50 protein-coding genes and 1 riboswitch (2 of these 51 only partly in view) are annotated in these 57,671 nt (G+C 61.9%); of the genes, 26 read left to right on the top strand and 24 right to left on the bottom strand.

All coding sequences use genetic code 11. The features are described from left to right. From GH659_RS04460 to GH659_RS04420, 9 genes are all read left to right on the top strand, one after another. Positions 1-2,308, top strand: partial view of an EAL domain-containing protein gene (locus GH659_RS04460; protein ID WP_153109560.1) — the 3' portion only. It extends 1,217 nt beyond the left edge of the window; only the last 2,308 of its 3,525 coding nucleotides appear in the window; the start codon falls outside the window, past its left edge; the stop codon is at positions 2,306-2,308. Positions 2,309-2,320: 12 nt separating this feature from the next. Beyond that, a complete protein-coding gene (locus GH659_RS04455) occupies positions 2,321-4,048 on the top strand; it encodes a GGDEF domain-containing protein (protein ID WP_153109559.1) in 1,728 nt (575 codons plus the stop codon). Beyond that, positions 4,045-6,414 (top strand): penicillin-binding protein 1A, encoded by a 2,370-nt coding sequence (locus GH659_RS04450; protein ID WP_153109558.1) that lies wholly within the window; start codon positions 4,045-4,047, stop codon positions 6,412-6,414. The genes GH659_RS04455 and GH659_RS04450 overlap by 4 nt, the downstream gene beginning before the upstream one ends. A 64-nt stretch (positions 6,415-6,478) precedes the next feature. After that, positions 6,479-7,360 (top strand): zinc transporter ZupT, encoded by an 882-nt coding sequence (gene zupT / locus GH659_RS04445; protein WP_153109557.1) that lies wholly within the window; start codon positions 6,479-6,481, stop codon positions 7,358-7,360. Between the two features lie 230 nt (positions 7,361-7,590). Then, positions 7,591-7,860 (top strand): hypothetical protein, encoded by a 270-nt coding sequence (locus GH659_RS04440; protein WP_153109556.1) that lies wholly within the window; start codon positions 7,591-7,593, stop codon positions 7,858-7,860. Positions 7,861-8,038: 178 nt separating this feature from the next. Then, positions 8,039-9,661, top strand: coding sequence for an NADP-dependent glyceraldehyde-3-phosphate dehydrogenase (locus GH659_RS04435; RefSeq protein ID WP_153109555.1), 1,623 nt, complete (start codon positions 8,039-8,041; stop codon positions 9,659-9,661). Between the two features lie 246 nt (positions 9,662-9,907). Next, positions 9,908-10,537, top strand: coding sequence for a hypothetical protein (locus GH659_RS04430; protein ID WP_153109554.1), 630 nt, complete (start codon positions 9,908-9,910; stop codon positions 10,535-10,537). After that, positions 10,534-12,024 (top strand): sensor domain-containing diguanylate cyclase, encoded by a 1,491-nt coding sequence (locus tag GH659_RS04425; protein WP_153109553.1) that lies wholly within the window; start codon positions 10,534-10,536, stop codon positions 12,022-12,024. Before GH659_RS04430 ends, GH659_RS04425 begins: the two co-directional genes overlap by 4 nt. 66 nt (positions 12,025-12,090) lie before the next feature. Beyond that, on the top strand, positions 12,091-12,483 hold the full coding sequence (locus GH659_RS04420; protein ID WP_153109552.1) for a response regulator: 393 nt from the start codon (positions 12,091-12,093) through the stop codon (positions 12,481-12,483). Between the two features lie 134 nt (positions 12,484-12,617). Here GH659_RS04420 and GH659_RS04415 read toward each other — a convergent pair whose 3' ends face one another. Then, the gene (locus GH659_RS04415; RefSeq protein ID WP_153109551.1) at positions 12,618-13,343 is read right to left on the bottom strand and encodes a YebC/PmpR family DNA-binding transcriptional regulator; all 726 of its coding nucleotides are present in this window, start codon (positions 13,341-13,343) and stop codon (positions 12,618-12,620) included. Between the two features lie 144 nt (positions 13,344-13,487). On the opposite strand from GH659_RS04415, the gene GH659_RS04410 reads away from it, so the two are divergent. Further along, positions 13,488-15,038: a helicase HerA-like domain-containing protein gene (locus tag GH659_RS04410; RefSeq protein WP_153109550.1), complete on the top strand. Its 1,551-nt coding sequence runs from the start codon at positions 13,488-13,490 to the stop codon at positions 15,036-15,038. A gap of 106 nt (positions 15,039-15,144) precedes the next feature. Here GH659_RS04410 and GH659_RS04405 read toward each other — a convergent pair whose 3' ends face one another. Then, on the bottom strand, positions 15,145-16,047 hold the full coding sequence (locus GH659_RS04405; RefSeq protein ID WP_153109549.1) for a LysR family transcriptional regulator: 903 nt from the start codon (positions 16,045-16,047) through the stop codon (positions 15,145-15,147). Positions 16,048-16,151: 104 nt separating this feature from the next. Here GH659_RS04405 and GH659_RS04400 point away from each other — a divergent pair, with 104 nt between their 5' ends. The 3 genes from GH659_RS04400 to GH659_RS04390 all read left to right on the top strand — a co-directional run bounded on the left by GH659_RS04400 (position 16,152) and on the right by GH659_RS04390 (position 18,230). Continuing rightward, entirely contained in the window at positions 16,152-17,060 is a 909-nt protein-coding gene (locus GH659_RS04400; RefSeq protein WP_153109548.1) for a DMT family transporter, read from the top strand. A 113-nt stretch (positions 17,061-17,173) separates the two neighbouring features. Beyond that, positions 17,174-17,824 (top strand): hypothetical protein, encoded by a 651-nt coding sequence (locus GH659_RS04395; protein WP_153109547.1) that lies wholly within the window; start codon positions 17,174-17,176, stop codon positions 17,822-17,824. A gap of 175 nt (positions 17,825-17,999) precedes the next feature. Beyond that, complete coding sequence (locus GH659_RS04390; RefSeq protein WP_153109546.1) at positions 18,000-18,230, top strand: DUF2789 domain-containing protein; 231 nt, start codon at positions 18,000-18,002, stop codon at positions 18,228-18,230. Positions 18,231-18,403: 173 nt separating this feature from the next. Here GH659_RS04390 and metF read toward each other — a convergent pair whose 3' ends face one another. The 3 genes from metF to GH659_RS04375 form a co-directional block, all read right to left on the bottom strand. Beyond that, positions 18,404-19,240, bottom strand: coding sequence for a methylenetetrahydrofolate reductase [NAD(P)H] (metF, locus tag GH659_RS04385; RefSeq protein ID WP_153109545.1), 837 nt, complete (start codon positions 19,238-19,240; stop codon positions 18,404-18,406). Positions 19,241-19,335: 95 nt separating this feature from the next. Then, positions 19,336-20,736 carry an adenosylhomocysteinase gene (ahcY, locus tag GH659_RS04380; protein WP_153109544.1) on the bottom strand — a complete coding sequence of 467 codons (1,401 nt, stop codon included), beginning with the start codon at positions 20,734-20,736 and terminating at the stop codon, positions 19,336-19,338. Positions 20,737-20,832: 96 nt separating this feature from the next. Continuing rightward, a riboswitch (S-adenosyl-L-homocysteine riboswitch) is annotated at positions 20,833-20,913 on the bottom strand. A 139-nt stretch (positions 20,914-21,052) separates the two neighbouring features. Next, a complete protein-coding gene (locus GH659_RS04375; protein ID WP_153109543.1) occupies positions 21,053-21,547 on the bottom strand; it encodes a Dps family protein in 495 nt (164 codons plus the stop codon). A 279-nt stretch (positions 21,548-21,826) separates the two neighbouring features. On the opposite strand from GH659_RS04375, the gene ubiD reads away from it, so the two are divergent. After that, positions 21,827-23,290, top strand: a complete 1,464-nt coding sequence (gene ubiD / locus GH659_RS04370) for a 4-hydroxy-3-polyprenylbenzoate decarboxylase (RefSeq protein WP_153109542.1) — start codon at positions 21,827-21,829, stop codon at positions 23,288-23,290. A gap of 35 nt (positions 23,291-23,325) precedes the next feature. Beyond that, a complete protein-coding gene (locus tag GH659_RS04365; protein WP_153109541.1) occupies positions 23,326-27,636 on the top strand; it encodes a bifunctional diguanylate cyclase/phosphodiesterase in 4,311 nt (1,436 codons plus the stop codon). A gap of 189 nt (positions 27,637-27,825) precedes the next feature. Here the strand turns inward: GH659_RS04365 and GH659_RS04360 are convergent, their stop codons facing one another. From GH659_RS04360 to dacB, 3 genes are all read right to left on the bottom strand, one after another. Next, positions 27,826-28,713 carry a DMT family transporter gene (locus GH659_RS04360; RefSeq protein ID WP_153109540.1) on the bottom strand — a complete coding sequence of 296 codons (888 nt, stop codon included), beginning with the start codon at positions 28,711-28,713 and terminating at the stop codon, positions 27,826-27,828. 26 nt (positions 28,714-28,739) lie between these two features. Continuing rightward, positions 28,740-29,777, bottom strand: a complete 1,038-nt coding sequence (locus GH659_RS04355; protein ID WP_153109539.1) for a DctP family TRAP transporter solute-binding subunit — start codon at positions 29,775-29,777, stop codon at positions 28,740-28,742. A 91-nt stretch (positions 29,778-29,868) separates the two neighbouring features. Beyond that, a complete protein-coding gene (gene dacB, locus GH659_RS04350) occupies positions 29,869-31,311 on the bottom strand; it encodes a D-alanyl-D-alanine carboxypeptidase/D-alanyl-D-alanine endopeptidase (RefSeq protein ID WP_170285823.1) in 1,443 nt (480 codons plus the stop codon). A 189-nt stretch (positions 31,312-31,500) separates the two neighbouring features. Between dacB and GH659_RS04345 the strand changes: the two genes are divergently transcribed. From GH659_RS04345 to GH659_RS04330, 4 genes are all read left to right on the top strand, one after another. Next, the gene (locus GH659_RS04345; RefSeq protein ID WP_153109538.1) at positions 31,501-32,826 is read left to right on the top strand and encodes an HD-GYP domain-containing protein; all 1,326 of its coding nucleotides are present in this window, start codon (positions 31,501-31,503) and stop codon (positions 32,824-32,826) included. A gap of 97 nt (positions 32,827-32,923) precedes the next feature. Further along, positions 32,924-33,286: a DUF134 domain-containing protein gene (locus tag GH659_RS04340; protein ID WP_153109537.1), complete on the top strand. Its 363-nt coding sequence runs from the start codon at positions 32,924-32,926 to the stop codon at positions 33,284-33,286. Between the two features lie 19 nt (positions 33,287-33,305). Next, positions 33,306-34,229: a NifB/NifX family molybdenum-iron cluster-binding protein gene (locus GH659_RS15010; protein WP_153109536.1), complete on the top strand. Its 924-nt coding sequence runs from the start codon at positions 33,306-33,308 to the stop codon at positions 34,227-34,229. A gap of 132 nt (positions 34,230-34,361) precedes the next feature. Further along, positions 34,362-35,138 (top strand): SDR family NAD(P)-dependent oxidoreductase, encoded by a 777-nt coding sequence (locus GH659_RS04330; protein WP_153109535.1) that lies wholly within the window; start codon positions 34,362-34,364, stop codon positions 35,136-35,138. A gap of 83 nt (positions 35,139-35,221) precedes the next feature. Here GH659_RS04330 and GH659_RS04325 read toward each other — a convergent pair whose 3' ends face one another. Beyond that, entirely contained in the window at positions 35,222-35,542 is a 321-nt protein-coding gene (locus tag GH659_RS04325) for a hypothetical protein (RefSeq protein ID WP_153109534.1), read from the bottom strand. A gap of 197 nt (positions 35,543-35,739) precedes the next feature. Here GH659_RS04325 and ppsA point away from each other — a divergent pair, with 197 nt between their 5' ends. The 6 genes from ppsA to groL all read left to right on the top strand — a co-directional run bounded on the left by ppsA (position 35,740) and on the right by groL (position 43,614). Beyond that, a complete protein-coding gene (gene ppsA, locus GH659_RS04320) occupies positions 35,740-38,160 on the top strand; it encodes a phosphoenolpyruvate synthase (RefSeq protein WP_153109533.1) in 2,421 nt (806 codons plus the stop codon). A gap of 58 nt (positions 38,161-38,218) precedes the next feature. After that, the gene (locus GH659_RS04315) at positions 38,219-40,822 is read left to right on the top strand and encodes an intermembrane phospholipid transport protein YdbH family protein (protein WP_153109532.1); all 2,604 of its coding nucleotides are present in this window, start codon (positions 38,219-38,221) and stop codon (positions 40,820-40,822) included. 41 nt (positions 40,823-40,863) lie between these two features. Beyond that, on the top strand, positions 40,864-41,058 hold the full coding sequence (locus tag GH659_RS04310; protein ID WP_153109531.1) for a YnbE family lipoprotein: 195 nt from the start codon (positions 40,864-40,866) through the stop codon (positions 41,056-41,058). A 35-nt stretch (positions 41,059-41,093) separates the two neighbouring features. Beyond that, a complete protein-coding gene (locus GH659_RS04305; RefSeq protein WP_211364100.1) occupies positions 41,094-41,423 on the top strand; it encodes a YdbL family probable chaperone protein in 330 nt (109 codons plus the stop codon). Positions 41,424-41,615: 192 nt separating this feature from the next. Further along, positions 41,616-41,906, top strand: a complete 291-nt coding sequence (locus tag GH659_RS04300) for a co-chaperone GroES (RefSeq protein WP_153109530.1) — start codon at positions 41,616-41,618, stop codon at positions 41,904-41,906. Positions 41,907-41,964: 58 nt separating this feature from the next. Further along, positions 41,965-43,614, top strand: coding sequence for a chaperonin GroEL (gene groL, locus GH659_RS04295; RefSeq protein WP_153109529.1), 1,650 nt, complete (start codon positions 41,965-41,967; stop codon positions 43,612-43,614). A 142-nt stretch (positions 43,615-43,756) separates the two neighbouring features. Here groL and queC read toward each other — a convergent pair whose 3' ends face one another. From queC to ruvC, 14 genes are all read right to left on the bottom strand, one after another. Further along, the gene (gene queC / locus GH659_RS04290) at positions 43,757-44,458 is read right to left on the bottom strand and encodes a 7-cyano-7-deazaguanine synthase QueC (protein WP_153109528.1); all 702 of its coding nucleotides are present in this window, start codon (positions 44,456-44,458) and stop codon (positions 43,757-43,759) included. A 32-nt stretch (positions 44,459-44,490) separates the two neighbouring features. Further along, positions 44,491-44,850, bottom strand: a complete 360-nt coding sequence (locus GH659_RS04285) for a PilZ domain-containing protein (protein WP_153109527.1) — start codon at positions 44,848-44,850, stop codon at positions 44,491-44,493. Positions 44,851-44,891: 41 nt separating this feature from the next. Then, a complete protein-coding gene (queE, locus tag GH659_RS04280; RefSeq protein ID WP_153109526.1) occupies positions 44,892-45,551 on the bottom strand; it encodes a 7-carboxy-7-deazaguanine synthase QueE in 660 nt (219 codons plus the stop codon). A 3-nt stretch (positions 45,552-45,554) separates the two neighbouring features. Further along, positions 45,555-46,343 (bottom strand): tol-pal system protein YbgF, encoded by a 789-nt coding sequence (ybgF, locus tag GH659_RS04275; RefSeq protein WP_153109525.1) that lies wholly within the window; start codon positions 46,341-46,343, stop codon positions 45,555-45,557. A 1-nt stretch (position 46,344) separates the two neighbouring features. Continuing rightward, complete coding sequence (pal, locus tag GH659_RS04270; RefSeq protein ID WP_153109524.1) at positions 46,345-46,863, bottom strand: peptidoglycan-associated lipoprotein Pal; 519 nt, start codon at positions 46,861-46,863, stop codon at positions 46,345-46,347. Between the two features lie 32 nt (positions 46,864-46,895). Continuing rightward, on the bottom strand, positions 46,896-48,185 hold the full coding sequence (gene tolB, locus GH659_RS04265; protein ID WP_153109523.1) for a Tol-Pal system beta propeller repeat protein TolB: 1,290 nt from the start codon (positions 48,183-48,185) through the stop codon (positions 46,896-46,898). A gap of 95 nt (positions 48,186-48,280) precedes the next feature. Beyond that, positions 48,281-49,249: a cell envelope integrity protein TolA gene (tolA, locus tag GH659_RS04260; RefSeq protein ID WP_170285822.1), complete on the bottom strand. Its 969-nt coding sequence runs from the start codon at positions 49,247-49,249 to the stop codon at positions 48,281-48,283. Between the two features lie 14 nt (positions 49,250-49,263). Further along, positions 49,264-49,668: a biopolymer transporter ExbD gene (locus tag GH659_RS04255; RefSeq protein ID WP_153109521.1), complete on the bottom strand. Its 405-nt coding sequence runs from the start codon at positions 49,666-49,668 to the stop codon at positions 49,264-49,266. A gap of 12 nt (positions 49,669-49,680) precedes the next feature. After that, entirely contained in the window at positions 49,681-50,358 is a 678-nt protein-coding gene (gene tolQ / locus GH659_RS04250) for a protein TolQ (protein WP_153109520.1), read from the bottom strand. Next, positions 50,355-50,798, bottom strand: coding sequence for a tol-pal system-associated acyl-CoA thioesterase (gene ybgC, locus GH659_RS04245; RefSeq protein WP_153109519.1), 444 nt, complete (start codon positions 50,796-50,798; stop codon positions 50,355-50,357). Before ybgC ends, tolQ begins: the two co-directional genes overlap by 4 nt. A 91-nt stretch (positions 50,799-50,889) precedes the next feature. Beyond that, positions 50,890-51,972: a Holliday junction branch migration DNA helicase RuvB gene (gene ruvB, locus GH659_RS04240; protein WP_211364099.1), complete on the bottom strand. Its 1,083-nt coding sequence runs from the start codon at positions 51,970-51,972 to the stop codon at positions 50,890-50,892. Continuing rightward, positions 51,969-53,048: an AI-2E family transporter gene (locus GH659_RS04235; protein WP_153109518.1), complete on the bottom strand. Its 1,080-nt coding sequence runs from the start codon at positions 53,046-53,048 to the stop codon at positions 51,969-51,971. Before GH659_RS04235 ends, ruvB begins: the two co-directional genes overlap by 4 nt. Continuing rightward, positions 53,045-53,620: a Holliday junction branch migration protein RuvA gene (ruvA, locus tag GH659_RS04230; RefSeq protein ID WP_153109517.1), complete on the bottom strand. Its 576-nt coding sequence runs from the start codon at positions 53,618-53,620 to the stop codon at positions 53,045-53,047. Before ruvA ends, GH659_RS04235 begins: the two co-directional genes overlap by 4 nt. 152 nt (positions 53,621-53,772) lie before the next feature. Next, positions 53,773-54,312 (bottom strand): crossover junction endodeoxyribonuclease RuvC, encoded by a 540-nt coding sequence (gene ruvC / locus GH659_RS04225; protein ID WP_246167708.1) that lies wholly within the window; start codon positions 54,310-54,312, stop codon positions 53,773-53,775. Between the two features lie 188 nt (positions 54,313-54,500). Between ruvC and msbA the strand changes: the two genes are divergently transcribed. After that, a complete protein-coding gene (gene msbA / locus GH659_RS04220) occupies positions 54,501-56,342 on the top strand; it encodes a lipid A export permease/ATP-binding protein MsbA (protein ID WP_153109515.1) in 1,842 nt (613 codons plus the stop codon). Positions 56,343-56,345: 3 nt separating this feature from the next. Here the strand turns inward: msbA and GH659_RS04215 are convergent, their stop codons facing one another. Further along, positions 56,346-57,671: the 3' portion of a lipopolysaccharide kinase InaA family protein gene (locus tag GH659_RS04215; protein ID WP_153109514.1), read on the bottom strand. 114 nt of this gene lie beyond the right edge of the window; 1,326 of the gene's 1,440 nt are visible here — the last part of the coding sequence; its start codon lies beyond the right edge, outside the window; its stop codon occupies positions 56,346-56,348.

Below are 57,671 nucleotides of genomic sequence, written 5' to 3'. Positions count from 1 at the left end.
GCTGGTCGGCAACGAATACGTGGCGCTGATTCATCCCGCGGAACGCGAGACCGGCCGCCAGAAAATGCTGGCGCTGCTGGCCAGCGAGCTCACCGCCGTCGATCTCGACCGGCGCTACTGGCGCGCCGACCAGACCGAATTCTGGGGACACCTGACCGGCAAGCGCTTTTATGGCGCCAATGGCGTCGAACGCGGGCTGGTCGGCGTCATCGCCGACATCGACGTGCGCAAGAAGGCCGAGCAAAAACTCCAGCTGGCGGCCAACGTGTTCACGCACGCCCGCGAGGGCATCCTGATCACCGCGCAGGACGGGGCGATCATCGACGTCAACAACGCCTTTACCCGCATCACCGGCTACACGCGCGACGAAGTGCTGGGAAAAAACCCGCGCCTGTTCAAGTCCGGCCACCACGGCCCCGAGTTCTACGCCGCGCTGTGGCGCGACCTGCTCGAAAAAGGCGAGTGGTCCGGCGAAATCTGGAACCGCCGCAAGAACGGCGAGGTGTATGCGGAAATGCGCACGATCAGCGCCGTTCGCGACGCAACCGGCGCCGTGCAGCAATACGTGTCGCTGTTCTCGGACATTACCCCGATCAAGGAGCACGAGAAGCAGCTTGAGCACATGGCGCACTACGACGTACTGACGTCGCTGCCCAACCGCGTGCTGCTCGCCGACCGTCTGCATCAGGCCATGGCGCAGGCCATGCGCCACCAGCAATTGCTCGCTGTCGCCTACCTCGACCTCGACGGTTTCAAGGCGATCAACGACACCTACGGCCACGAAACGGGCGACCAGTTGCTGATTGCGCTGGCGCAACGCATGAAAAACACGCTGCGCGAAGGCGACACGCTCGCCCGCCTCGGCGGCGACGAATTCGTCGCCGTGCTGCTTGATCTCGACGAAGCCTCGCTCAGCGTCGCCATGATCAGCCGCCTGCTGGCCGCCGCGGCACAGCCGGTGCCGATCGGCGACCGCCAGCTGCAAGTCTCGGCCAGCCTCGGCGTCACCTTTTTCCCGCAGGCCGAAGGCGTCGATGCCGACCAGCTTTTGCGCCAGGCCGACCAGGCCATGTATCAGGCCAAGCTGGCTGGCAAGAACCGTTACCACATCTTCGACGCCGAACAGGACCGCAGCGTGCGCGGCCATCACGAGAGCCTGCAACGCATTCAGGAAGCGCTGTCGGCACGTGAATTCGTGCTCCACTTCCAGCCAAAAGTGAATATGCGCAGCGGCAAGGTGATCGGCGCCGAAGCGCTCATCCGCTGGCAACACCCGGAGAAGGGGCTTTTGCCGCCGTCCGTATTCCTGCCCGTCATCGAGAACCACGCCATGGCCATCGATATCGGCGAATGGGTGATCGACGCCGCCCTTGGCGAAGTGGAACACTGGCGCGCCGCCGGGCTGGATATCCCGGTCAGCGTCAACGTCGGTGCACGGCAGTTGCAGCGGCCCAACTTCGTCGCCCGCCTGCGCGACATTCTGGCCGTTCATCCGTCCATCCGCCCCGGCGATCTCGAACTCGAAGTGCTGGAAACGAGCGCGCTCGAGGATCTGATCCGCGTCTCGCAAGTGATCAAGGAATGCCGCGAGCTGGGCGTGACCTTCGCCCTCGACGATTTCGGCACCGGCTATTCGTCGCTGACCTACCTGAAGCGCCTGCCGGTTTCGCAGCTCAAGATCGACCAGAGTTTCGTGCGCGACATGCTCGACGACCCGGATGACCTGACCATCCTCGAAGGCGTGATCAGCCTCGGCACGGCCTTCCAGCGCGACATCATCGCCGAAGGCGTCGAAACCGTGGCGCACGGCGAACTTCTGCTGCAACTCGGCTGCGAACTGGCGCAAGGCTACGGCATTGCCCGCCCGATGCCGGCGGCCAGCGTCCCGGCATGGACCGCCGCCTGGCGCCCCGACGACGCCTGGGTGAACGTACCGCCGATCAACCGCGACGACATGCCGCTGCTCTTTGCCGGCGCCGAACACCGCGCCTGGATTTCAGCCATGGCCCGCCATCTGCAGGACGAACTCAAGCCGCGTCCGCTCGACATCGAGCAATGCCGCTTCGGCGCGTGGCTGGTCACGGAGGGCAAGGCCCGCTACGGACATCGGGAAGACTTCACCGCCATCGACCGCCTGCACCAGCAAGCGCACGCGCGGGCAAACGAACTCTGCCGACTGCGCGACACGGGCCGCACCGCCGAGGCCCAGGCCGGAATCGCCGACCTCTACGAGCTGCGCGACGAATTGCTGACGCAGTTGCAGGCGCTCATCCGCAACGCCCAGCCCTTGCTCATCCTTTCCGACTGATTCCTCGCCGCCATGAATCTGCGCCCCCGCTTCCATCTGCTGACGATCGTCTTTTTCATCATCTTCGCCATTCCGTCCTGGCTGGCCGTGCGCGCGCTGGCCGAAGGCATCATGGAACAGTGGGCGGTGCGCTACGCCGAAAAGCAGGTGCTCTACGACAAGGGCCGCACGCTGCAGCCGATCCTGCGCGAAGTGGCGCTCTCGCGGCAGCTCGCCAGTTCGCAACCGATCCGCGAATGGGCGCACAAGCCGGAGAACAAGGACTTCGCCCGCCGCGCCGTCGCCGAAATGGAAGGCTTCCGCAAGAACTTCCAGGACCACAGCTATTTCGTCGCCCTGCTCAAGAACGGCCACTACTTCCACAACAACGCGGCCAACGAGTTCGCCGGCGAGGAATTCCGCTACGTGATGGACCCGCGCAACAAGAAGGACGCGTGGTTCTACGACCTGATCCGCAAGCAGCGCGACATCCACATCAACGTCAATCCCGACCCCAATCTCGGCGTCACCAAGCTGTGGATCGACGTGCTGATCCGCGACGGCAACGACATCCTCGGCATCGCCGGCACCGGGCTCGATCTCACCGCCTTCATCAAGAACGTCGTCGAGGAAGACACGCCCGGCGTCACCAGCCTGTTCGTCGATCACGACGGCGCCATCCAGATTCACCGCAACCAGTCGCTGATCGATTTCGCCTCGATCAGCAAGACGAAATCGCAGCAGAACACGATCAAGCTGCTCTTCGACCGCGAGGACGACCACAAGGCCGTACTCGCCGCGATGAAGGAACTCGAAGTACAGAAGAAGACCGTCGCCACCCTCTTCGTGCAGGTGGGCGGCAAGCGCCACATCGCCGGCATCGCCTACCTGCCCGAGATCGACTGGCACGAGATCACCCTGCTCGACCTCGACGTGCTGCTGCCGTTCAGCCAGTTCACCGGCATCCTCGTCGTCTACACGCTGACGCTGCTCGGCATCCTGTTCCTCTTCAATCTCGCCCTGCGCCGTTTCGTTCTGACGCCGCTCCAGCAACTCGACAAAGCCATGGCCGCCGTCGAGACCGGCAGCGACGTCCCGCCCGAACTCGAACGACTGGGCAGCGGCGAGATCGGCCGGCTGATGAAACGCTTCGTGCAGATGGCCAAATCGGTGACCGTCTCCCGCCGCGACCTCGAATTCAAGGTGCAAGAGCGCACCATCGCGCTCGAACGCCTGACCAAGATCGACCCGCTGACCGAACTGCTCAACCGGCGCGGCATGTCCGAGCGCATCGAAGCCGAACTGATGCGCGCCCGGCGCGAGCAAAACGCGCTCGGCCTGCTCTGGCTCGACGTGGACGGCTTCAAGGAAATCAACGACCGGTACGGCCACGCCGCCGGCGACCGCGCTCTTGAGACCATCGCCGGCATCATCGACGCCACGATCCGGCCCTACGACGTCGCCGCACGCTGGGGCGGCGACGAGTTCCTGATCATGCTCTACCCGGCCGACGAAGCCACCCTGCGCGCCCTCGGCGAACGCTTGCTCGACGCCATCGCCAGCTGCCGCAACGTAACCGGACAAGACGGCACACCCATCGCGCTGCGCGCCAGCATCGGCGGTCATTCCTCGGCCAGCGGCGAAGATTTCACCCACCTGTTGCAACAGGCCGACCGGGCGCTGTACGCGGCCAAGGCGGACGGGCGCAACTGCTATCGTTCATCGCCCGATGCACTGGAAAACCATCTGATTCGCACATGACCTTGCTGCATTCACTCGTCACACAACTCAAGCAGGCGCTGTCCCGGACCGTCGCGTGGTCTACGCCGTGGGTGTTACGCCTCGCTGACCGCCTGCGCCATCCGACCCGGCGCGGCGTCGCCCTCGCATTGGCCGCCGGCCCGGCGTTGCTGTTGCTGTACACGCTGATCCTGATCCCGTTCACGCCGAGCATCAGCGACATCCGCAAGGCGACCACCGAACGGCCGGCGCAGATCCTGTTCGCCGACGGCAAGAAGCTGACCGAGTTCAAGCAGGCCAACCGCGAATGGGTCAAGCTCGGCGACATCTCGCCGCATGTCATCAACGCCCTGATCGCCACCGAGGACCATCGCTTCCACGAGCATCACGGCATGGACTGGCGTCGCACTGCCTCGTCGATGTTCTACACGCTCACCGGCGACCGCCAGGGCGGCTCGACGCTGACCCAGCAGCTCGCCCGCAACCTCTACCCGGAGGAAGTCGGCCGCGCCCCGACGCTGACGCGCAAGTTGAAGGAAGCCATCACCGCCTTCAAGATCGAGGCCGTGCATTCGAAGGACGAAATCCTCGAAACCTACCTCAACACGGTGCCGTTCCTGTACAACGCCTTCGGCATCGAGATGGCGGCGCGCACCTATTTCGACACCTCGGCCGATCATCTCGACCTGCTGCAAAGCGCCACCCTCGTCGGCATGTTGAAGGGCAACAGCTACTACAACCCGGTGCTCAACCCGGAACGCGCCGTGCAACGGCGCAACACGGTGCTGGCGCAGATGGTCAAACGCGACAAGCTCTCGGCGGCAAGATTTGAAACGCTCAAGAAACGGCCGTTGCGCATCGACTTCGAGCGCCAGACCGAACCGCCCGGACCGGCCCCGCACTTCGCGCAGCAACTGCGCAAATGGCTGATCGACTGGGCCGACCGCAACGACTACAACATCTACAGCGACGGCCTCGTCGTGCGCACGACGCTCGATTCGCGCCTGCAGAGCGCCGCTAACCAGGCCGTGGCGCGCCAGGGTTACCAGTTGCAGCACATCGCTGACGCCGCTTGGAACCGGGGATCGATCTGGAACGCCCATACGCCGCTGGTGCAGACCCTGCTGCGCGAATCGCTCGACTACCGCGCCGCCCGCGATGCCGGCAAGACGGACGAGCAGGCGATCAAGCAGCTGCTCGCCGATGCCGACTTCATGCGCAAGCTGCGCCAGCAGAAAACGCGCATCCAGGCCGGTTTCATCGCCCTCGACCCGAATACCGGGCAGATCAAGGCCTGGGTCGGCAGCCGCAATTTCGAGCAGGATGCGTTCGACCACGTGCAGCAGGCGCGCCGCCAGCCCGGCTCGACCTTCAAGCCCTTCGTCTATGGCGAAGCCTTCCGCCAGGGCATGAGCCCCGATGACACGTTTGTCGACGAGGCGGTCGAAATCCCCGTCGGCGGCAGCGAAATCTGGCGCCCGACCGACGGCAAACCGCCGAGCGGACGGGAGATGACGTTGCGCGACGGTCTCGCCTATTCGAAAAACACGATCACCGCGCAACTGATGCAGAAAGTCGGGCCGACCAAGGTCGCGCGTCTGGCGCGCGCCATGGGGGTGCGCCAGAGCAGGCTCGAAGCCCTGCCCTCGCTCGCCCTCGGCACCAGCCCCGTCTCGCTCCAGGAAATGGCCGCCGCCTACGCCACCATCGCCAACGGCGGCAGCTACCGCGAGCCGGTCTTCGTCACGCGCATCGAAGACCGCAACGGCCGCATCCTTGAGGAATTCGCGCCCGCCGAACCGGAATCCGTGCTCCGACAGGACGTCGCCTACACGCTCTACGACGTGATGCGCGGCGTCATCAGCCGCGGCACCGGTAGCGCCATCCGCAGCCGCTACGGCATCCGCGCCGATGTCGCCGGCAAGACCGGCACGACGCAGGACAACGCCGACGGCTGGTTCATCCTGATGCATCCGCAGCTCGTCGCCGGCGCCTGGGTCGGCTTCAACGACAGCCGCATCACCCTGCGCAGCGACTACTGGGGACAAGGCGCCCACAGCGCGCTGCCGATCGTCGGCGACGTCGTCCGCCAGGCCCTGCGCCGCCGCACCATCGACCCGCACGCACGCGTTGAAGCGCCGGATACGACCGGCTTCTTCCAGCGCCTGTTCGGCGGTGTTCACGACTGGTTCGCCGACCTTTTCGCGGAAGAGCCGAAACCGGCGCCCAAACCGCGACGCCCGGCCGAGCCAGCGCCGTCCGAACCGGTCACGCCAGCGCCGGAGGCCGAGCCCGATCCGCTGCAGGAGCGAATCGACCAGATCATGGAAGAAGCCCGGAAAGAGGATGCCGCGGAGTATTTGTCCGATCACGGCGGCGGGAACTGAATCCACCGATCCGCAAACCAACAGTCGCATCTCTCACTCCATTTTTGTCGCGGGAACCTTATCGATGGATGTTTTATTTGCACTCGGAGTCACCCTGTTCGCCGGCATGGCGACCGGGGTCGGCAGCATCATCGCCTTCACGGCGAAGCGCACCAACTACCGCTTTCTCTCGGTAGCGACCGGTTTTTCGGCCGGCGTCATGCTGTATGTGTCGTTCGTCGAAATTTTCTTCAAGGGCCTCACCGCGCTCACCGAGCGCTATGGCGAATACTGGGGCCACTGGGTCAACGCCGGCTCGTTCTTTGGCGGAATGCTGATCATCGGCCTGATTGACAACCTGATCCCGGCCGCCGAAAACCCGCACGAAACGCGCACGGAGAACGAAACACAGCCCCTGCATACGCCATTCTCGACCGCCGCTTCCGAGTCACCGTCCACCCAGGCGCTGAACGACGTCCACGGCCATCACCATCAAAAGCTCATGCGCATGGGGCTGTTCACCGCACTGGCGATCGGCATTCACAATTTTCCGGAAGGTCTGGCCACCTTCCTCGCCACCTTGCACGACCCTGGCCTGGGCATCGCCATCGCCATCGCCATCGCGCTGCACAACATCCCCGAAGGCATCAGCGTTTCCGTGCCGATTTTCTACGCCACCGGCGACCGCAAACGGGCGTTTTTCTATTCGTTCCTGAGCGGCATCGCCGAGCCGATCGGCGCCGGCATCGCCTACCTAATCATCCTCGTTCTTTTCGGCGGCGACGAAGGCGTCGTGCCGCAGGAGCTGATGGGCATCCTGTTCGGCGGTGTCGCCGGCATCATGGTCTATATCAGCCTCGACGAACTGCTGCCGACGAGCCGCGCCTACGGCAAGGGGCACGACAGCCTGTTCGGCCTGGTCGCCGGCATGGCGGTCATGGCGCTGAGTTTGTTGCTGATGAAATAAGCCGGAAAAGCGCGTTGAAGCCCGATTTCTGCGACAAGGAGAAAGCCGAAATGACGGGAGGGCAAGACAAAAGCATAAACAGTGCCCGTCTATAACTTTCGCTCTATTTATCGTGCCCAATCGCTCGGGTATATTGGCCGGACTTCCAGCCATGGAAGGAAAACGGGCCGTCGGGTGCGCCAACACCCAACGGCCCGGAACACTATCGCATCTTTGGGAGCAACACGAAAATGTCTGACGCGCATAATAACACAAAGGAATATTTCGATTTCGCCGCCGATTTGATGGACGAGCTTCACGACGTCGCCGCGCTGATCAACAGCGCCAACACCGATGGCCTCGACGATCTTGAATTGGATCTGGATGACGCCGGACTTAACGCCAAGCGCCTGCTCGGCATGGCGGCAAAAAAGCTGAACGACGCAGTCATGGCTCTGGACCAAAGTTCGTTCGCCTACACCAGCAGAATGGCTACGGGAATCGCGGAAGCCGTTGCCTGAAACGGCAATTGACCTGATGAACAAGGGGGCTGCGGCCCCCTTGTTCATTTATGGCCACACATCGGACGCACAAGGACGCAAGGCCCTTCGCCCTGCTAAAATCGACGACTTGAATTTGCCCTGTCGGCCGACTCCAAAGCCAACGTCTTCTGCCACCGACAGCAACAGGACTCCCGAAATGCTGACCCAACGCTTCGCCGTACCTTCCCTTTCCGACGCGTCGATCCCTGAAGCCTGCCGCCTCGGCGCACCGGTCGAACAACGCCAATATCTCTGCAATGGCGTGATCCGCGAATGGAGCGGCCCGTTTCAGGACGTTTTCTCGCCGATCGGCAAGGTGATTGACGGGACGCATCAGCCGCTGCGCATCGGCAGCTATCCGCTGCTGACCGAAAAGGAAGCACTGCAGGCGCTCGATGCCGCCGGCGCCGCCTACGACAACGGCCGCGGCGAATGGCCGACGATGTCGGTCGAAGAGCGCATCCGCCGCGTCGAGGCCTTCGGCTACCGCATGCAGGAGCAGCGCGAAGTGATCGTGCGTCTGCTGATGTGGGAAATCGGCAAGCCGGCCGCCGAGGCGGAAGCCGAGTTCGACCGCACCGTCGATTACATCTCGGACACCATCGCCGCGCTGAAAGACCTCGACCACGTCTCGTCGCGCTTCATCATCGAGCAGGGCGTCATCGCCCAGATCCGCCGCGCGCCGCTCGGCGTCGTGCTGTGCATGGGGCCGTTCAATTACCCGCTCAACGAGACCTTCGCGACGCTGATTCCGGCACTGATCATGGGCAACACGGCGATCGTCAAGGCGCCGAAGCTCGGCGTGCTGCTGCACGAGCCGCTGCTCGAAGCCTTCCGCGACTGTTTTCCGGCCGGCGTGGTCAATACCGTTTATGGCGACGGGCAGCAAGTCATCAGCCCGCTCCTGCTATCGGGCCGGCTCAACGTGCTCGCCTTCATCGGCAGCAGCCGCGTTGCCGACCAAATCCGCCGCCAGCACCCGAAGTCGCACCGTCTGCGCTGCGTGCTCGGACTGGAAGCGAAGAACGCCGCCGTCGTCCTGCCCGACGCCGACCTCGAACTGGCCGTCCGGGAATGTTGCAACGGCGCGCTGGCCTTCAACGGACAGCGTTGCACGGCGCTCAAGATTCTCTTCGTGCATGAAGAGATCCTCGACACTTTCCTGGCCAAGTTCTGCGCCGCCGTGGGCAGGCTGAAAGGCGGCCTGCCGTGGGAGGCAGGCGTCCAGATCACGCCGCTGCCGGAACCGGGCAAGACCGACTACCTGACCGGCCTGATCAACGACGCCATCGCCAAGGGCGCCCGCATCATCAACGACGACGGCGGGCGCGTTGAAAACACCTTCATGGCGCCGACCGTCATGTATCCGGTTGGCCCCGGCATGCGTCTCTACGTCGAAGAACAATTCGGCCCGGTCGTGCCGATCGTGCCATTCTCGGACATCGAGGAACCGATGAACTACGTCCTCGAATCGGATTACGGACAGCAGATCAGCCTCTTCGGCAGCGACCCGGACGTGCTCGCCGAGTTGATCGACCCGCTCGTCAACCAGGTCTGCCGCGTCAACATCAACAGCAAGTGCCAGCGCGGCCCCGATGCCTTCCCGTTCACCGGCCGCAAGGACTCGGCCGAAGGCACGCTATCCGTCTCCGACGCGCTGCTCGCGTTCACCATCCGCACGCTCGTCGCCGCCAAGGAAAACGACACCAACCGCAAGATCATCAAGGCCATCCTGCAAGAGCGCAAATCGCGTTTCCTGTCGACCGACTTCATCCTTTAGTCCGGAACGACCGACTTCGCGCGGCACTACGATTAGCGCCGATGGCGGCGCAACGGGCGGCGACGGAGAGCCGCAGGCGAGCAAGGCGGGCCCGACACGGGGTAACCGCCCTGTAACAGAGCGCCAATATACTTTTGGGATTTTCTGCCCCCTCATCCGAACGCTGCCCGCCTCATCGCATCCGGCAACAAATCGGGGAGAGGAGCCTCGCCACCAACGTCGCTCTCTTGAACCAGCCCGCGCCTCATGGACACACGCACAGTCAATGAAACAAAACCGGCCGACGAAACGCAGGGGCTCAAAGACGCGCTCCGGAAGCTCGTCCGGCACGCCTCGGTCACGCGGCTGAAAATCCACGCCGACACGCACGAGGTCGAAATTTCCGAACTGGACTGCGCGTTCAAGCCGGGCCGGATTCTGGCCAGCAACATGGTTTTCATTCTGGTCTCGGGCGACGCATTCCGCCTCACGTTCAAGGCTCATTTCAACGCCTGGACGGCAAAGAGCCTCGCCTTCAGGGTCTTCGGCGGGCAGTCGCCGGAAGCGATTTCCGAGAAACAGGCCATCGACTATTTCAAGGAATACGCCAACCTCGTGGCCGGCAACGTGGTCGCCCTGCTCGGCGAGAACGGTATCGAGCAGGGAATCAGCCTGCCCTTGTGCACGCGCGGCTTTTACGAAGTGTTCGCGGATTACCCGGAAAAGGCACACCCGATCGTCTCGTACAGCGATTTCTGGCAGTTGGGCGCCAATCGACACGCCATCTTTTGCAGCGCCCTGTTCGAAATCATGGACAGGAAAGCGCTCCACGGACTGGTCGATTACGAGATCAGCGAAGACATCGACGACGATGACGAGGAGATAGACTTTCTATGAGCCGTATCAACCTGGATTTGCAGGCATCGCACAAGATGCTGATGCTGCTCGACGAAGCCAATGCCAATGCGGAATCAGTGATCGACCAGATCCCCGGCCTTTTTGTCGTCATCAACGAGAACCATGAAGTCTTGCGTGCCAATCAGGGGTTTATCGACCTGTTCGGCCTCGACGGCGAGGATCTCTTTCGTGCGCCGCTGTCCAGATTCTTCCGGCGGGAAAGCTGGAAGGTCTTTGCCCACAACATCAAGCAGATCATCGACGCCGAGGATCCGCGCCAGGTGATCCGCTTCGAAATGGGGCTGGCCACCGGCGCGGCCGAGGAGAAGAGCGAACGCCCCTTCCACTGGACGCTGACCCAAAGAACCGTGAAGAATCAGGGTGAAGGCCGCCTGCTGACGGTCTTCGGCGACGACATTTCAGGGATGCGAGAAGCGGAACGGCGCTTGATGAAGGTATTCACCAGCATCCCGCTCGGAATTTTCACCTTGAACAGGGATGGCACGATCGGCGACTCGTATTCGAGCCATCTCGAAACCATGCTTGATTGCGGAAAGCTGGCCGGCGCTGCGGTCGAAGAAGTGCTCTTCAACCCGGAAATCGCCACTATGGATGACGCTGACCGGCATGGCCTGGACGCCATCTACGCCTGCATGGGGCGATCCGAACTTGAGTACGCGCCTTTCGCCAAACGCTTCCCGCAGGAAATTTTCCACAACACGACAGCCGATCCAAAAAACGGACGCTGGCTCAAGATCACCTACCAGCCGATCGTGTTCAACCACATCGTCGAACAGCTGCTGATCATCCTGGAAGACCGGACGGCCATCGTTATTGCCGAAAAGGAAATGCTCGAAGCGGCGCACAACCGGGAAAAAGCCATCGAGCTGGAAAGGCAAAGCCTCGCCCTGTACGAAAGCGCCATCCGCGACCCGCTGACCGATCTTTACACCCGCCTGTACATGAAGGATGCGGTCGCCGCGCTGCTCTGGGAACATGATCGTGACGAGATCGGCGACGTCTCGATGGTAATTTTCGATATCGACCATTTCAAGAAGATCAATGACACCCACGGCCACCCGAACGGCGACCGGGTCCTCAGCGCGGTGGCCGGCATCGTTCTCGAACATTCAGGAGAGACGGACATCCCCATCCGCTTCGGCGGCGAAGAATTCATCGTTTTCACCCCCGCCGACGGCCCCACGGCGCTGGCGTTCGCCGAACGCGTCCGTCAGGCCGTCGAAGACATGCGCTTCGACCTGGAAGGCGCCGCCCTCCGCGCCACGATCAGCGGCGGCGTGGCCTCCCATCGGAGGGGCGAATCGCTCGACGATTTCATGCATCGCGCCGATCAGCTTCTCTATGAGGCAAAACGGAGCGGCCGCAACCGGAACATGCTTGAACGGCGCCCGCCAGAGGAGAGCTGCGAACCCGCCGGCCAAACCTCACAAAGCACGGCGACACCGGCATTCCTGTCCGCCAAATGACGGTCGGCAGTCAGGTTTCAATCACCAGGCAGGCTCAAGGCCCTCAACATCGAGGGAAAAAAGAAGATGGCAAACATTTTGATTATCGACGATTCAGACACGGTCAGGACCCAGCTCAGAAACGACCTCACCCAAGAGGGCCATACGGTCTTTGAAGCAGGCGACGGTCTCGAAGGCCTGAAGATGCTGGAGGGGAATGCGCACTCGATCGAGCTGATCTTTTGCGATGTCAACATGCCGGAGATGGACGGTCTGACCATGTGCCGGGAAGTGCACAAGATTCCCGGCCTGAACACGATCCCGATTTTCATGCTGACCACCCAGACCAGCGCGGACATGAAGGCCGAGGGCAAGGAGTCCGGCGTCGTCGCCTGGATCGTCAAACCCTATGAGCGCAAGAAGGTCATCAACGGCGTAGCCAAGGTCTTGAACCGCCAAGCGACGCCGGTCGCCGGTTAACCGAAGCGCCGAAACGGCGCCGCCGCACGCCGGCCAATGCCTTCCGGAAAAAGAAAACCCTCTCAAAACCTGGTTTCGAGAGGGTTTCGGCCAAGCACGCTTCCCGTACCCTGGAACGATGTGGCGCGTTGCGTTTATTCCTCGATGACCACGCTCGTATAGACTTCCTGCACGTCGTCCAGGCTTTCCAGCACATCGAGCAGCTTCTGCATCTTGGCCGCATCATCGCCGGTCAACTCGGTTTCGTTCTCGGCCTTCATCGTCACCTGGCCGAACTCGGCGGTGAAACCAGCGGCTTCGAGCGCCTCTTTGACAGTCATGTAGTCAGCGGGCGGGGTGATGACTTCGATCGAACCGTCGTCGTTGGTGATCACATCGTCGGCACCGGCTTCGATCGCGGCATCCATGAGCGCCGCCTCGTCGGTTCCCGGGGCGAAGAGCAACTGGCCGCAGTGCTTGAACTGGAAGGCGACACAGCCGTCGGTGCCCATGTTGCCGCCATGCTTGGAAAAGGCGTGGCGGACTTCCGCCACGGTGCGCGTCTTGTTGTCGGTCAGGCAGTCGACCATGACGGCGGCGCCGCCGATGCCGTAGCCTTCGTAGCGAATCTCGACGTAATCGACGCCTTCCAGCTCGCCGGTGCCCTTCTTGATGGCATTGTCGATCTTGTCCTTCGGCATGTTGACGCCCTTGCCCTTGTCGATCGCCATGCGCAGGCGCGGATTGAAGGCGGGGTCGCCGCCGCCCATCTTGGCGGCAACGGTGATTTCCTTGGCAATCTTGGAGAAGGCGGCGCCGCGCTTTTCGTCCTGGCGACCTTTACGGTGCTGGATATTGGCCCATTTCGAGTGTCCGGCCATGCTAACCTCGTCTGAATTCTGGTTTGCGGCATCGGCAGTGGCGCGTGGATAAAGCCCTGCCAACGGCAAATGGTTGATAATAAAAGCCGCGCATTTTAGCACTTCCCAATCGTTCATCCCGCCTTGTTCATTCAGGAGCCATTGATGGTTGCACCGCTCGTTATCGCCACGCATGAAAACACCGAACTCGCCCTCCTGCCCGCCCTCGCCAACCGCCACGGCCTGATCACCGGCGCCACCGGCACCGGCAAGACGATCACGCTGCAGGTACTGGCCGAACGCTTTTCGAGCATCGGCGTGCCGGTGTTCATGGCCGATGTCAAAGGCGACCTCTCAGGCCTCGCCGCTGTTGGCGCCGACACCCCGAAACTGCAGCAGCGCCTGCAAACGCTCGGCATCACCGACTGGGCGCCGGCCAGATTCCCGACGGCGTTCTGGGATGTCAGCGGCCAGCAGGGCCACCCGGTGCGGGCGACGATCTCCGACATGGGGCCGATCCTGCTCGCCCGCCTGCTCAACCTCAACGACACGCAGGCCGGCGTGCTGCAGCTCGTTTTCAAGATCGCCGACGACAACGGCCTCTTGCTGCTCGATCTCAAGGATCTGCGGGCGATGGTTCAGTTCGTCGGCGAAAACGCCAAGTCGTTCACCACCGAATACGGCAACGTCTCGGCGGCCTCGATCGGCGCCATCCAGCGCGGCCTGTTGACGCTGGAGCAGGAAGGCGGCGACACCTTTTTCGGCGAGCCGATGCTCGACATCAACGACCTGATCCAGACCGATGGTGGGAAAGGAATCGTCAACATTCTCGCCGCCGACAAACTGATGGCCGCGCCGCGCCTCTACTCGACCTTCCTGCTCTGGCTGTTGTCCGAACTGTTCGAGCAACTGCCGGAGGTCGGCGACATGGAGAAGCCGAAGCTCGTCTTCTTCTTCGACGAGGCGCACCTGCTGTTCAGCGAAGCGCCGCCGGCGCTGCTGGAGAAAATCGAGCAGGTCGTACGCTTGATCCGCTCGAAGGGCGTCGGCATCTACTTCGTCACCCAGAATCCGCTCGACATTCCGGACAAGGTGCTCGGCCAGCTCGGCAACCGCGTCCAGCACGCGCTGCGCGCCTTCACGCCGCGCGACCAGAAGGCGGTGACGACGGCCGCCGAGACCTTGCGCCCGAATCCGGCCTTCGACGCGGCGGCTGTCATTACCGAACTCGGTGTCGGCGAGGCGCTCGTCTCCTTCCTCGACGAAAAGGGCCGCCCCACCATTGTTGAACGCGCTTTCATCCAGCCGCCGGCCTCGCGCATCGGCCCGCTGACGGCGGAGGAACGTCAGGCGGTCATCGAATCGTCGCTCGTTTACGGCGTTTACGAAAAAGCGCTGGACCGTGAATCGGCGTATGAAATGCTGAAGCGATCAGCGCCAGCCGCCGACACGCCCATGGAAACGCCAAGCGCCACACCCCGGACGCCAATGCCCGCCCCGGAGCCGGCCCCCGCTTCGAGCGGCGGCTGGCTGGGCGGCTTGGGCGACCTGCTCGGCGGATCAAGCGGCGTCAATCGCGGCCCCCGCGGCCGCAGCAGCGACTCGGTGATCGAAGCCGCCGCCAAGAGCGCCGCCCGCGCCATCGGCTCGCAGGTCGGCCGCGAAATCATCCGCGGCGTGCTCGGCTCGATTCTGGGCGGCGCGCGGCGGCGTTAAAAGCCAACCACCAAGACGCCAAGATCACCAAGAAGCACCAAGAAAAACACCCCGAATTTCTTGGTGAAACTTTGTGTTCTTGGTGCCTTGGTGGTGAAGCCTTTCATCATGACTGGCGACGTTCCCCTCCGCCGCACAGGCTGTCGACCAGCGCCGCGGCAAAGCCCGACAGGCTTGCCCGGCGCTTGATGCACACTTGCAGGTCGCACTGCGCCCACGCTTCGTCGAGTTCGACGATGACCGGCGGCTCCGGCAAAGCCATCGCCGGCACGGCGCTGCGCGGTACGAGGCCGATGCCGACGCCCGCCCCGACCATGCGGCACACGGCGCCGAAGCTGCGCACCTGGATGCGCACGTTGAGATGCCGCCCTTGCGCCGCGGCGGCGTTCATCGTGAAGGTATGGATCGACGAGCCCGAGTGCAGCATCACGAACGGAAAATCGAGGACCTCGGCGAAGCGCACGCGCGCCCGCGCCGCCAGCGGATGCCCGCCCGGCACGACGAGGTCGAGCCGGTCGCTGCGATAGGGAATCAGTTCGACGCTGGCTTCCGTTTCCGTGTCGGCCAGCACGCCGATTTCGATCTCGTCGTTCGCCACGGCAAGCGCGATTTCGGGGCTCGTGTGTTCTTCGAGGCTGATGCTGACCTGCGGATACTGTTTAAGGAAGCCGGCCAAGTCATCAGGCAAAAACGTGTGCGTGGCATGCGTGTTCGCCCACACGCTGACGTGGCCGCGCACGCCGGTCGCGTAAGGCGAGAGATCGGCGTGCATCTGTTCGATGCTGGCAAACACTTGCCGGGCGTTGCGTAACAGCGCGTCGCCGGCCCGGGTCAACGTCACGCCACGCGCCCGGCGCTCGAACAACGGCACCCCCAACTCCTCCTCAAGCCTTTGCAGGCGGTGGCTGGCCGAGGATGGCGCGAGATGGGCGCGAGCCGCGCCGCGGGTCAGGTTGCGCTCTTCGGCAATGGCCACGAAGAGGCGGAGGTCGGTCAGGTCGTAGCGCATGAGCGTTCGTCGGGGGCGAATTCAGTCTTCAGATAATAGCAATTGTGCAACGTACCGGCTGCCGCCATTATCGGGGCACTTCCCATCCTGCCCGTTGCCCCGCCATGCCCTGGAAAAACTGGTCGCCCGACCGTCTTGGCGTCACCCTCGCCATCCTCGCCGCCTTCGGTTTCTCGTTCAAAGCCATCCTGATCAAGCTCGCCTATGCCGTGCCGCTGGCCGTTCGCGTCGATCCGGTCACGTTGCTGTCGCTGCGCATGGTGCTCTCGCTGCCCGCCTTCATCTGGCTGGCCATCACGTCGAGCCGCGGCGCGCCGCCGCTGACACGCCGCGACTGGATCATGCTGCTGGCGCTCGGCCTGCTCGGCTACTACGGCGCCAGCCTGTTCGACTTCCTCGGCCTGCAATACATCTCGGCCGGTCTGGAGCGCCTGATCCTGTTCACCTACCCGACGCTGACCATCCTGATCGCCGTCCTGTTCATGGGAAAAACGCTGCACCGGCGCGAAATTTTCTCGCTGCTGCTCTCTTACGTCGGAATCGGCCTCGCTTTCGCACATGACCTCGAATTCTCGGAAGACACACACAACGTCATCATCGGCGCCCTGTTCGTCTTCGGCTCGTCGCTGACCTACGCGCTTTACCTGTCCGGCAGCGGACCGATGATCGCCCGCCTCGGCGCCACCCGTTTCACGGCGCTGGTGATGATCGTTTCCAGCGTCGCCGCCCAGCTGCACTTCTTCGCCAGCCAGCCGCTCGCCGCCTACGACCTGCCGCCGCGCATCTACGCCTACATCCTCGCCATCGTCGCCTTTTCGACGGTGCTGCCGATGTTCATGCAGTCGGCGTCGATCCGCCTGATCGGCACCTCGCGCTCCGTCCTCATCGGCACACTCGGCCCGGTGCTGACCATCTTCTTCGGCTGGTGGATCCTCGACGAACCGATGTCGCTGGCGCAGATGGCCGGCACCGGATTCGTGCTGTTCGGGGTGTTTCTGGTGACGCGGCGTTAAGGTCTCTCAACGCCCGCGACGAAGAGACTCGGCGCTTCCCCTGCCCGGCCGCTCACGATCGCAAACCGCCACGCCATCGCTTTCACATGCGGTCTTTGCAGTTTGCATCCCGAGTGGCAGCGACTATCTTTAATGTAAAAGCAAGTCGCTGCCCCGTCTGGGGGCAAAGAAAAAACGCGGGTAAAGAGGGGGGCTTTGCGATGAAGTCATTGGCGCCGCTGTTGTTCATCTGCCTGCTGACCGGGTGCACCAGCATGCTTCCGAGTTCCAAGCAGGACGTCAGCAACCACTGGCGAGACTTCGAAGACGCGAAGAGAAGCTTCGACCAGATCATTCCTTACTCCACTAACATGAACACGGTGCGCGAATTGGGCTTCGACCCGTTCAAGACCCCCAACATGCAGATTCTCAACCATTCACAAGTAGTACGTGCCGTACTGCCGTCCCCCGTCCCGGAGCAAATGCAGATCCCTCCGGGCATTCTCGACTGTATCAAGGCGCAGGAAGGCTGCATCGGCTACTTCATGGAACCGAGCCGCATTTATCGACAACGGGACGGCAACTTCCTGCTGGATTTCTTGAATTTCAGGCGCAACACGACGGTCACCGGATGGAAGTTCGGCGCACTGATCGTCGTCATCAACAACTTGGTCGTTTACAAGCAATGGAGCGGCCGCCCGCAGATCGAGGAAACCGAGCTACAGCGCAATCCGCTCGGCCCGCTCCAAAGCGTGGGCCCGTCGCTTTTTGACAAGGCGTTTTGATCGCAAACAGAGAAAGTTCGAGGAGATTTTAAAGGCTTTGATTTAACCGACTTCTTTTTTTGATTGGAGAAGGAAGCATCGATGAACAAGACAATTGGGTTATCTACCGTTCCACTCGTTTTGGCCTTACTCTAAGAAGTGACTGCTTACCAGTCTTTGCCCCGAGGAGCATTCAATGGAAGCCAACGTACATACCCTGAGCAATCTTTTCGCTCAACTCGGATTGCCATCCGGCTCGGCCGAGATGGAAGATTTCATTGCCTCTCACAGGCCATTGGGCAACGACGTCGCTCTTTATCGAGCATCCTTCTGGACGCCAGCCCAAAGAACTTTCCTTAAGGAAGAAATAATCGAGGACGCTGATTGGGCCGGTGTAATTGACGAGCTCAACGAGAGGCTGCATTAGCCCCTTGTGCTTACGGGCTCACGCTTGAACACTGCAGTGGAGCAGCGTAACGGCCTAAAAAACCGTAGTTTTCTCTCGGTCCAATAACAGCACAAGGGGCTGGCCGAAGCAGAATGGACAGCCCCTTGTTTTGGCTTTTTTCGGGCCTTTTCAAGCCTTTTTCCCGGCTCCTGTCAAAGCCCTTCCAGCTTCAGCCGCCGGCAAATCTCCCGCACCAGACTCGACTGATTCATCGAGTAAAAATGCAGCCCCGGCGCCCCGCCGGCGAGCAGGCGCTGGCAGAGTTCGGTCACGACATCGAGGCCGAAGGCGCGGATGGAATCGACATCGTCGCCGAAGCCTTCGAACTTGCGACGCATCCAGCGCGGCAGTTCGGCGCCGCAGGCGTCGGAAAAGCGAGCCAGCTTGGAAAAGCTGCCGATCGGCATGATGCCCGGGAAGATCGGGATGTCGACACCCGCCGCCCGAACCTCGTCGACAAAATGAAAATAGGCATCGGCGTTGTAGAAATACTGCGTGATCGCCGAGTTGGCGCCGGCCTTGGCCTTGCGCACGAAAGCCGCGAGGTCATCGGCCGGGGTGCGTGCTTGCGGGTGCCATTCGGGGTAGGCGGCGACTTCGAGCCGGAAATGGTCGCCGGTTTCGCTGCGGATGAATTCAACGAGTTCGTTGGCGTAGCGGAATTCGCCGGTTTCGGCCATGCCCGACGGCAGGTCGCCGCGCAGGGCGACGATGCGGCGGATGCCGGCAGCCTTGTATTCCTGCAGGATCTCGCGGATGTTGTCGCGCGTCGAGCCGATGCAGGAGAGGTGCGGCGCAGCTTCATAACCTGCGGCGGCAATTTCCTTGACCACCGCAAAGGTACGTTCGCGCGTCGAACCGCCGGCTCCGAAGGTGACGGAATAGTAGGCTGGCTTGAGCACCGCCAGTTCCTCGCGCACGCGGCGCAACTTTTCCATGCCATCCGGTGTTTGCGGCGGGAAAAATTCAATCGAGATTTCTGTTTTCATTTGTCGTCCTCTGTGGCCGTCACACCGGCTCAAGCCGGTGTCCAGGCGACGGCCGTTCCGGATTCCGGCGTGCGCCGGAATGACGGGATTGGCGCTCAGTAGCGATAGTGCTCGGCCTTGTACGGGCCATCCACGGACACGCCGATATAGGCGGCCTGCTCTTCGGTCAGCGTGGTGAGCTGGGCGTTGAGCTTCTTCAGCTGCAGGCGCGCCACCTTCTCGTCAAGATGCTTCGGCAAGGTGTAGACGCCGACCGGGTACTTGTCCGTCTGCGTAAACAGTTCGATCTGGGCGATCGTCTGGTTGGCGAACGAGGACGACATGACGTAGCTCGGATGGCCGGTGGCGCAACCGAGGTTCACGAGACGGCCCTTGGCGAGCAGGATGATGCGTTTGCCGTCGGGGAAAATCACGTGATCGACCTGCGGCTTGATCTCTTCCCACCGGTATTTCTCGATCGAGGCAACGTCGATTTCGTTGTCGAAGTGGCCGATGTTGCAGACGATAGCCTGATCCTTCATCGCCGCCATGTGGTCGTGCGTGATGACGTGGTAGTTGCCGGTGGTGGTGACAAAGATGTCGGCCTTGTCGGCGGCGTATTCCATGGTCACGACGCGGTAGCCTTCCATCGCCGCCTGCAGCGCGCAGATCGGGTCGATCTCGGTGACCCACACTTGCGCCGAGAGGGCGCGCATGGCCTGCGCGCAGCCCTTGCCAACGTCGCCGTAGCCGATGATGACGGCAACCTTGCCGGCAATCATCACGTCGGTGGCACGCTTGATGCCGTCGACCAGCGATTCGCGGCAGCCGTAGAGGTTGTCGAACTTGGATTTGGTGACTGAATCGTTCACGTTGATGGCCGGGAACTTGAGGTCGCCGCGCTCGTGCATCTGGTACAGGCGATGCACGCCGGTCGTCGTTTCTTCGGTAACGCCCTTGATCTGGGCGAGGCGCGTCGAATACCACGTTGGCTCGACGGCCAGCTTGGCCTTGATCGCCGCGAAGAGGATCGTTTCTTCTTCCGAGGACGGATTGGCGAGAACGGAAATATCCTTCTCGGCACGGGCGCCGAGGTGCAGCAGCAGCGTCGCATCACCGCCGTCGTCGAGGATCATGTTGGAAAAACCACCATCGGTCCATTCGAAGATGCGGTGCGTGTATTCCCAGTAATCGGTCAGCGACTCGCCCTTGACGGCGAAGACCGGGATGTTCTGCGCGGCAATCGCGGCGGCGGCATGGTCCTGCGTCGAGAAGATGTTGCACGAAGCCCAGCGCACTTCGGCACCGAGCGCGGTCAGCGTCTCGATCAGCACGGCGGTCTGGATCGTCATGTGCAGCGAACCGGTGATGCGTGCGCCTTTGAGCGGCTGGCTGGCGGCAAATTCTTCGCGAATGGCCATCAGGCCCGGCATTTCGGTTTCCGCGATGCGGATTTCCTTGCGGCCCCAATCGGCAAGGGCGAGGTCGGCAACGACGTAATCGGTAAATGGTGCCACAGTAAGCTCCTTATGAACTGTGGCCGGACTGGGAAGGCGACGAGGGAATGGCTTCTTTTGAAGACTCACCCGGCTCCCCGTGCCCGGCACGGGTTGTCAAGGTGAGCGCCGTTTAGAGTTCCGAGCCTGAAACTGCGGGACAGGACTCCCGGCAGTCTTGCAGCGCCCCTCGGATAAGCCGCGGATTATACGCGGATATCGACAAAATGCATGCGCGGGCGCAGCCAACTTCCCAACGAAAAAGGAGAGCGTGAACGCACCGCTCTCCTTTTGTCTTCGCCCGCGGCTGGCGCGGGCTTTTGCCCTGATTACCCGATTACTCTTCGAGCAGGCTGCGCAGCATCCAGGCGGTCTTCTCGTGCACGTCGAGACGCTGGGTCAGCAGATCCATCGTCGGCTGATCGTTGGCCTTGTCGGCCAGCGGCAGCATCTCGCGTGCGGTGCGGGCGGTGGCTTCTTGCGCCGACACCAGCAGAGCGACCATTTCGAGCGCTTTCGGACGGCTCTTGACGGCCGGAATCGTCGTCAGCTTCTCGTACTCTTCGTAGCTGCCCGGCGCGACGACGCCGAGCGCACGAATGCGTTCGGCGATGATATCGAGCGCGTTCCACTGTTCGGTGTACTGATCCATGAACATGGTGTGCAGCGTGTTGAACATCGGGCCGGTGACGTTCCAGTGGAAATTGTGCGTCATCAGGTACAGCGTGAAGCTGTCGGCGAGCAACTTGGACAAACCGGCCGCGATGGCGGCACGATCTTTTTCAGAAATACCGATGTCGATTTTGCTAACGTCGAGTTTCTTGGCTTTCATAACGAGACTCCATGACTACGTGTTGAAAAAATGAAACGGTGCTGAGTATCACGCGGCGGGGCCTTGCTTGGCAACCTTGACGGCCGTGCGACTCGCCTGCATCCCTCACTAACATCGCTTACTACTTTAGCGGCCGTCCTGCGATTAATCCAATGAATTGCCACAATCGTATCGATGCAGAGGCGCTATGGACAAATCAGGAGGCCGATGGTCGCGAAAAATCAGGCGCGCGCCCGGCTTCGCCTATAATCGCGCAGAACTACATTGAGCTGAATTGTCATGAAATACCACGACCTTCGCGACTTCATCACGCAACTGGAAAGCATGGGCGAGCTCAAGCGCATCGCCGCCGAGATCGACCCGCGCCTTGAAATGACGGAGATCTGCGACCGCGTCCTGCGCGCTGGCGGGCCGGCCATCCTGTTCGAGAACCCGAAAGGTCACTCAATGCCGGTGCTGGCCAACCTGTTCGGCACGCCGCGCCGCGTCGCGCTCGGCATGGGCGAGGAGTCGGTCGAGGCGCTGCGCGAAGTCGGCAAACTGCTCGCCTTCCTCAAGGAGCCGGAACCGCCAAAAGGGCTGAAGGACGCTTGGGAGAAGCTGCCGATCCTCAAGCAGGTGCTCAACATGTCGCCGAAGGTCGTCTCTTCCGCGCCGTGCCAGGAGATCGTCTGGGAAGGCAAGGATGTCGACCTGTCGCGTCTGCCGATCCAGCATTGCTGGCCGGGCGACGTGGCGCCGCTGATTACCTGGGGCCTGACGGTGACGCGTGGCCCGAACAAAAACCGGCAGAACCTCGGCATCTACCGGCAACAGGTGCTCGGGCCGAACAAGGTCATCATGCGCTGGCTGGCGCATCGCGGCGGCGCGCTCGATTTCCGTGATCACTGCCTGAAGAATCCTGGCCAGCCATTCCCGGTCGCCGTCGTGCTCGGTTGCGATCCGGCGACGATCCTCGGCGCGGTGACGCCGGTGCCGGACAACATCTCCGAATACCAGTTTGCCGGCTTGCTGCGCGGCGCCAAGACCGAACTGGTGAAATGCCTTGGCAACGATTTGCAGGTGCCGGCGTCAAGCGAGATCGTGCTTGAAGGCTATGTCGATCCGAACGAAACAGCGCTCGAAGGCCCCTACGGCGACCACACCGGCTACTACAACGAGCAATCGACCTTCCCGGTATTCACCGTCGAACGCATCACCATGCGCAAGAACCCGATCTACCACAGCACCTACACCGGCAAGCCGCCCGACGAGCCGGCGATGCTGGCCGTGGCGCTCAACGAGGTGTTCGTGCCGCTGTTGCAGAAGCAGTATTCGGAAATCGTCGATTTCTATCTGCCGCCGGAAGGTTGCTCATACCGGATGGCCATCGTCAGCATTCGCAAGCAGTACCCCGGTCACGCCAAGCGCGTGATGTTCGGCATCTGGAGCTTCCTGCGCCAGTTCATGTACACCAAGTTCATCATCGTGGTGGACGACGACGTGAATATCCGCGACTGGAAGGAAGTCATCTGGGCGATGACGACGCGCGTCGATGCCGCGCGCGACACGCTGATTGCCGAGAATACGCCAATTGATTACCTTGACTTCGCCTCGCCGGTGGCCGGACTGGGCAGCAAGATGGGCATCGACGCCACCAACAAGTGGCCAGGGGAAACGAGCCGCGAGTGGGGAACACCGATCGCCATGGATGCAACGATCAAGCAGCGCGTTGACGACTTGTGGGACTCGCTTGGCCTGTAACCTCTTTCCGCACAACATCATGACGGACACCACACATGCCGCTGCTGAATAGACTGATCAAACGTCTGCTCACCCCGTCGGCCGGGCGCCGCCTGACGCCGGCGGTGATCACCGCCCTTTACGCGGCCTTTGCGGTGATGTGGATACTCTTTTCCGGCGCCCTGCTCACGTTAAGCGTCAGCGACCCGCAACTGCAGGCACGCATCGAGCTGGCCAAGGGCGTTCTCTTCGTGGCGATCACCAGCACCCTGCTCTATCTGGTGCTTCGTTACTGGTACAGGACGCCTCCCGAGGCAGATGGAGAGGAGGACGCCGACGACATACCGGAAGCAGACGACGACAGCGGCAACGCCGGAAACGCCAACCACATGCCCGGCCTGCCCGGCGCGATCCGGCGGATCAAATTCCGCTGGCGGGCCCTGGTTTTTCTCGCCCTGATCAGTCTGGTCCCCTTGGCCGGCTTCATCGTGATCGAAGTTCACAAGCCGCAGGTCGAACATGAAGCGTTCGCCAGCCTGGACGCGATTGCCGAGCTCAAGACGAGCCAGATCGAAAGCTGGCTCAACGAGCGCTACAACGACGGCGACGTCATCGCCGCCACCCCGGGCCTCGTCAAAAGCATTGCCGAACTGCGGCGCTCGGGGGACGCGATTGCCCGCGAGGACGTCCGCGCCCGGCTGCTCGACACCCTTTCGACCCTGAAATACGAATCGGCCCTGCTCCTCGACCCCGACGGCACGACACTCGTCGACATCGGCGGTTTCGTCGGTCTGCCACCGCAGTTCATGCGCCAGATGTACACGGCTTTCTCCAGCGATCTCACCCTGTTCAGCGGCATCGGCGCCGATGCCAACGGCCAGTTGCACGTCGATTTCGTCGTCCCGTTATCGCTGCAGGAAGACGGCCAACGCACCCATATCGGGGCGATCATCCTCCGCCATACGCCGGAAAGCTTCCTCTTTCCCTACCTGCAGCACTGGCCCACCGTCAGCACGAGCGGCGAAACCGTACTCCTCCGTCGTGACGACAAATCGATCCAGTTCATCAATGAATTGCGGCACCGGCAGGGACCGCCGCTCTCGTTCCAGCCCCCCATCGAACAAGGCGGCCTTTTCTCCGAAATCGTCGTCAATCAGGGGCGCCTCGGCATGCAGTCCATCGGCAAGGACTACCGGGGCATCGAGGTGCTGGCAGCGCATCGGCCGGTCACCGGCACGGACTGGGTCGTCATTGCCAAACTCGACCGCGATGAAGTAGCGGCACCGTTACGCGACCTCGCCTTCTGGGTCAGCCTGATCACGCTGCTGGCCATCGCGACGGTCGGCGCCGTCATGCTGATGTTCCTGCACCAGCGCGGGCGGGTGCTGCGGCTGGAGATGCGTTCGCATTCCGACCGGCTGCTCCGCCAGTTTTACGCCATGCCGTTCATCGGCATCGCCATCGGCTCGCTGGCGACAAACCGCTGGCTGAAGGTCAATGACCGTCTGTGCGAAATTCTCGGCTACCGCCGCGACCAGCTTCTGAAAATGCGCTGGGAAGACATCACGCATCCCGACGATCAGGCCGACAGCATGGACGGGCTGCAACGCATCGAGCGCGGCGAGACCGACAGCTTCGCCATCGAGAAACGCTTTATCCGCAAGGACGGCTCAACCGTTTACACGACGCTGAACGTGCGCTGCGTCCGCCGCGACGACGGCTCGCCCGAATACCTGTTCTCGACCGTGCAGGACATCACCAGCCGCAAGGAGGACGAAGCCAAGATTCAGCGGTTGACGCAGATGTATCAGACACTGAGCGAGTGCAACCAGGCCATCGTACGCTGTACCAATCAGGATGAACTGTTCCCGCAGATCTGCCGCCTCGCCGTCGAGCACGGCGGCATGCAAATGGCGCTTGTCGGACTTCTCGAACCGGAAACCCGGAACATCATTCCCGTTACCAGCTTCGGCGACGAATTCAATTTCCTGGCTGACGCCCGGCTTTCGGCCGATCCGGCCAGCCCGTATGGCAACGGCGCCGCCGGCCACGCCATCCGCGAAGGTCGACCGGTCTGGATCCAGGACTACATGCACGACCCGCGCACGACGCCGTGGTACGAACGGGCGGCCAAAGCCGGCTGGCAGGCGACGGGCGCGCTGCCGCTGACCCGTAACGGGCAGATCATCGGCGTCTTCATTATCAACGCCCCGATCCCCCACGCCTTCGACGAGGCGATGCGCAACCTGCTGTGCGAACTGGCCGGCGACATCAGCTTCGCGCTCAGCACGTTTGCCAGGGAAGCGGAGCGCAAGCGCGTCGAAACCGCCCTGCGCGAGAGCGAAAGCCGTTTCCGCGACCTCTACGAGAAAGCACCGCTCGCCTACCAGTCACTCGACATAGAAGGCAACATCATCGAAGTGAACGACGCCTGGCTGAGATTGCTTGGCCGGACACGCGACGAGGTGCTCGGATGCTTCGTCGGCGACTTCCTCGAAGACATGTCGATCCGGACGCTGCGGCAGGAATTCCCGCGCTTTCAGGAACGTGGCCGCACCGACGGCCCCGTCTACACCTTCCTGCACAAGGACGGCTCGCGCCGGCTGCTGATGACCAACGGTCAGATTTCGCGCGACAAGAACGGCAACTTCCTGCGCACCCATTGCATCCTGACCGACCTGACCGAGCGCATGCAGGCCGAAGAGCAGCTCAAGCTCTCGGCGAAAGTGTTCGAGGAAAGCGCCGAGGGCGTGGTCATCACCGACCGCGACCAGAACATCCTGCTCGTCAACCGGGCGTTCACCGAAATCACCGGCTACCCGGCCGAAGAGGCGATCGGGCAGACGCCGCGCCTGCTCGCTTCCGGCCGCCACGACGAATACTTCTATCGCGACTTGTGGACAGCCATCGACACCGCCGGTTACTGGCAGGGCGAAATCTGGAACCGGCGCAAGAGTGGCGAAATCTACCCCGAACTCGTCTCGATCAGCCGCGTGCTCGACGAGGAGAACAAGATCAGCCACTACGTCGGCGTCTTCAGCGACATCTCCGAACAGAAGGCCAGCCAGGCGCACATCCAGCGCCTCGCGCACTACGACTCGCTGACCGGCCTGCCCAACCGCAGCCTGCTCGAAGACCGGGTCGGCCAGGCGATCAGCCGGGTCGAACGCAACCGCCAGCCGCTGGCGCTCATCTTCCTCGACCTCGACCGGTTCAAGAACGTGAACGACTCGCTCGGCCACCGCGTCGGCGATCAGCTGCTGGTGCAGGTCGCCGAACGCTTGCGCGGCCTCCTGCGCGACGAGGACACCGTGTCGCGCCTGGGCGGCGACGAGTTCATCGTCGTCCTGCCCGATACCGACTCCGACGGCGCCGCGCATGTCGCCGAAAGGGTGCTTGACACCCTGTCGCAGCCGTATCAGATCGAACCGCACGAGCTCTCGCTGACGCCGTCGATGGGCATCGCCATGTACCCGGGCGACGGCCGCACCTATGAGGAACTGTCGATGTCGGCCGACGCCGCCATGTATCGCGCCAAGCAAGGCGGACGCAACACCTTCCGCTTCTTCACGCGCGAAATGCAGGAGCGCTCGGAACGCACGCTGCATCTGGAAAACGCCCTGCGCCGCGCCCTCGATCTCGGCCAGATGCACCTCCACTTCCAGCCACAAGTCTCGCTCGCCGACAACCGCGTCATCGGCGCCGAGGCTCTCTTGCGCTGGAAGCATCCAGAACTCGGCATGGTCTCGCCGGCCGACTTCATCCCCGTCGCCGAGGACAGTGGTCTCATCCTGCCGATCGGCGAATGGGTCTTGCGCACGGCGGTCCGCCAAATGCGCGAATGGCTCGACGCCGGCCTGCCGCCGATGGTCATGGCGGTCAATCTCTCGGCCGTGCAATTCCGCCAGGTCGATCTACCGGAACTGGTGACACGCGTCCTGAACGAATACAAACTGCCGTCCCTCTTCCTCGAACTCGAGCTGACCGAAGGCGTGACGATGGAAGACCCGGAGACCGCCGCCCGCGTGATCAACGAACTGCACGCGCACGGCATCCACATCACCATCGACGATTTCGGCACCGGCTACTCGTCGCTCAGCTACCTCAAGCGCTTCAAGGTTTACAAGCTGAAGATCGACCAATCCTTCGTGCGCGACATTTCCAGCGACCCGGACGACGAGGCGATCGTCGAAGCGATCATCGGCCTCTCGCGCAGCCTCGGCCTGCAAACGCTCGCCGAAGGGGTGGAAAACCCCGAGCAGATGGAATTCCTGCGCGCCAAGGGCTGCGACGAAATCCAGGGCTACCACATCGCCCGCCCGATGCCGGCCACCGAGTTCGAAGCCTTCGTGCGGAAAACGATGTAAGGCGGAGCGCTAAAGACAGAAACCGCTTTCGACGCAGAGATCGCAGAGATACAGAGCGCGCAGAGAAAAACAATGCTTGCCCGATTGATGAGCAAGAGGAATTCCTTAAGCTTTCTCTCTGTTTTTTCTCTGCGTCCTCCGCGGCTCTGCGCTCTCTGCGTTGAAAGCGGTTAAACGAGAGGCTTCAGGTTAGCGTTTGCGTCCAGCCAGATGCTGCCGCGTCGCGGTGAAGATGCCGCTCGCGGCGAGCACGGCGATGCCGACGAACGACCAGAAGTCCGGCAGGTTGTCGAAGACAAGATAACCGGTCAGCGTCACCCAGATCAGCTGCGCGTAGCTGAATGGCGCCAGCCGCGAGGCGGGGGCATGCTCGTAAGCCTGGATCAGGATGAGATGCGCCGAACCGCCGATGATCCCGGCCAGCGCCAGCAGCACGCAATGCGACACGCTTTGCGGCGGTACCCACGCGAACGGCAGCGTGCAGGCCAGCATCAGCGTTCCGACGACTCCGGGATAAAAGATCGAGGTATAGACGCTTTCCATGCCCGCCAGACGCCGCGTGATCACCTGATACGAAGCGAACAGCACCGCCGTGCCAAGCGGCAGCAGGGCGTACCACGAAAAGACGCCGCTGCCCGGCCGGATGATGATGAGCACACCGAGGAAACCGGCCAGAACGGCGGCCCAGCGCGCCCTGTCCATCGGCTCCTTGAGGAAGAACACCGCCAGCGAGGTCACGATCAGCGGCGAGAGGAACTGGATGGCGGTCGCTTCGGCGATCGGCATGTATTTGACGGCGGTCACGAAGCACAAGGAGGCCGCGGCCAGCATCACGCCGCGCACGATCTGGATGCCGGGGCGCACCGTGCGCATGAAGCCGGCGCCACGCCGTGGCACCAGCACAACGACGACCAGCAAGGTATGGAACAGGTAGCGCGCGAACAGCACGCCGGTCGGCGGATAAAAGCGCGTCAGATATTTCGAAATCGTGTCCATGATGGCAAACAACACCACCGCCACCGAAATCAGGAGCATGCCGCGCAGGATGCGGGCGCTTTCAGGCGTTTTTGGGGTCATCGGGAAATGAAAAACTCAGGTCGGATTCACTGCGGGAACTGTTTCCGTATCCGCACCAGCTCCGTGTTATAGAGCTGCACGATGGCCGGATCGTAGCTGGCCGTGAAACGTTCGATCAGGGGATAAAAAAACGCGCGTAGCCGGGTTTGCTCAGCGGGCGCGAGCTCGTTGTACACCATGCCGCCTTTCTGCAACTCGGCGAGGGCGCGCTGGGCTGCGTCGCGACTGACCCGACGCTGGTAGACGCGCGACTCGTTAGCGGCTTCGATCATGATCCGTTTTTCGGTTCGCGAAAGCTTGTCCCAAAATCGCTTGCCGACGAGGATGATATTGGCGGCGTAAACGTGATTGGTCCCGCTCAGATACTTTTGCACCTGAAAAATCTTGTTCGACTGGATCACCGCAAAAGGATTTTCCTGCGCGTTGACCGTGCCCGCCATCAACCCGTCATAGAGCCTGGAGAACGGCATCGGCACCGGGGTTGCATCCAGCGCGCGAAAGGTTTCGGCAAACACCTGACTCGGGATGATGCGGACCGTCAGGCCCTCGAAATCCTCGACCCGGGTGATCGGCCGCTCATTGTTCGTCATGTTGCGGAAACCGAGATCCCAGAAGCCCAGCGCCACCAGCCCCTTCCCCGGCAGACGGGCCTGCAGCGATTGGCCAAACGGACCGTCGAGCAAGGCATCGGCCTGCGCGAACGAACTGACCGCAAAGGGCAAATCGAGAAGACCGAATTCCTTGGCGATCCCGCTCAACGAGGATGTCGACGGCGCCGACATCTCCTGCACGCCACTCTGCAGCGCGGCCTGTTGTTGCAACTCGTCGCCCAGCGAAGAGGACGTGTATTCGAAAACGGTCATCTTGCCGCCGCTTTTCTGCGCCAGCAGCTCGGTAAATCGCTTGACGCCCAGGCTCACCGGATGGTCGTGGTTGTTGAGATGCCCGAAGCGGATGATGCGTTCCTGAATCTCGGGCGCCGACCGCGCTGCGCCCGGCACGATGGCGGCCAGGCAGACGAGGCACGGGATGATGACGTTCAACAAGCGGCGGAGCGATCTCATGTTTTTTTGGCGGGCCGGGCGAATATGCCCGACAAGTATCGAGAGCGAAGCCCGCAGTATATACCCGCTCAACCGCCCCGCGACCACACTTTCAACGGCCGGCGACCCACTCCAGCAGCGCATCCATCGCCGGCTTCCCGGCAATCGCTTTCGGATCATTGATCAGGAAAACGACACCCCAGCGCTTGCCGCTCGCATCCAGCACGTAGCCAGCGATGGCGCGCACACCGGCGAGATAGCCGGTCTTCAGATGCGCACGGCCGCTCGCCGCCCCGTTCCCCAAGCGCTTCGCGAGCGTCCCGTCAATGCCGGCGAGCGGCAGCGACGACATGAACTCAGGCATGACGGGGCTCCGCCAGGCCGCCAGCAGCAGACGGCTGAGACCTTCCGCCGAAATGCGCTCGCTGCGCGACAGGCCGGCACCGTTGTCGAGCACGAGTTCCGGCACCTCAACACCCTTTTCGGCCAGCCAGCCGAGCACACGCACACGCGCCGCCTCGGCGCTGGCGGGGCGCGCCTGGGCCAGCGAAAGAAACACTTGCCGCGCCATCACGTTGTTGCTGAATTTGTTGATCTCGCGCACGACATCGGCCAGCGGCGGCGACGCCTGCTCGGCAACAACGAGCGCCGTTTCCGGCGTCTCACCAGCTCGCACTCGGCCGCGCAGACGGCCGCCCAGCTCGCCCCACAGCGCCCGGAACAAGCGTTCGACATGAACATCGGGCGACCACGGCGCAAGGTTGAGCGGTTTGTCGCCGCAGGCGAGCGGGAAACTGCCGCGCAAGAGGAGCGTTCCGCCGCTGACGGCCACGTTGATCTTTTCGCGCCAGTCGCCGCACGCACCGGCATCGGGCTGCAGGCGGTTGTCGATGCGCAAGCCTTCGGCCGGCGATTCGGCAATCACGGCCACGGCTTTCCGCCCGGTGTCGGGATGCAACGTCAGGCGGACGCTGTTGAGGCTCACCAACAGGGCATCCGGCCCGGCGTTGTACGGGCGCAACGGCTCGCCGTCAAAAGCCGCCGGATCGTGCGGCGGCACCTCGAATGCCCGCCGATCGAGCACCAGATCGCCGTCGATGTCGTGCACGCCGCGCGCACGCAACTGGCGCAACAGCAGCCAGAACTGCTCCTGAGCCAGGCGCGGATCGCCGCTCCCCCGCAGATAAAGATTGCCCTGCACGCGCCCGGCCTTCGGGGGGGCGTCGGCCAGCACCGCCGTTTTCCAGGTAAAGGCCGGCCCCAAAAGTTCAAGCGCCGCATAGGTGGTCACCAGTTTCATCGCCGAGGCCGGATTCATCGCAAGCATTGCGTTGTGTTCGACCAACGCCTCGCCGCCCTCCACCGGACGCACCACAACCGCCACGTTGGCCTCCGCGATCGCGGCCTGGCGCAAGGCCGCACTGACGGACGGCGGCAGCCCGGCGGCCAGCACCGCCAGCGGCACCGCAAACAACAACCCGGCGCCAAAGAAACGCCGACAGCAACGCAGGCTGGCCAGCCAACAAGCGCCCCCCCGTTTTCCTTTCAATTGCATGTAATATTCCGGTAACAAGAACAGTCCGAGAAGAAGCGACGTGACGGAACAACGAAAGTCAGCGCAAATCCGTTTCGCCACACCGCTATTGCATCGCGTCAAAACGGCTCGGTCGAGTATAAATGATTTGCCAGAGTGCCCCGCCTGCCGCTCAACCGCCGTTCGCTCAGGCCAAACCAAGGAACACCGATGAACCCCGGCGAATTTGAACGCCACGACGAGCATTACCTCCGCTCGATCACCGAGATGGGCCATGCACGTGAGGTTGTGACGAATCAGGCCATTTTCACAAACAACAACATCAAGCTGGTCGACAAGGGCACCCGCATTGATTCGGGATTGTTCGAGCGCCTGGTCCAGCACAAGCTCATGCCGCGATTCGACCAGTCGTTCACCGTCGAAGACGCGGTAACGCATGCCAGCCTGCAAAAATATGCCCGGAATCTGCTCGACAACGATCCCGGCTTTGCCATGCTGCGCGCGTGCAAGAAGGAAAAAGACCGCCTCCTGAAGGTGATTGACAGCATCACGCTCCTCGACCCGATCGCTTTCAAACTGACCGTGGCCTATTGCCAACGGCCCGAGGTCTTCGAGCATTCGATGCGCGTCGCCCTGGTGGCCCTGCATCTGGCCATTCAGTGCCATATCCGCTCCGAACGCGACTTGGGCATCATTGCCACCGCCGCGCTCTTTCACGACATCGGCATCCTTCACGTAGCGCCCGACCTCCTGCGCCCTGGGCGCCGTCTCGAACAATCAGAGCGCCATCACCTTTACGCCCATCCGATTACCGGCTACCTGATTTTTCGCGAATATCCCGACTATCACCCGAGCATCGGCCGGGCCATTTTCGAGCACCACGAGCGGCTCGATGGCAGCGGTTACCCGCGCGCCCTAAAGGGCAAGGAGATTTCCCCCGCCGCCCAGATCCTGATGCTGGCCGAAGTCGCCAACACCGTCTTCGAGCGCGCACAGGAGTCGCGCAGCCTCGCCAAAATCTCCGTTCTCTTGCGCTTGAACCACAAGAAATTCAACCGCCCGATGAGCAATGCCCTGCTCGCGATGATGGACGATTTCGAAACGGCAGGTGGCACCGTAACCGCCGACCACGCTTCATCCAACACGCATGACCGGTTTCCCGCCCTTGCGGAACGTCTTGCCGAACTGGCGCAGATCTTTCAGACCTGGCCCTCTGCGCGCCCGGCGGACATGGCAACGCCCCCGGCCTCATCGCTCTTCGCCGTCCTCAACGAACGCATCGGCGACTTGCATCGAAGCCTGCTTGATGCCGGCTTCGACACGCAGGCCCCCGCCGCGCTGCTCGAGGCGCTGAAGGAGGATGCGGGCGCACTGAACGAACTCGACATCCTGCTGGCCGAAACGCGTTGGCAACTGGCGGAAATCTTCAACGAGACGCATCGTCGCAAGCATGAACTCGCCGACAACGAGGTCGGTGCGTTAATGCCGGTGTTCGACTGGTTCGCGCAAAGCGCCACGGCGCTTGGATTGACCTGATCACATCGCCTTCAGCCACGAAGCCCGCACGCATTTGTGGCATATGCCACGAATCATGATACGATGCCCGACATCTTGAATCTGAAGGAAAAAATGGATGTCACGGCCGATCAAATGCCGCAAGGTTGAATGCAAGATCCCCGTGCGCTACTTCAAGCCGCAGGGCGTACCGATGCGCCTGCTCGATGAAATCGAACTGGCCATGGATGAAATCGAAGCCATGCGCCTGACGGGCATCGAGGATCTCTATCAGGCCGACGCCGCCGAACGGATGGGCGTTTCCCGGCAAACGCTGGGCAACATTTTGGCCCGCGCACACAAAAAGGTAGCGATCGCCCTGATCGAAGGCAAAGCTCTGCGCATTGCGGGAGGCGACGACATCCGCCATCTTCCGCCGGCAAACGACGCAGAAGCCTGCACCACGAACCCCCACCCTTCAGGCGAAGACAGCCAATATTGAGTTTTTGTGAGGTCCAACCATGAAACTGTGCATCCCCATCAGTGCCCCCAACGGTCTTGAATCGGCGATTGAGTCCCATCTGCCGAATGCCGAGCACCTTTTTTTCTTTGACACGGAAACCCGCGAACACTCGCACCTGTCCCTGCGTGAGCAATCCGCTGGGGCCGGCCAGAGCGTCCGCATCGACGCCGTGCTGTGCGGCAGCTTCGACAGCATGACGAAGATGGCGCTGAGTCAGCGCGGCATCAAGGCCTTCGGCACCGAGGCAAAAACGGTCTCCGAAGCCATCGCTCAGTTTGAAAACGGCGAGCTGTACTCGGAGCAAGAGGAGTCCGGTTGCTGCGACAGCCACGAAGGCGGTGGTGGTTGCTGTGGTGGCAAGAACCATGAGCAAGGTGCCGATCATGCGCACGGGGGAGGCTGCGGCGGCGGTCACGGTCACGCAAGTGGCGGCTGCCAGAACAAGGCACACGAGGAAGAAAGCAAAGCCGGCGGTCACGGCTGCGGCAGTCATGGGCACGGCCATGGCGGCTGCGGCGGCCATGACCACGACCAACAGAGCGGCGGTTGCGGTTGTGGCGACGAAGGCGAACTCATGCCGATGGCGATTGATCTGGGCGGCGCGGCGCATATCGTCGCCGTCAGCTGCCAGAACAAGAAAACCGTGACCGACCACGCCGGGCGCTGCCGCAACTTCTGGGTCTACGACATCAGCAACGGTCAGGTCGTCGGCAAGTCGCTGCTCAGTTTGCCGATCGAGCAGTCGTTCCACGAAACCAAGGGCGACCAGGCGCACCCGCTGGACAGCGCCGACGTGCTCCTCACCGGCGGCATGAGTCCGGGCCTGCAGAAGCGTTTGCTGCAACGCGGCATCAAGAGCCTCGTCACCACCGAGACCGATCCTGACCAGGCGGTCGCCGACCTGCTCGAAATCGCCGGTTAATCGCGCCCCTCGTTCGACGCCCGCGGCTCTTCCCTGACCCGCGGGCGTTTTTGTTTCTGCTTGGCCCAGCGCCCCAAATCGCCCGTCGATTGCCGGATAATCGCCCCATCCATCGAGACCACAGGAGGCCCCATGTTCGACGATCTCAAAAACAAGCGCGTGCTGATTACCGGCGCCACTCAGGGGATTGGCTTGGCCGCCGCCCTCGCCTTTGCACGCCAGGGCGCACACGTGGGAATCACTTCGCGCACTGAATCGCCCGACATTGCGCCGATTCTTCGCCAAATGCAGGAACTTGGCGGCGAAGGCGCGCATTTTGCCGGCGACCTGTCCAGCACCGCCGAATGCCGGACGCTGATCGAGCGTTTCGTCGAACGCTTCGGTGGCATCGACGTATTGATCAACAACGTCGGCGGCCTGGTCGGACGCCGTCAGTTGCCCGAAATCGACGACGATTTTTTCGATCAGGTCATCGACCTCAACGCGCGTTCAGCCCACATGACGACCCGCTTCGCCATCCCGCACCTGAAAGCGGCGGCACAGCAAAGCGGCACGACGTCATCGGTCATCCTCGTCGGCTCGTTCGCCGCGTACATGGGCGGCGGACCGGGCGCGTCGCTCTACGCCGCGTCCAAGGCGTGGCTGCACACGATCCAGAAAAACTGGGTGACCGCGCATACGAAGGATGGCATCCGCTTCAATGTCGTGTCGCCGGGAACCATCGACACGGCCTTCCACGCCGACAAGGGCGATGCCGTGCGGGCGCAAATCAACACCAGCATCCCGATGGGCCGCTTTGGCCGCCCCGAGGAAATCGCCCCATCCTTCCTATTCCTCGCCTCGCACGCCTGCAGCGGCTACATCACCGGCCAAGTTCTCAACGTCAACGGCGGACAATACATGCCCTGAACGCCCCGACGGCGAGCACATCGGTAACGCAAAAAGCATGAAGAAAACAGGCCGCGCAAAAGCGGCCTGCTCCCCTCTGAAGATCAGGTTTTGACGATTCGATTGAGGGCGTAAAGCCGCTCTCTGGCACATGCCAGCGCCACCACACGCTTCGTGTCATCCGGCACGGCAAGAATGCGGCGCACGTACCCTTCATCTTCCGTATTGGCCGCTCCGCCTTCGCTCACGAGCTGCGCCAATTCCGTTAGCCAGTTGGCTTCGCCCTCGACCTCGTCGTCCACGAGCCGGTCAAGCGCGGCCTTCGCCTCGACTTCTGTCTCAAACATCTCACCGAAAACCTGATCCGCGACGTCCGCAATCTGATATCCCATCTTTCTCTCCTTCCCGGTCTTGTTGATCACCACCTGCGCGTGTCCGCACCACGGTGTATCTGCCCGTCTCAGTTCAAGGATAGACCAGCATCTGCCGGATCGATACTCGGGCCACCAGCCAGCCGGGAACATTTCCCCGCCCGCTTGAACGCGATGGAAAATGGTCTAGCTTTCAATGAGAAGCCTGCAGTCGCCCCCTCGGTCTTCGAAAAAAGCAAAGGAGTCCCGCCATGACGAAGACACCCGCTCACTACATTCGCTGGTTTTCCCAACTGGGCATTGACGACGTACCGCTCGTCGGCGGCAAGAATGCTTCGCTCGGCGAGATGTATCGGGAACTGACCCCGCAAGGAATAAAAATCCCCAATGGCTTTGCGATTACGGCCGAGGCTTACCGCCATGTGCTTGACGAAGCAAAGGCGTGGCCGATGCTGCGCGCCGCGCTCGACGGACTGGATGCCAACGACGTCGACGACCTTGCCCGGCGCGCCGCGCGGGCAAGAGAGATCGTTTACCAAGCCGGAATTCCGGACGATCTGGCGCAGGAAATAGTCACCGCTTATGCCCAGCTTAAAGGCGAATACGGCCCCGAACTCACCGTCGCCGTGCGCAGTTCCGCCACCGCCGAGGATTTGCCTAACGCCAGCTTTGCCGGCCAGCATGAAACTTATCTCAACGTCGCCGGCGAGGCCGATCTCTTCGACGCCGTGCGGCAATGCTTCGCCAGCCTGTTCAAGGACCGCGCCATCCGCTACCGCATCGACAACGGCTTTGCCCACTTCAAGGTTTTTCTCTCGGTCGGCGTCATGAAAATGGTGCGCTCGGATCTGGCGACGAGCGGCGTCATCTTCACGCTCGACACCGAGACCGGCTTCCGCGACGTGGTGTTCATCACCGGCGCCTACGGGCTGGGAGAAAACATCGTGCAGGGCACCGTCGGCCCCGATGAATTCTATGTCTTCAAGCCGACCTACCGGCGGGGTTCACGCGCCGTCCTGCGCCGCTCGCTCGGCGCCAAGGAAGTCAAGATGGTCTACGGGGAGAAGGGGCACGAAACGACACGCAACATCCCGACCACGGAAGAAGAGCGGGATCGCTTCTGCCTCGATGACGAGGATGCACTGACGCTCGCCGGCGCCGCGATCGCCATCGAGGACCATTACAGCGCCCGAGCCGGACACCCGATGCCGATGGATATCGAATGGGCAAAAGATGGCCGGGATGGCGAGCTTTATATCGTCCAGGCACGCCCGGAAACGGTCTCATCACAGAAACAGCAAAACGTGCTGGAGGAGTACGAGTTGCAGGGCCGTGGACAACAACTCGTCAGCGGTCACGCCGTCGGCGGCAAGATCGCCTCCGGCAAGGCCCGCGTCATTACGTCGGTGGCAGAACTCGATCAGTTCCGGCCCGGTGAGGTGCTGGTCGCCGAAGCGACGACTCCGGACTGGGGCACCGTGATGAAAGCCGCCGCGGCAATCGTCACCAACCGGGGCGGCCGGACATGCCATGCGGCGATCGTCGCCCGCGAACTCGGCGTACCGGCCGTCGTCGGCTGCGGCAATGCAACCGGGACGATCAAAACCGGCGACGACATCACCGTTTCCTGCGCCGAGGGCGATACCGGCCACGTTTACGCCGGACTGATCCCGGTGCAATGCGTCCGCACCGACCTGTCGGCGCTGCCGCGCCCGAAAACACACCTGATGCTCAACATCGGCAATCCGGACATCGCCTTCCGGACGAGCTTCCTGCCCAACGACGGCGTCGGACTGGCGCGCATGGAATTCATCATTAGCGAGTACATCCAGGCCCACCCGATGGCGCTGCTGCATCCGGAAAAAGTCGACGATGCCAACGTATGCGCCAAACTCAAAACGCTGACCCGTCACCACAAAAATCCGGCCGATTTCTTCGTCGAACGCCTGTCCGAAGGCGTCGGCACCATCGCTGCGGCGTTTTACCCAAAACCGGTGATCGTGCGCATGTCCGACTTCAAGACCAACGAGTACGCCAGCCTGCTCGGTGGCCGCTGGTTCGAGGCCGCCGAGGACAACCCGATGATCGGCTTCCGCGGCGCTTCGCGCTACGCGCATCCGGCCTATGCCGAAGGCTTCGCCCTCGAATGCGCGGCCATGAAGCGCGTGCGCGAAACGATGGGCCTGACCAACGTCAAGCTGATGATTCCGTTCTGCCGGCGCATCCCGGAAGCGGAAAAGGTGCTGTCCGCTATGGCGGCGTACGGTCTCCGGCGCGGCGAACACGGCCTTGAAATCTACGTCATGTGTGAAATCCCGAACAACGTCGTGCTGATCGATGCGTTCGCCCAATTGTTCGACGGCTTCTCCATCGGCTCGAACGACCTCACCCAACTCACGCTCGGCGTGGATCGCGATTCCGACATCGTCGCCTTCGACTTCGACGAACGCGACCCCGGCGTCAAGGAGTTGATCCGCCAGACCGTCGTCGGCGCACGCCGCAACGGACGCCACGCCGGCATCTGCGGCCAGGCCCCGTCCGACTACCCGGAAATGGCCGAATACCTCGTCGAAATCGGCATCGACTCGATGAGCATCAACCCCGATACGATCCTCAAGACCACCCGTCTCGTCCTCGAAGTGGAGAAACGCCTGAATACAGTCCGAACCTGAAAGACCGACGGCGCCCGGCGCAATACTCAAGCGAGTCAGGGCGCAGTATCCTCCCGCCATGCGCCCCTTTCCATCAAAACGCGCCTTGCTCTGCTTGGTGGCCGTGTTGCTTGCTTTGTTTGTTTTCTGGCTGACCCTGCCGAAAGTGCTGGGGCTGGCGGCAGAGCGTTGGCTGGCGATTCCGGGTCTCGAATCGCTGCACCTCGACATCGACGAGATCGGAACCGGACAGGCGCGCCTGCGCGAAGTGCGGGCCGTCTATCGCAGCGCCGGCGGCCACCGCTTCCGGGCATCGATGCATGACATCGCGCTCGACTATTCGCTGACGGAACGCCGCGTGCAGCGGCTGAATGTTGCCCGTGCAGAACTTGAAGTGAAGCCTGAAATGGCGGCAGCCCCCTCGCCGTGGCCGCACCTCGCATGGCCGCGCCTGCCGGCGAACGAAGTGCGAATCGGCGATCTGCACGTGGCCGTGCTCAACACGAAACTCGCGCGCCTGGAAGCGCGCGGCACCTTCGAGATGCGCCAGACAGCGGAGCGGCTGTCGGCGGAATTCAGAACGCAAGGCGGTTTGGCGCGCCTGACGGCAGGCCCGGCTGAAGTCTCCCCGGAAACGCTGGAGGTCCTTGCCGAATGGCAACCGCTCGAAGGCACTCCAGCGAACGCGACTCTGCGCATCGGCCGCGATCCGGCACAGCAACCGGCATCTCTGTCCGGCCAGTTTTCGCTGGCGACAGCAACCGGACTCGGAAAACATCTAGGCCTTGATCTGCCGCTGGAGATGGCGGACGGAGTGATGACGATGCAAGTGGAGGCCACGCTGGGCGAGGCGGCCGGAACACTCCGCGCACTCAGCGGCAATGCAGAGGTGACGAAAGCGCAAGGGCGCTCGACGCAAGCGTCCGTGCCGTTGGAATTCGCGTTGTCGGGGAAGCTGCGTTTCTTCTGGCAGGCAGCGTCCGCCCGAATTGAACTGCAACCGGGATGGCAATGGCGGATCGACGCCGGAGGAAAACACGCGCTGCAGACCAGCGGACGGTTGGAGCGTGTATTCGGTCTGCATCAAGCTGCCGGGAACTTGTTCAGCGAGGACGCTTTCCCCTTCGTGCTGCGCTCTCCGTCATGGGGCCGCTGGGAAGGAGCGCTGCAGCACATCCTACTGAAGCGCGAAGAAGGAACAGACGGAGCGAACTGGCGCGAAGCGGAACTGCAACTGCGCCTCAAGGGTGGCATCAGGCAGTGGCAGCACGCGGCTTTTCAGATTCGCGATGCGCAAGCGGCCGGAAACGTCGCGCTGCACTGGTCACGTCCAGAAGGAATCCGGGGCCGGATTGCCTTGCAAGCCGGGGCGGAACGTCTTGCGAGGTCGGGAGACTCTCCGGTCAGTGTGGGTCGGACGACGTGGAAGGTGGAAGCCACGGCCAAAGCGGGCAACGACGTCCCGAAAACGCTGGAACTGAGCGGCGAAGCCAGCGCCCCGCAAGTAAAGATCGAGTTCGGCGCCGGCCAGACGGTGACACTCGGCCCGAGCCGACTGCAGCTATCGCGCTTCCGACCGGCCGGAAGCAAGGGAGTGCCGTCCGTGGAAAACGCCGAGGGAGAAGTCCTGCTCGCCACAGATGCCGTGCGCTTCCGGACATGGCCCACCCCCATGGTGCGTGCCCGCCTTCGGTTTGACGGCGGCTCGTTGCACGGTGACGGCGCCCTGTATCTGCAGGGGACGGAGACGCTCCGGTTTTCCGGTTCGCACGCCCTGTCGCGCGGATGCGGCGAGGCAATGTTCTCGGCCCAACAATCCTTGGCGACGCTTGGCAAGCTGTTGCAGCCGCGCCCTCCGGCCTTGCTTCCGCTCGATCTTCGGACAGGAGAGGCAGAAAGCCGTTTCGCGGTGGATTGGTGTTCCCGACCTGCAACAAGGATCAATGCCAAAGGAACGTTCCAGATGCGCAATGCCGCCCTGGGCTGGGACCGGGCGCGGCTCGAAGGCGTGCAAGGCACGGTACAACTCGACGGATTGCACCCGTTGCGGGGCCGGATCAGCTTTGCTGCACAAGGCGGCGAACTGGCCACAGGCACGCCGCTGGCTGAGCTGAACGTTGACCTAGCGCTCGGCGCGCAAGCGCTGACCGTGCACGCACTGCACGCCGGGTTGCTCGGTGGTAGCGTGCGCGGTGGGCCGCTCACGCTACGCTGGCCGCTGGCGGATCAACCGCTGCCGCTGGAGATTCGCAGCATCGATCTCGGTCAGCTTCTTGCGCTGCCAAACGTTCAGGGGCTGTCCGGTAGCGGACAACTGAACGGCATTCTGCCACTGGTCTATCACGCCGGCGGCGTCGAAATCCGCGACGGACGGCTGAGCAGCGTCGGCGCCGGCACCCTTAAATACGCGCCAACACTGACCCTGCCCGAGAACCCCGGCTTGCTGGCATTGCGCAATTTTCACTTCCGGCATCTCGACGTAGGGGTGCTGTATGCCGCTGATGGTGCCTACCAGATGCAAACCGCGCTGGAAGGCAACAACCCCGATTTTTACAGCGGCTATCCGATACGCTTCCGACTCAACATCAACGGGAAACTGCCCGGACTGTTCCGCGCCGCCCTTTTCTCCGGCGACTTCAACCGACACATTCTGGAACAACTGCAGTCGGGCAAACTGAATTAATTTTGCTAATCTTGAACCAATCCACCGCACGGAGCACTCCCATGACCAGAACGTCCCCCCTGCTTTCACTCGCGGCGATGGCGTTGCTGGCTATCGCCTGTTCCCCCACGGTGCGCATCGAGGCGCCGGAAAAGCCTATCGAAATCAACATGACCTTGAACATCAAGCACGAAATCCTGGTCAAGGTCGAAAAGGAAGTGCAGCAGTTGTTCGACTCGGACAAAGGGCTGTTTTAAGCACCATGCCTACAAATCTTGACCAAGGAAATGCCATGAAAGCACTGATTAAAGCCTGTTTGCTCAGCCTGTTTCTGATCATGCACGGCGCTTTTGCCGCCGATCTCAAGACAGCCAAGGAGCAGGGATGGATCGGCGAGAAAAACGACGGATACCTCGGCCTGGTGAAAAACGACGCTCCTGCCGACGTCAAGACCCTGGTGGCCGACGTCAATGCCCAGCGCAAAACCCAGTTCTCGCAGATCGCCACAAAAAACGGAATCACCGAAACAGAAGCGGCAAAGATCTTCGCCCGTGAAGCCGCCGCGCGCACTTCCGCCGGTAACTACATACAGAATCCGGCCGGCACCTGGGTAAGAAAATAGCAAACGCGCCCCGGAGCGCTCGCGCAAACAAAAATTTTCTCCCCTACCCCATCTTGAAATTCAACAGGGTCGCCCCTATTATTAGCACTCGTTAGACGTGAGTGCTAACAACGCTGTCGATGACTGCAAAAGCGCCATCGGCAGTTTTGTTTTCATTTGATGTTATTTAGGCTTATTCCTAGGAGAAACTGCATGAAAATCCGTCCCTTGCATGATCGCTTGATCGTCAAGCGCCTCGAAGAAGAACGCAAGACCGCTTCCGGTATCGTGATTCCTGACGCCGCCGCCGAGAAGCCTGATCAGGGCGAAATCCTCGCCGTTGGTCCGGGCAAGCGCGACGAAAACGGCAAGCATGTAGTGCTGGACGTCAAGGTTGGCGATCGCGTTCTCTTTGGCAAGTATGCCGGCCAGACCGTCAAGGTCGATGGTCAGGAACTGCTCGTCATGCGCGAAGAAGACATCATGGGCGTGGTTGAAGCCTGAGCGTAACGCCGCTTCTCAATCCACCCCGTACGTTTAAAGAATATTCAGGAGTATCTCAATGGCAGCAAAAGACGTTAAATTCGGCGATTCCGCTCGCTCCCGCATGGTTGAAGGCGTCAACATCCTCGCCGACGCCGTTAAAGTCACCCTCGGCCCGAAAGGCCGCAACGTCGTTCTCGAGCGCTCGTTCGGCGCTCCGACCGTGACCAAGGACGGTGTTTCCGTCGCCAAGGAAATCGAACTCAAGGACAAGTTCGCCAACATGGGCGCCCAGATGGTCAAGGAAGTCGCTTCCAAGACCTCCGATATCGCCGGTGACGGCACCACCACCGCGACCGTGCTCGCTCAGTCGATCGTTCGCGAAGGCATGAAGTTCGTTGCCGCCGGCATGAACCCGATGGATCTGAAGCGCGGCATCGACAAGGCTGTTGTCGCCACCCTCGACGAGCTCAAGAAGCTGTCGAAGCCCTGCTCGACCAACAAGGAAATCGCCCAGGTCGGTTCGATCTCGGCCAACTCCGATTCCTCGATCGGCGACATCATCGCTGAAGCCATGGAAAAGGTCGGCAAGGAAGGCGTCATCACTGTTGAAGACGGCAAGTCCCTGAACAACGAACTCGACGTCGTCGAAGGTATGCAGTTCGATCGCGGCTACCTGTCGCCCTACTTCATCAACAATCCGGACAAGCAAATCGCTATTCTGGACAACCCGTTCGTTCTGCTCTTCGACAAGAAGATCTCGAACATCCGTGACCTGCTGCCGGTGCTCGAGCAAGTCGCCAAGGCTGGCCGTCCGCTGCTGATCATCGCTGAAGATGTCGATGGCGAAGCGCTCGCCACCCTCGTCGTCAACAACATCCGTGGCATCCTCAAGACCTGTGCCGTCAAGGCTCCGGGCTTCGGCGACCGCCGCAAGGCCATGCTCGAAGACATCGCCATCCTGACCGGTGGCCAGGTCATCGCTGAAGAAGTCGGCCTGACGCTCGAAAAGGTCACGCTCGAAGAACTCGGCCAAGCCAAGCGTATCGAAATCGGCAAGGAAAACACCACCATCATCGATGGCGCCGGTGTCGAAGCCAACATCGAAGCACGCGTCAAGCAGATCCGTGCCCAGATCGAAGAAGCAACCAGCGATTACGACAAGGAAAAGCTGCAAGAGCGCGTGGCCAAGCTGGCTGGCGGTGTTGCTCTGATCAAGGTTGGCGCAGCCACCGAAGTCGAAATGAAAGAGAAGAAGGCTCGCGTCGAAGATGCGCTGCACGCGACCCGCGCTGCCGTTGAAGAAGGCATCGTTCCTGGCGGCGGTGTGGCACTGCTGCGTGCCCGCGTTGCTCTGGCCGGCCTCAAGGGCGACAACCACGACCAGGACGCTGGTATCAAGATCGTTCTGCGTGCGATGGAACAGCCGCTGCGCGAAATCGTCTTCAATGCTGGCGAAGAAGCTTCTGTCGTGGTCAATGCGGTCGTCAATGGCAAGGGCAACTACGGCTACAACGCGGCAACCGGCGAATACGGCGACATGGTTGAAATGGGCGTGCTCGATCCGACCAAGGTGACCCGTACGGCACTGCAAAACGCCGCTTCGATCGCTGGCCTGATGCTGACCACCGACTGCATGGTTGCCGAACTGGCCGAAGACAAGCCAGCCATGGGCGGCATGCCGGGTATGGGCGGCATGGGTGGTATGGGCGGCATGGACATGATGTAATTCAGACAGACCTTCACTGTCGAGTGTCCGCTCAAAAAACCCCGTCACGGTTCGCCCTGACGGGGTTTTCTTTTGCGCAGCAGAAAAATAAAAAAGCCCGGATTTCCAGGCTTCGCTTCGTCAGCAACGACTGCGGCTACGCTCAGGCGTAAGGCGTCGGGTCGTCGACGCCAGCCGCGGCAAAGCCTTCCCGGCGCAACCGGCACGAGTCGCAAATGCCGCAGGCCCGCCCTTGGGCATCGGCCTGATAGCAGGAAACGGTCAGGCCGTAATCGACTCCGAGGGCCGTGCCGCGACGGATGATCTCGGCTTTCGTCAAATCGATCAGCGGCGCGTGAATCGTCAGCTTGACGCCCTCGACACCGGCCTTGGTCGCCAGATTCGCCATCTTCTCGAACGCCGCAATGTATTCCGGGCGGCAATCCGGATAGCCCGAATAATCGACGGCATTGACGCCGACGAAGATGTCGCGACAGCCCAACACCTCGGCCCACGCCAAAGCCAGAGAAAGCATGATCGTGTTGCGCGCCGGCACGTACGTCACCGGAATGCCCGGCTGCACGCCGCCCGTTGGAACGGCAATCGCCTCATCGGTCAACGCCGAACCGCCAAATTCGCCCAAGCCCATACGCAGAGTGCGATGCTCTGTGGCGCCAAGCGCTTTGGCAACGCGCGTGGCCGCCTCAAGCTCCGCCCGGTGCCGCTGTCCGTAATCGAAAGAAAGGCAATAGCACGCAAAGCCCTGCTGACGGGCGATGGCCAGCGTCGTGGCAGAATCAAGGCCGCCCGAAAGCAGAACGACGGCACGCGGAACGGATGAGGTAGAACTGGGGGTGTTTGTCATCAGAAGCAAACCTGTGGTGAGAACACGATCGGCTAAGCGGCGATCAAGGCTGACAATTCGCGCTCAAGCAGTTCCGGATCGCCCAGATTGAGTTCGACCAAACGACGCAAGTGGGTCGCGCTATCGAGATCGATTGTCTTGCAGAGCAGCCCCACCCGCCCATCTTCGCAATGGGCGACAACGCATTCCATGACGATATCGTCGACTTCGTTGAAATGCACGTTCAACACGCACGCCTCGTGCACGGCAAGGGGGATCGGCGCGGGAAGTTCGACCAACGCCCCCTTGAGCGACAGATCGGCCACCAGCAGATCAATCGACCGGCCAGCAACGGTCAGCGTGGCGGGCGTATGGAAGGCGATGCGGGAATAGTGGCGGCGCTCGTTGCTCATGAACCTCTCCTGGAAATGCAGTCCCGCACGACCGGGACCGCCTACTTGCCCTGCATGTTACCCCAAAGCAGTTTATGGAGCTGAATCTGGAAGCGCACGGGCAATCGATCCTCGACGATCCATTCGGCAAGCTGGCGCGGGTCGAGAGAGCCCTGGACGGGAGAAAAAAGTACCGGGCACACGCGATCAAGACGGCGGCCACGCACCGTGTCGCACGCCCACTCGTAGTCGACGCGGTCTTTCAGCACGAACTTGAGTTCATCATTCGGCGTCAGCAAATCGAGGTTTTTCCAGCGATTTTTCGCCAGCTCGCCAGATCCTGGGGCCTTCAGGTCGACAATCCGTGAAACACGCGGGTCAATGCCGGCGATGTCGAGCGCGCCGGAGGTTTCAAGCGACACGTCGTACCCGGCGTCGCACAACGCGACGAGCAAAGGCAGGCAATTTTTCTGCGCCAACGGCTCGCCGCCGGTCACGCAGACATGCCGGGGCGCATAACGGGCCGCTTCTTCCAGAATTTCGGGGAGCGTTCGCCGTTGCCCACCGGAGAAGGCATGCGCCGTATCGCACCAAGTGCAACGCAGAGGGCAACCGGTCAGCCGGATGAATACCGTCGGCAAACCGGCGCGCGTCGACTCCCCTTGCAGCGAAAAGAAAATCTCGCTGATTTTCAGCGAGATCGAAGAATCCGAGTGACTCACGCCTTACTTCTTGAGACGCTGTTTTGCGGTTTCTGCCGCCGGACTGCCGGGGTATTTGATCACCACCGCATTCAACGTCGTCTTCGCGCCCTTGTCGTCACCCAGTTCCTGCTGGCAGGTGGCGACATTGATCAGCGCATCCGGCGCTTTCGCATGCTGCGGCCACTTGCTGACCACCACACGATGGGCATCGATCGCCTTCTTGCAGTCGCGCAAGGAATAGTGTGCGTTGCCGAGCCAATACTGCGCGCTCGGTGCCAGCGTGCTGTCCGGGTGTGCCTTGACGAAGGCGGCAAAAGCCGCGCCGGCCTCCTTGATCTTGTTGGCCTTGAAGAGATTCAAGGCCGACTCATACTCACGCGATTCGGCCGCCGGATCGCCGGCCGGCTTCGGGCTCGCCTCCGCCGCCTGACCACCTCCATCCTCGGCCGGCTTCGCCTCGGACGAAGCGCTTGGTGCCTGCGGTTCGAGCTTGCGCAGGCGGGTATCGAGATCGATATAGAAATCCTGCTGACGCTTTTTGGCCGATTCCAGCTCAAAGGTCAGCGTCTCGACCTGCCCGTGCAACCGGGCATTCTCCTCGCGCAGGGCAACGATCTGATTGACGAGGTCGATCTGACCTTTCGACAACGCATCAATCCGATCATTGACCTTGAACGACGTATCCCTGATTTGCCGCCGCGCCTCTTCATCGTCGAACAGGCCGGCCCGCGCCGGCTGCGCACCCAATGTGGCGAGCAGCAGCGCGAGCGTGGACAAGACAGGCGCAAGACGCAGGCGGCGGGGCGTCATCTCAGAACTCGCCGCTGTAGAGCATGTCGCCGCGGCGGTTCTCAGCCCAACCGGCTTCGTTCTGCGCGGTGTTCTTCGGCTTTTCCTCGCCAAGGCTGACCGACTCGATCTGGTCCTCACGCGCCCCAAGTACCGTCAGCGCCTTCTTGACCGCATCCGCACGCTTCTGGCCAAGCGCGAGGTTATACTCGCGGCTGCCGCGCTCGTCGGTATTGCCCTGGATCAGCATCTTGAACTGACGGTTGTTGGAGAGGAACTTGGCATGAGCGGCGACGAGATCCTTGTGCTCAGCCTTGATGTCGAACTTGTCGTAGTCGAAATAGACGCTGCGCTTGGAAAGGATGCTGTTCGGGTCGGTCAGTTCGCGCGGCAGATTACGTCCATCCACGCCACCGGCGGTGACCGTAGCCACCTTTCCATCACGCGATTCAACCGGGGCTCCGCCCTGATCGCCGTCGGGCGTCGAGCTGCAACCGGCGACGAGCAATGCGATAAGAGCGGGGATGATGAGCTGTTTCATTTTATTTCTCCTGCGACAATTCGGGTTAAGGACTACTTGGCAAAAGGACCCCAAGCCGGCTCTCGTACATCTCCGGCGGGAATGGAAAGCCTCTGTTTGATGCGACCATCGACGGACACCGCCGAGAGAACACCACGGCCTCCGAGTTCGGTAGCAATCAGGATCATGCGGCCGTTAGGCGCAAAGCTCGGCGATTCGTCCTTGTGTGACTCGGTCAGCACTTGTGTCTGGCGGCTGGCAAGATCCATCACGGCAAGGCGGAAACCGCCATCGCGACGGCTGATGAAGGCCATCGACTTTCCATCGGGAGAAATACGGGGAGAAACGTTGTAACTGCCTTCGAAGGTAATGCGCTGCGTATCGCCGCCGTAAAGGCTGCTGCGATAAATCTGCGGGCTGCCGCCGCGATCCGAAGTGAAATAGATCGATTGTCCATCAGGTGCAAAAAAAGGTTCGGTGCTGATACCGGCCGTCGTCGTCACGCGCTGCGCGCCTGAACCGTTCGCATTGACCGTGAAAATCTGCGAGCCACCATCTTTCGAAAGCACGACCGCGAGCTTGCTTCCATCAGGCGACCAGGCCGGCGCCGAATTCGACCCCTTGAAGTTGGCGACAACGGTACGTTGTCCGCTGGCCAGCGAATGCACGTAAATAACCGGCTTCTTGTTCTCGAACGAAACGTAAGCCAACCGTCCGCCATCGGGAGACCAGGCCGGGGAGATGATCGGTTCTTTCGAAATCAGGGCCGTCTGGGCATTCTGGCCGTCGGCGTCGGCGATATGCAGCTCGTAGCGCTGCGCACTTTTCCTGACGACATAGGCGATGCGGGTCGAGAACACGCCCCGCTCACCGGTCAGCTTTTCATAAATCTCGTCGGCGATACGGTGTCCCGCGGCGCGCAACATCGGCGTCGAGGTCACGAAAGCCGCCCCCGCGAGCGCCGTTTGCTTATTGACGTCGTAAAGGCGGAAACGCGCTTCCTGCCGACCTCCGGTCGGGCTGATGCTGCCGGCCGCCAGCGCATCGGCGCCGCGGCTGCGCCAGTCGCCATACGCCGGACTTGTTTCTTCGGTCATCGGCAGACCGCTCGGATCGATCAGCTTGAACAAGCCGCTGCGTTCAAGGTCGCCGCGGATGACCGAGGTCACGGCGCGCGCCGATCCCGGCTCACCACCAAAATCGGCGATCGCCACCGGGATGCGGCTAGCACCGGCGCCGGTGATTTCAATCGACAGCTCGGCATAGGCCGCTGCCTGGACGAAAGCCAAGGCACTGAAAGCGATCAGGCTCAGGCCACGCAATTTGAGCAAGGGTCGAAGCATGGTAGTTGGCGTCCGGAGATAAGTGCGGGATTATAGACTTTTGACTGGGTTACAAAATGTAACGAAAAGTAATTCAGACCACCGGGATTGACGTTTCACTCCGCAAAAGGCTTGTACTTCAGTTTCAGCGTGCGGTCGAACCACTCGGTTTTCTGTGGCTGCGGCAACGGTTCCGACTTGCGAATCGCGCGCTCAATGGCGTCATCAAGCTGCTTGTTGCCGGTCGATTTGCTCAGCTTGACGCTGATCAACTCCCCCGACGGCAACTGGATGACCTCGAAAATCGCCTCCGGATTGCCTTCGATACCGGGCGGAAGCACCGTATGACCCCGAATCTTGCGGCGAATACTTTCGATGTACGCGTTCTTGCCCTGGCTGTCGGCGCTGCCGCCGCCACCTTTGGTTCCGGCACTGCTGCCGGTCGGTGATCCGTGAGGCGAACCGCGCGTTCCTTCAAGTTCGGCGCGAATAGCGGCGTCTTGCTGAGCGCGCGCGACATTGGTTCGTTGCTGCTGCAACTGCCTGCGCTCGCGGTCAAGCTGCTTTCTGACCTCGGCGTCACGCGCCTCTTTTTCCTTCTGCTCGCGCTTCTTCTTTTCTTCTTCCTTGCGCGCTTTTTCCTCTTTCTCCTTGCGGATTTTTTCCTCTTTCAGTTTTTTCTCTTCTTCGAGCTTCTGCTTCTTCAGTTTCTCTGCCTTCTCTTTTTCCAGACGCTCTTTCTCAAGCTTCGCTTTTTCCTCCCGCTCACGCCGTTCCTTGTCCTTGAGGGCGATTTGCGGATCAATCTGCGGCTTTTCGACGGCCTTGGGCTCCGGCTTTGGCGCAACCTTCGGCTCTGACTTTGATTCGGGCTCCGGCTCAGGTTCTCGGACAGGCTCCGGAGGCGGAATACTGGCGGCCGGATTGCCGAAATAAACATCGACGGGAATACCGCCCGGTTGCTCATTCTTCCATTGCACACCGAAAAACAGCACCACCAAGAGCACGGCGTGCACTGCCGCAGAAAGGGCAAGCGCCGCCTTGTTGGTCGGCTCATCGTATTGCAGAGGCTGATGGCTATTCACGGCGTCCGCTTTGCCTATTTACCGGTCGTTTGCACGAGAAGACTGACGTTCTTGACGTTCTGCTTGCGCAACGCATCCATCGTATGTACGACGACTTCGTATTTCAGATTCTTGTCCGCGTTGATGAGGACGGGCTGCTCGGCGTTTTTGTCCATGGCGTCGGCAATCCTCTCGAACGCCTCGGTTTCACTGAGTTGGCCGCCGGTCTTCCCGTTCTCGGTAAGGGAGAACGCCTTGTCCGCATCGATATTGAGGTAGATCGCATCCATCGGCGCCTGCTTCGTCTTGCCGGCCGACGGCACATCAATACTGGCCGTGTTCATCATCGGCGCCGTCACCATGAAGATGACGAGCAGCACGAGCATGACGTCGATGTAGGGAACAACGTTGATTTCGTTTTTCAGGCGGCGGGGACGCATGGCAACTCCGGCTTAGCGCATCTGGCGTTGCAGAATGTTGGAGAACTCTTCCATGAACGACTCGAAGCGCGTCGACAGACGGTCGATCTCGTGCGAGAAGCGGTTGTAGGCGACGACGGCCGGAATCGCGGCAAAGAGGCCGATGGCAGTCGCCACCAGTGCTTCGGCGATGCCCGGCGCGACGGTCGACAGCGTCGCCTGCCCGACGTTGGACAGCCCGCGGAACGCATGCATGATCCCCCACACCGTGCCAAAAAGGCCAACGTACGGACTGACCGAGCCGACCGAGGCGAGGAAGGCAAGATGCGAATCGATTTGGTCGACCTCGCGCTGGTAAGTGGCGCGCATCGCACGGCGCGAGCCGTCGATCACGTCCTTCGGATCGAGGTTCTTCTGGCCGCGCAGCTTGGTGAATTCGCGGAAGCCGGATTCGAAGATGCGCTCCATGCTGCCCGTCTCGTGCCGGTTGCTGGTGGCATTCTGGTAGAGCGCGTTCAGGTCGCCGCCGCTCCAGAAGTCGCGCTCGAAAAATTCGGTCTGCTCGCGCGCTTCCTTGACCGTAAACCACTTACGGAAAATGTAGTACCAGGACATGAAGGAAACGCTGGCCAGCATCAACATCACCGCCTGGACGACGGCGCTGGCGTTGAGGATCAGATGCAGGATGGAGAGGTCTTGCGAAACGTTCATTGGATGGCTTCCAGTTGGGTGCGCAACGGTTCAGGAATGGAGGTGATCTTCATCTTCGCGGCATTGACACAGACGATCTGGATCTTGCCGCTGATCAGTTCGTCCCAGCCGTTTTCGACGGCCGGATTGGCGCGCCGGATGTGCTGGCGGAAGAAAATCTGCGAGCGGGTGATGCGTTCAACCTCAAGGCTGACCGTCAGCATTTCATCGAGCCGCGCCGGCTTCAGGTATTCGAGGCTGACGCTGCGCACGACGAAGGCGATGCCCGGATCACGCATCAGGTCGGCCTGATCGTGGCCGATCGTGCGCAACCATTCGGTGCGGCAGCGTTCGAGGAACTTCAGGTAGTTGGCGTAATAGACGACACCGCCAGCGTCGGTATCCTCGTAGTAAATGCGAACGGGGAGGGTGAACGCGTTCGGCTTCTGCTCGTGTTTCATGGCGTGAGATTCTAGTTCCGCAGTGAAAGCATTAATGTAAGAATTTGTATCAAGCCATTGTTTTACAGCACTTCAAGCGGCCACTACACGATTACCAGAGATCGGACTGACCACTTCGCGCCGGCGCATCGAGCCCAAGATGGCGGTAAATGGCCGCCGTCGCAATGCGGCCGCGCGGCGTGCGCTGCAGGAAGCCCTGCTGGATCAGGAACGGCTCGAGCACATCCTCGATCGTGTCGCGCGCCTCGCCGATGGCGGCGGCCAGATTGTCCACACCGACCGGTCCGCCGCCGAACTTGTCGATGACGGCCGAGAGCAGCTTGCGGTCCATCAGGTCGAGACCGCCGTGGTCGACATCAAGCATCACCAGGGCGAGATCGGCAACCTCTTGCGAAATGCGGCCGTTGGCCTTGACCTCGGCGAAGTCGCGCACGCGGCGCAACAGGCGGTTGGCAATGCGCGGCGTGCCGCGCGAGCGACGGGCGATTTCCAATGCGCCGCCCGGATCGGCGTCGACTTTCAGCAGTTGCGACGAACGGGTGACGATGTGCGTGAGCTCTTCTGGCGTGTAGAACTCCAGGCGGGCGACGATGCCGAAGCGGTCGCGCAACGGATTGGTCAGCATGCCGGCGCGCGTCGTCGCACCAACCAGCGTGAACGGCGGCAGGTCGAGTTTGACCGAACGGGCGGCCGGCCCTTCGCCGATCATGATGTCGATCTGAAAATCCTCCATCGCCGGGTAGAGGATTTCCTCAACGACCGGCGAGAGACGGTGAATCTCATCGATAAACAGCACATCGTGCGGTTCGAGGTTGGTCAGCATGGCGGCAAGATCGCCAGCGCGTTCGAGCACCGGGCCGGAGGTCTGGCGCAGATTGACGCCCATTTCGGCGGCGATGATGTGCGCCAGCGTCGTCTTGCCGAGGCCGGGCGGGCCGAACAGCAGCACGTGATCGAGCGTGTCCTGACGGCGCTTGGCGGCTTCGATGAAGATCGACAACTGCTCGCGGATCTTGGCCTGGCCGACGTAATCGGCGAGCCGTTTCGGGCGCAGGGCGCGCTCGATGGCATCTTCCTGCGCCGATTTCGATTCGGGCGAAATCAGCCGGCTGCCCGCCGCCGCATTGCTGTCCTGGCTGCTGAAGCTGTCGGCAAAGTGGTCTTTTTGAATCATGACTGGATGGAGGACGTGTCCCGATCAACGTGCCCGAGCCACTCGCGGATCAGCACTTGCCCCAGCGCCAGCAATGTCGGGCCGAGGAAAAGGCCGATGAAGCCGAACATCAGCACGCCGCCAAAGACGCCAACGACGATCAGCAGCAGCGGTTGGGCCGAGGTGCGCGAAATCAGGATCGGCTTGATGAAGTTGTCGACACCGCTGATGCCGAACATGCCCCACAAGACCATGAAGATGGCCCAGCCGGTCTGCCCCGTACTGTAGAGCCAGCCGGCGGCGCCGCCCCAGATCAGCGTCGCGCCGACGACCGGCACCATCGAGAAGAAGAAGGTCGCAAAGGTCAGCACGACCACGGCCGGAACGCCGGCGATCAGGAAGCCGAGCATGGCCACCAGCGCCTGCGCGGCGGCCGTGCCGACAATGCCAACCATGACGCCAGTGACCGTGTTGTCAACCAGTCTGAGCATACGTTCGCCAAGGTCGCCGGCCAGCTTGCGGCTGCCATTGCGCAGTGCATCCACATACTCATCCGCATCACGAAAAATGAAAAAGACGAAGAAGATCACCAGCACCAGCTGCAGCATCCCTTGGGCAAACAACGACGCGGTGGCCAGTGCCAATTGGCGTGTCGGCTCGACGAGCTGGCGCAGCAGTCCGTTCATTTCCTCCCGGCTGGCCACCAGCCGGTGCCAGTAATCGGCAAGATCCTGGCCGATGACCGGAACATTCAGCACCCAGCTCGGCGCATCGCTGGGCAAGCCGTTTTCAAGAAGCGGTTTGAAGTAGCGGATCCCCGCCTCGACCCCGTCGGCGATCGTTCCGGACAGCAGGGCGACCGGTGCCGCCAGCAACAGCAGCAACAGGATCGACATCACGGCGGAAGCCAGGGAACTGCGGCCGCGGCACAGCGCCAGCAAGCCCTTGCGGATCGGCGAGGTGGTGATGCAGATCACCGCGGCAAAGAGCAAGGTCCCGACAAACGGCAGCAGGACGGCAATGCAGCCGATCAACAGCAACGCGACGATGGCGAACTGGATGATCTTCTTGTGATCGGTGAAAGTCTGTTGGTTCATGCTTTTGACAGGAGTTTGAGAGCTTGACGGATACCGTCGGACGTCGAAACGCCGGCTGGTAGCTGCTTCAGCGCGGCTGAAGCTTCGCGGTCATTGTAACCCAGCGCCAGCAGCGCATTGAGGATGTCATGCTGGCTGTCCTCGACAGCAAACGCCGCCGCCGGCACCGCCTCGGCGAGCTTGCCCTTGAGCTCAAGCAGCAGGCGCTCGGCGGTCTTCTTGCCGATGCCGGGCACCTTGGTCAACCGTCCGGCCTCCTGACGGGCAATCGCCTGCGCCAGATCGCTCACCGAAAGGCCGGAAAGCACCGCCAGCGCCATGCGCGCGCCGATACCGGAAACCTTGATCAACTGGCGGAAGGCGAAACGCTCGGCCTCGCAGCCGAAGCCATAGAGAAACTGGCCGTCCTCGCGCACGAGGAAATGCGTCAGCAGCGTCAGCTTTTCGCCGTTGGCGGGCAGGTTGTAGAAGGTGCTCATCGGCACATCGACCTCGTAGCCGACACCATGCACGTCGATGACGACCTGCGGCGGGTTCTTTTCAAGCAATGTTCCGGTCAGTCTGCCGATCATTCGGGAGTCCTTATTAAATGGTTAAACCGCTTTTAACGCAAAGATCGCAGAGTGCGCAGAGATACAGAGAAAAACAGAGGAAATATCTCGGGGGGGTTTCTCTGCGCCCTCTTTATCTCTGCGGGCTCTGCGTTGAAAGCGCTTGCCTGTAATCATTGCAGGCGCCCGTTACGGATGCGATAGCCCTTGGTCGACAGCGCGCCGAGTCCCTGCCCGCCGTGCGCGTGGGCAATCGCCCCTGCGAGCGCGTCGGCCGCATCCGGACTGGGGGTGCCCGGCAGCGCCAGTAGGCGACGGACCATGTGCTGCACCTGTGTCTTGTCGGCATGGCCGTTGCCCACGACGGCCTGCTTGATCTGCAAGGCAGTGTACTCGGCAACGTCGATATTGCCGGCGACCAGCGCCGTGATCGCCGCACCGCGCGCCTGGCCGAGCAGCAGCGTCGATTGCGGATTGACGTTCACGAAAACGATTTCGACGACGGCCTGATCCGGCCGGTATTGCGCGATCAACTCCTGCACGCCGGCATGAATCGTCCCCAGACGTTTAGGCAGCGCGGCCTCGGCATCGGTCTTGATGCAGCCGCTGGCGACGTAGGCAAGCCGGTGCCCGACCTTCTCGATCACGCCGAAACCGGTGACGCGCAAGCCCGGGTCGATGCCGAGAATGCGGAGCGGGGATGAAGCTGTCAATGGCACGTGGACAATCCGTGACGGGAACTCAGATGGACGACCAGTATACCGAGTCGCGGCTTGTCGCTGCGTCACGCACGAAATCAACCGCCAGCCCGGGCGAAAGGGGAAAAAAGACTGCATGCTACTATTGCGCCCGCTTCGGCAAAATCGTTCTTACCCCCCGTCAACTTTCCGACTTTCACACGATGCAATCCGCCCCGCCTTCCGCGAAGTCTTCCCTCAGGATCTATCTGCGTCTTCTCGGCTATCTCAAGCCTTCTGTCGGATATTTCATCACCAGCATCGTCGGCTACCTCATTTTTTCCTCGGCCCAGCCGATGATGGCCGGCATCCTCAAGTATTTCGTCGACGGGCTGGCTGCCCCGGCGTCGAGCCGCTACGCCTTTCCGCTGATCGGCCAGATGGAGCTGCTTTACGGCGTTCCGCTGCTGCTGGTGCTCGTCGTCAGCTGGCAGGGCATCGGCTCCTTCCTCGGCAATTACTATCTGGCGCGCGTCTCGCTCGGGCTGATCAACGACTTGCGCCAGAAGATGTTCAGCAGCCTGTTGCACCTGCCGAACGCCTTTTTCGACCAGAACAATTCCGGGCATCTCGTTTCGCGTATCACCTACAACGTGACGATGGTCACCGGCGCGGCCACCGACGCCATCAAGGTCGTCATCCGCGAAGGGATGACGGTCATTTTCCTGTTCGCCTACCTGCTCTGGATGAACTGGCAGCTGACGGCCGTCATGGTCCTTATCCTGCCGGTCATCGGCCTGATGGTGAATAGCGCCAGCCGCAAGTTCCGCAAGCAGAGCCGCAAGATCCAGTCGGCGATGGGCGATCTGACCCACGTCACGTCGGAAACGATCCAGGGCTTCCGCGTCGTGCGCAGCTTTGGCGGCGAAGACTACGAAGCCGGACGCTTCCGCGCGGCCAGCGACGAAAACACGCGCAAGCAACTCAAGATGGTGCGCACCTCGGCAACGTTCACCCCGTCGCTGCAGCTCGTCATTTTCACGACGATGGCCACCGTGCTCTTCCTCGTCCTGTTGCTGCGCGGCGATTCGTCGGCCGGCGACCTCGTCGCCTACATCACGGCCGCCGGCATGTTGCCCAAACCGATCCGACAGTTATCGGAAGTCAATGAAACGATCCAGAAAGGTCTGGCCGGCGCCGAAACCATCTTCGCCCAGCTCGATGAACAGCCGGAGGTCGACAACGGCACGGTCGAGAAGGAGCGCGTCTCCGGCCTGCTCGAAGTCCGCCACCTCAACTTCGCCTATCCGGGCAGCACGCAGAACGTGCTCGAGGACATCAATTTCACGGCCCGGCCGGGGCAGATGGTGGCGCTCGTCGGCCGCTCGGGCAGCGGAAAATCGACGCTGGCCAGCCTGATCCCGCGCTTCTATCACCACGAACAGGGGCAGATTCTCGTCGACGGCGTCGACATCGAGGATTACACGCTACGCAACCTGCGCCGCCACATCGCGCTCGTCACGCAACAGGTTTCGCTGTTCAACGACACAGTGGCCAACAACATCGCCTATGGCGACCTGGCCAGCACGCCGCTGAGCGAGGTCGAAAAAGCCGCCGAAGCGGCCTACGCGCGCGAGTTCATCGAGCACCTGCCGGAAGGCTTCTCAACGCTCGTCGGCGAAAATGGCGTACTCCTGTCCGGCGGCCAGCGGCAGCGCCTGGCCATTGCCCGCGCCATCCTCAAAAACGCACCGATCCTGATTCTCGACGAAGCAACCTCGGCGCTCGATACCGAATCGGAACGCCACATCCAGGGCGCGCTCGACCGGCTGATGGCCAATCGCACGACGATCGTCATCGCGCATCGCCTGTCGACGATCGAAAAAGCCGACGTGATCCTCGTCATGGACAAGGGGCGCATCGTCGAACGCGGCTCACACGCCGAACTGCTGGTGATGAACGGGCATTACGCCCGCCTGCACGCGATGCAGTTCAACGAAGCCGGAGGAAACACGCCGGCCGACGAAAAAGCGGCGCCTTCTTCCAACACTCCCGACGCCGCCTGACCTTCAGGGCAGGTGGCGGTCGAGCCAGCGATGCAGGACTGAATCCGCCGGCCAGTTCTGCAGGAAGCGCGTGCGGTCGCGCCGCCAGGCCCGCCGGAACGTGCCGTCCGACGTGTGCTGAATCATCGCATCGAGATCGATGACGACGACCGCGCCGGCGTGCCAGAGCAGATTGGTCGCCTTGAAGTCGCCGTGGCTGATGCGCAGCCGATGCAGCGTCTGGAACAGGGCAACGATAGCCGAAGCCTCGACCGGCGGCGGAACCCGAGCGGACTCAAGATGTTCGAGCAGACTACGGCCCGGACAAAATTCCGTGATCAGGAAAGCGCGCCGACGCAGCGGACCGACGCGCTCTTCCTTGAGCGCCAACGGCGTCGGCGTCGCAATGCCGTAAAACGCCAGCCGATGCCCGGCCAGCCAGGCGTGCCAGGCGCGACTCGGGCGCCAGCAGCGCGACAGCGCATGGCGGAAATTCTTCAGGTTGTAGCGCTTGATGACGAGCGCCCCGCCCGCCCCATCGACACGGGCAACGGTGCAAGTGCCGCCATCCTTCAGCATTTTGCCGGTGGAGATCGCCTGATCGGGCGACTGCAGCACGGCCGCCAGCCGTTCGCGATCGGCACGCACGACCGAGACAAAATCGCCGCCGTCGCGGCTGACCGCAAACTGGCTGCACTCACGCAACGTCTTGCCAAGAAAATGCCTGAGCCGCTTTGCGCGGGCCGTTTCCACGGCGGCGTACAAAGCGCCAGCAGCGGGACGCAACACCGTTTGCCGCGCACCGTAGGCCGCGACGAGTTCCGCCTGATGCGCATCCCATGCGACGGGCAACTGTGCGATCAGTAGCGCGAGATTGGCGAGGCAATCTTTCTGATTGCCCGTCTTACGCACACCGTCACCGTCGATCACATACAGCACGCCCTGATGATCGAGAAAGTTGCCCAGATGCAGATCGGTCTGGACCAGCCTGGCGGCGTGCATTTCGCCGAGCCGGGAAAATGCCGGACGCAGCACGTCGACTGCCTCGGGATGACCCGCCGGCAGGTCCGCCACCAACGACCAACGTTCGGCCAACGTTCGACTACCGGCCAGAAACCCGGTCAGCAGGACATGCCCTCCGCCTTGCAACTGACCGCTGAAAAGAAGTACCGGCGTGGGGATGCCAACCGTCTGTAGCGCAGCAACGCCCTGCACCTCGCGCTGCCAGTACTTGTCGCTGCCATGACCGACAAAAAGTTTGGCCAGCACAGGACGATCACGCCACATGGCCTCGCCGACCACACGCTTGCCGGGCAGGACACGCAGCAGGCGCGTTACCGTCACGGACGC

It is taken from the genome of Propionivibrio limicola (assembly GCF_009469695.1).
Lineage (GTDB): Bacteria > Pseudomonadota > Gammaproteobacteria > Burkholderiales > Rhodocyclaceae > Propionivibrio > Propionivibrio limicola.
This window is presented reverse-complemented; position numbering and strand designations above follow the sequence as displayed.

Coding starts and splice junctions, on each gene's coding strand:
- GH659_RS04420 (WP_153109552.1), top strand. CDS start 12,091: ATGGCAAACATTTTGATTATCGACGATTCAGACACGGTCAGGACCCAG.
- GH659_RS04285 (WP_153109527.1), bottom strand. CDS start 44,850: ATGAGCAACGAGCGCCGCCACTATTCCCGCATCGCCTTCCATACGCCC.
- queC (WP_153109528.1), bottom strand. CDS start 44,458: ATGACAAACACCCCCAGTTCTACCTCATCCGTTCCGCGTGCCGTCGTT.
- ybgC (WP_153109519.1), bottom strand. CDS start 50,798: ATGAAACACGAGCAGAAGCCGAACGCGTTCACCCTCCCCGTTCGCATT.
- GH659_RS04390 (WP_153109546.1), top strand. CDS start 18,000: ATGGAAGCCAACGTACATACCCTGAGCAATCTTTTCGCTCAACTCGGA.
- GH659_RS04405 (WP_153109549.1), bottom strand. CDS start 16,047: ATGCGCTACGACCTGACCGACCTCCGCCTCTTCGTGGCCATTGCCGAA.
- GH659_RS04330 (WP_153109535.1), top strand. CDS start 34,362: ATGTTCGACGATCTCAAAAACAAGCGCGTGCTGATTACCGGCGCCACT.
- GH659_RS04415 (WP_153109551.1), bottom strand. CDS start 13,343: ATGGCCGGACACTCGAAATGGGCCAATATCCAGCACCGTAAAGGTCGC.
- GH659_RS04305 (WP_211364100.1), top strand. CDS start 41,094: ATGAAAGCACTGATTAAAGCCTGTTTGCTCAGCCTGTTTCTGATCATG.
- groL (WP_153109529.1), top strand. CDS start 41,965: ATGGCAGCAAAAGACGTTAAATTCGGCGATTCCGCTCGCTCCCGCATG.
- GH659_RS04345 (WP_153109538.1), top strand. CDS start 31,501: ATGAACCCCGGCGAATTTGAACGCCACGACGAGCATTACCTCCGCTCG.
- GH659_RS04450 (WP_153109558.1), top strand. CDS start 4,045: ATGACCTTGCTGCATTCACTCGTCACACAACTCAAGCAGGCGCTGTCC.
- tolB (WP_153109523.1), bottom strand. CDS start 48,185: ATGCTTCGACCCTTGCTCAAATTGCGTGGCCTGAGCCTGATCGCTTTC.
- ppsA (WP_153109533.1), top strand. CDS start 35,740: ATGACGAAGACACCCGCTCACTACATTCGCTGGTTTTCCCAACTGGGC.
- GH659_RS04440 (WP_153109556.1), top strand. CDS start 7,591: ATGTCTGACGCGCATAATAACACAAAGGAATATTTCGATTTCGCCGCC.
- pal (WP_153109524.1), bottom strand. CDS start 46,863: ATGAAACAGCTCATCATCCCCGCTCTTATCGCATTGCTCGTCGCCGGT.
- metF (WP_153109545.1), bottom strand. CDS start 19,240: ATGAAAACAGAAATCTCGATTGAATTTTTCCCGCCGCAAACACCGGAT.
- GH659_RS04430 (WP_153109554.1), top strand. CDS start 9,908: ATGGACACACGCACAGTCAATGAAACAAAACCGGCCGACGAAACGCAG.
- GH659_RS04435 (WP_153109555.1), top strand. CDS start 8,039: ATGCTGACCCAACGCTTCGCCGTACCTTCCCTTTCCGACGCGTCGATC.
- GH659_RS04365 (WP_153109541.1), top strand. CDS start 23,326: ATGCCGCTGCTGAATAGACTGATCAAACGTCTGCTCACCCCGTCGGCC.
- GH659_RS04340 (WP_153109537.1), top strand. CDS start 32,924: ATGTCACGGCCGATCAAATGCCGCAAGGTTGAATGCAAGATCCCCGTG.
- GH659_RS04375 (WP_153109543.1), bottom strand. CDS start 21,547: ATGAAAGCCAAGAAACTCGACGTTAGCAAAATCGACATCGGTATTTCT.
- GH659_RS04310 (WP_153109531.1), top strand. CDS start 40,864: ATGACCAGAACGTCCCCCCTGCTTTCACTCGCGGCGATGGCGTTGCTG.
- GH659_RS04425 (WP_153109553.1), top strand. CDS start 10,534: ATGAGCCGTATCAACCTGGATTTGCAGGCATCGCACAAGATGCTGATG.
- ubiD (WP_153109542.1), top strand. CDS start 21,827: ATGAAATACCACGACCTTCGCGACTTCATCACGCAACTGGAAAGCATG.
- GH659_RS04255 (WP_153109521.1), bottom strand. CDS start 49,668: ATGCGTCCCCGCCGCCTGAAAAACGAAATCAACGTTGTTCCCTACATC.
- GH659_RS04360 (WP_153109540.1), bottom strand. CDS start 28,713: ATGACCCCAAAAACGCCTGAAAGCGCCCGCATCCTGCGCGGCATGCTC.
- GH659_RS04455 (WP_153109559.1), top strand. CDS start 2,321: ATGAATCTGCGCCCCCGCTTCCATCTGCTGACGATCGTCTTTTTCATC.
- GH659_RS04400 (WP_153109548.1), top strand. CDS start 16,152: ATGCCCTGGAAAAACTGGTCGCCCGACCGTCTTGGCGTCACCCTCGCC.
- dacB (WP_170285823.1), bottom strand. CDS start 31,311: ATGCAATTGAAAGGAAAACGGGGGGGCGCTTGTTGGCTGGCCAGCCTG.
- ruvA (WP_153109517.1), bottom strand. CDS start 53,620: ATGATCGGCAGACTGACCGGAACATTGCTTGAAAAGAACCCGCCGCAG.
- GH659_RS04315 (WP_153109532.1), top strand. CDS start 38,219: ATGCGCCCCTTTCCATCAAAACGCGCCTTGCTCTGCTTGGTGGCCGTG.
- GH659_RS04410 (WP_153109550.1), top strand. CDS start 13,488: ATGGTTGCACCGCTCGTTATCGCCACGCATGAAAACACCGAACTCGCC.
- GH659_RS04300 (WP_153109530.1), top strand. CDS start 41,616: ATGAAAATCCGTCCCTTGCATGATCGCTTGATCGTCAAGCGCCTCGAA.
- GH659_RS15010 (WP_153109536.1), top strand. CDS start 33,306: ATGAAACTGTGCATCCCCATCAGTGCCCCCAACGGTCTTGAATCGGCG.
- ybgF (WP_153109525.1), bottom strand. CDS start 46,343: ATGACGCCCCGCCGCCTGCGTCTTGCGCCTGTCTTGTCCACGCTCGCG.
- ruvB (WP_211364099.1), bottom strand. CDS start 51,972: ATGATTCAAAAAGACCACTTTGCCGACAGCTTCAGCAGCCAGGACAGC.
- zupT (WP_153109557.1), top strand. CDS start 6,479: ATGGATGTTTTATTTGCACTCGGAGTCACCCTGTTCGCCGGCATGGCG.
- GH659_RS04355 (WP_153109539.1), bottom strand. CDS start 29,777: ATGAGATCGCTCCGCCGCTTGTTGAACGTCATCATCCCGTGCCTCGTC.
- msbA (WP_153109515.1), top strand. CDS start 54,501: ATGCAATCCGCCCCGCCTTCCGCGAAGTCTTCCCTCAGGATCTATCTG.
- GH659_RS04235 (WP_153109518.1), bottom strand. CDS start 53,048: ATGAACCAACAGACTTTCACCGATCACAAGAAGATCATCCAGTTCGCC.
- tolQ (WP_153109520.1), bottom strand. CDS start 50,358: ATGAACGTTTCGCAAGACCTCTCCATCCTGCATCTGATCCTCAACGCC.